Here is a 57,671-nt window from a genome sequence, read left to right on the forward strand (position 1 = left end):
ATTGGTGTCAAAGTAAAAGTTCCTTTCGTTAATAGAGAAATACCTATTATCGCTGATTCACATGTTGATAAAGATTTTGGTACGGGTTGTGTGAAGGTTACTCCAGCTCATGATCCAAATGATTTTGCAATAGGAAAAAGGCATAATTTAAAACAGATTAATGTAATGAACAAAGATGGAACTTTAAATATTAATGCCGGTATTTTTCAAAATTTAGATAGATATGAGGCTAGAAAGAAAATTATCAAAGAATTGGACAACTTAGGCCTTTTGACAAAGATAGAGGATTATAAACATACTGTTCCTTTTTCTGATAGAGGTAAGGTGCCAATTGAACCTTTATTGTCAACACAATGGTTTTTGAAAATGGATGATATATCACAAGGATGTCTTAATGAAATTGATTCTAAAAAACCATCGTTTATTCCATCACGCTGGGAGAAAGTTTATAAGGATTGGTTAGAAAATATTAATGATTGGTGTATCAGTCGGCAATTGTGGTGGGGTCACCAAATACCAGCCTGGTATGTTTTAGATGAATCTCAAGACTCAATAGAACAAGATACTCCATATATTGTTGCAAGAAATGAAGAGGATGCCTTAATCGAAGCTAATAAAAAATTTGGATTAAATATTAAATTGGTTCGTGATAAAGATGTTTTGGATACATGGTTTTCAAGTGGTTTATGGCCTTTCTCAACCCTTGGTTGGCCAAATATAAGTGATCCGGATTTTAAAAAATGGTATCCAAATAGTGTTCTTGTTACTGGTTTCGATATTATTTTCTTCTGGGTGGCAAGAATGACAATGATGGGGAATACTTTTACAAATAATATTCCTTTTAAGGATGTTTATATTCATGGTCTGGTTCGAGATGAAAACAATAAAAAAATGAGTAAAAGTTCAGGTAATGGTATTGATCCAATACTATTAATTGATAAATATGGTTCTGATGCTCTACGATTTGCTTTAATTCGAGAAGTCGCAGGCGCAGGACAAGATATCCGGCTTGATTTTGATAGGAAAAAAGATACGTCTTCAACTGTTGAAGCTTCAAGAAATTTTGCGAATAAATTATGGAATGCAACTAAATTTGTGTTAATTAATAAAACTTCTAATAATAATTATTCGCTTAATGAGAGTGATGAAGCTTCTTTAGAGTTATGTGATAAGTGGATTTTATCGAAATTGAATCAGGTAAATATAAAAGTCGTTGCTTTATTGAAAGAATATAAATTGGGAGAATCTGCGAAACTTTTATATGAATTCACGTGGAATGATTTTTGTGACTGGTATGTAGAATTTGCTAAACAAAGGTTTAATAATAAAGAGACTAAAAATAGACAAATATCTGAAAAAGTTTTAATAAAAGTGCTCAATGATATTTTGGTAATGATTCATCCTTTTATGCCGCACATTACTGAGGAACTTTGGCATGTGTTGCAACTAAAACCAGATAATGCATTATTATCTCTTCAAAAATGGCCAACTCACGAAAATAAATTTGTTGATCATAAGCTTGATAATTCCTTTCAGCAACTCTTTGAAATTATTAGGTTGACTAGAAATTTGAGAGCTGAATTAGGTCTTAAGCCATCAGAAAAAGGTCCTGTATATTTAATTTCAGACAATGATGAATTGATTGATTTTTTAAAAACTTTAGTTGATGATATTCAAACCTTAACTAAATCTTCTGAAGTATTTATTTTTAAAACTAATGCTGTTGATAAAAAAGAGTTTGCTAAATCTTTTTCCGGGATAATTAGTGATTTAGAGGTTTACCTACCTTTTCAGGATTTTGTAAATATAGATGCATTAAAGGAAAGGTTAACCAAGGATTTTAAAAAGGTGACTATTGAATTAGAAAATTTAAATAAGAGATTATCTAATAAAAATTTCGTTGATAAGGCTCCAAAAGATATTGTTGACGAATGCAGATTTAAATTAAATGAGGTTTCGGTACAAAAGGAAAGAATTACTAAAAAACTCGAACTTCTGAATTGAGAATGAATATATTTCTTGAAAATATTTATAATTTGTCTTTTTTTTTTAATACTGGTTTTGGGATCTTTTCGTTTGTTTGTATTTATATTTTAATTGTTTTATTAATTCTTCCAGCCTCCTGGTTATCTTTATTATCAGGTTTTTTATATGGTTCATATTTAGGATCAATTATCGTTTTCATTTCCGCTTCCATAGGAGCATCAGTTGCTTTTTTTGTATCAAAAAGTTTTTTTGCAAAAAAGGTAAAAAATCTTTTTAGCCGTTATCCAAAATTAAGTGTCATGGAAAAAGTAGTAGCAAAAGGTGGACTAAAATTAATTTTTTTAGCGAGGTTATCGCCGATATTTCCTTTCAGTATTCTTAATTATTTTTATGGTTTGAATAATGTTAAATTTAGAGATTTCGCTCTTGGTCTTCTTGGAATAATTCCAGGAACTTTTCTTTATTGCTCAATAGGTAGTTTGGCAAAAAGTATTCAGGAGTTGAAAAATATGCAATCACCAAATAATTTATATATTACAGGCATTGGAATTATTTCAACTTTTTTAGTTGTATATTTCTCAGCTAAATACTCCAGAGAATATTTTGAAAAATCTTAAGTATTTACTCTTTAATATTCCAATCTCTAATTGATGCAATTAAGATAAACCCTAAAAGTCTTAATTTACCTAGTAAAGTTTTGTTGGCTTCTAATTCGATATATTTTGCCTGTCCACAAGGTGTTTTTATGAAGTTGAAAACTTTTTTCTTCGCCATAAGTCCCTCAAAAAGTCCTAATAATTATTCTTATATTTTACAGCCAAGATTTTTTTTTTATTTAAAAACCACATTTTTCTTTGACTTCTTTGTTAAATATTATTTTTTAAAATTTAAACTTTTTCTCCATCTTTGAATCCTCTAAAGCATTTAAATCTAGGAAACCTAAGACTAAAAGTCACTGCATCCTTTGACTTGGTTTTTGCATCAGCTCTGATTTCTACAAGTTGACCAACGAGATGATTACGTTTCGACCAATATTCTTCACGTTGGATATCACTAAATCCACTTCCGCAACTAAGACTGTATTCATACCCATCATCTTCTCCTTCTACCAGTATTGCCCCAAGTCTCCCTTTGTTGCGACCTGTACCTTCCTCAACCGATACAACTTTTAAAGTAACTTCAATGAAAGGTTTTGCTTTTAACCAACTGTGTGTTCTTTTACATTCATACATAGCATCAGGATCTTTAATCATTACTCCTTCATATCCACCTTCCACAGCAGATTTATTCAGCTCTACAAATCTTTTTTGTCCTTCAATAGTGTCGAGATCTACATTTTCCCATTCAAGTGTTTGTATATGTTTTAGAAGCCTAGAATGTTTTGCTACCCATTCTTTTACTAATAAACTTCTTTTTGTTTGAGTAGTGTTCCATCTCCCTTTTTGAAAGTCTTCAAGGGGACATAAGTCAAATAGGTGGAGAACTGCGTCTTTGGTTTGCTTGCCATCTTTTCTATGTACCTGTTTCATTAAATCTTGAAAGTTAGCGCTCATTACTTCACCATCGAGTACTAAGTCATAAGGTTCTGGGTCTTCTTTTAAGGCGTTTTCTATTTCTGAAATAATATGACCAAAATTATGGAATTGTTTCCCATTACGAGAAAACATTTCAACTTTATTTTGTCTGACAATAGTTAAGACACGTACACCATCTAATTTGATTTCAATTTGCTTTTTTCCTATCATTTTTTTTTCATGATTTGCACTGTCATGAGCTAAAGGACAAGAAAAAATAGGAATAGTATATTTGGGAAATTTCTTTGCTATCTTGTTGATTGTTTTTTCAGATACACCACATCTAAGATCTTTAATTAAAACGCGTCTATAAAATCCATTCCACTCTTCTTTTGTTGCTGATTCCATAGCCGTAAGAATTGCATCGCGAGCAGCGTGACCAGTAAGTTCTCTTTGAATAAGCTTATTGGCTAATTTTCTAAAATCCTCCCATAAAAAATTGTGACTTTTTTCAGTCTCTTTCTGAGGGATAATTTTTACCCCAAAAGTTACCAATGGATCAAGTGCCATTCGTACACCTTCAAAAAAATCATCTAGACCTTCTTCCATTGCTTCGGAGATAATTTTTTCTTTATCTAATCTACTTGGGTGTAATTCTAATTGATGTATTATTTCTTCTTTAAACAATTCTTTTTGCCTCACAAGAAATTATTAATTCACTTTAGCTATTCTGTCTATTTTCCAATCATTGTCAGTCTTTGCAAAAGTAAAATCTAATGGAAGCTCATCTTGTTTATCTTCTGATTTTAAATTCAAAGTTATTATTATTTGATCTTCTTGGACTCTAGGTCTTCCTGATTTTAAATTTCTGTATTTATTGAGGTTTAAACCAGCTAAAAATTTAAGAAAGTCTTGTCGTTTTACATGAGTTTTATAAGTTTTTGTAGTCAAACCATAAGCTGCATCAATTCTGCCTGCTGCTATTTGATCGAAAAACTTTCTTACTAATGGATTAATTCCTCTGGCGCTTATAACTAATTTGACTGCATTAAAAGTCCAAAAAGAAACTAGTACAGCTCCCCCAACTAATAATGCTTTGATTCCGATATCTTTAACTAGTGTTGCATCCATGTTAATTTGGGTTTTTTATTACTTTAAGAAAAGAAATCGTTTTTGATGGCTTTTTTTGTCAAAATAATACTAATTTTAATCCATAATGCCAGTAATTCCCCTTTTACCCTTATTTCATAGATTTAATAGCCAATATTTTGGAAATTCTTTAACGGTTAATAATCAGCCTTTAGTAAAAGTGAGATGGAGTGATAATAGATTAAAAACTACTGCTGGTTTTTATAAAAGAAAACGTATTAATGGTTTTATAGATTCTGAAATTATCTTATCGAAACCTATCTTGAGTAAATTATCCACTATTGAAATAAACAGTACTTTATGTCATGAAATGATTCATGCATGGGTAGATAGGATATTAAAGAAAAATGAGATACATGGCCCAAATTTCCTTGAAAAGATGCATGAAATTAATTCAAAAGAGAAGAATTTTCAAATTGCTGTAAGGCACTCATTTCCTATAGAAAGGAGAGAATTAAAATATATAGGAACTTGTCAACATTGTGGTGAGAAATTTTTTTATAGAAAAAGAATAAAGAATATAGCCTGTAAAAAATGTTGTGTAAATTTCTTTAATGGATCATGGAATAAAAAGTGTTTAATTTTGTTTGATTAGAAATAATTAGATGTGTTTTTGTTTCTATCTTTGGAATTATTTATTTTTTTAATGTATTTTATATTTTAAAAAGAACAATAATCTATGGATTCAAGGAGAATTAGAAATCTTAGAAATAGTTTTGATAGAAATATTGTTGATAAACAAGTTGATAAAATTTTTGAAACTGGAAGACAATTCGTTGATGGAGTATCTGGTGCTAGGCCAGGTAAAAGAAGGAACTCAGATTTTCAAGGAATAACTAGTAAGAGTGTTAAAAAAGTAGGAAGATGGGTATCTGAAAAAGTGGATTTATTTTTTGATGAAGAAAATGATGACTGGAATGATGAGAATTTTTACGATGATCAAAGCGATATTAAGACATTTTCCAGAGAATCAAATTCTTATGAATCTACTACACAGAATTCAAAAAGACCTTTAGAAGCATTATCTTTAAGGCAACCAAAAAATTTACAGACAACTGAGCAAAAAAAATTACCTTATGCGAAAGAGAGTAAGGACGAAGATTGGCCAGATGAAATGGATTTCAAAGTTGAAAGATGGCAAAGAGCTTCAGAAAATGAGAATAATACTTCGAGAGATCAATCAATTCAACAAGTTAAATCAAAATCAAGAAATCTTCCCAGATCAAGAAGAAGAAGAGTATAGTTTGGTAAATTCTTTAATTCCTGAATAACCCAGTAAAGTTTCTAAATTTGGATTGAAAACTTCCCTTATAATTGTTAAGGGTTTTTTGTCTCGAAAAAATCTGTAATTTCTTGACCAGAATGGACCTTTACAGCAAAATTGATCTTCTAACCATTTTGCATTGACAAGTGAAATACGATCAACTTCTCTAAATAATTCTGATCTGTCTTGTGTCAAATTCTTCCAAATTGGCTCTTCTTTGGCTTTTAAATTTTCACTCACTTGATCTGCATTCCACCAACTTTCTGCCCATGCTAGGTTTTTATTATTGCTTTTGATCCATACTTGTCTTCTAATTAAAGGGCCATTTAACTGATTCAATTCTGTAGGGCCTTCTTGAGTGGATAGAGGATCTAATTGCATTGAAATTAATTTAATTTTTGTCTCTTGATTAGTTAAAAGCTGCAGATGTCTAGTTGGACTTCCATCCCCAAGCAGCATTAATTTCCATGGCCCAGATATTTTTGGTAGTGAATTCTTCACTAAAAAAATAGAGGCTTTTTCTTCCCATAAAATTTTTGGAGAGTTAAAAAGTTTATTATTCAGTGCTCTGACGGAGTGCTTTTAAGATGATAACTTTTTTTCAGCAAAAATATTTGCCTTATCTTTTTTTATCTCTCTTATTTTTAGCCAAACAAGTAAAGCAGTTAAATCAGCTTTGCTAACTCCAGGAATTTTTGAAGCATCACCAAAATTTTTTGGCTTTATCTTATTCAAATTTTCTCTAGCTTCTAAAGATAATGTATCTATCTTTTCATAATTTATTTCTTGAGGCAGAGATTTAGAGCTTTGACGATTGATTTGTTCAATGTTGTTTTTTTGTCTTTTAAGATAACCCTCGTATTTAATATCTATTTCAACACCTTCTTGTATTGAAGAGGCAATATTTTTTTCAGTCAAATTATATTTAATTAAATCTGAATAATGAAAGTTTGGTCTTTTTAAGAGTTCTTTTAAAGTTGTTGAACCTTTGATTTTTGATCCAGTGGCTAATTCTAGTTTTTTTGATATTTCATCCGTGTTTTTTAAACGAGTGTTTTGTAATCTTAATTTCTCTTCTTCAAGGAGTTTCATTTTTTCTTGATAGAGCGACCATCTTTTCTCATCAATTAGCCCTATTTCATAACCTAAAGGGGTTAATCGCCTATCTGCATTATCTCCTCTAAGGGTCAACCTGTATTCGCTCCTACTGGTAAGAACTCTATATGGTTCTTTGAGATCTTTGGTAATTAAATCATTGATCATTGTTCCTATATAGCTGCTTTCTCTAGTGAAGATTATTGGATCTTTTTTGTTTAGTTTTCTTGTCGCATTGACTCCGGCTACTAATCCTTGTGCTGCTGCTTCTTCATAACCAGTAGTTCCATTAATTTGTCCAGCGCTAAATAAATATTCAATTTCTTTCGTTTCGAGTGATGTTTGGAGTTGTGTTGCAGGTATATAGTCATACTCGACAGCATAAGCTGGTCGCAACATTTTACATTCATTTAATCCAGGTAAGGTTCTTAGAAGCTCTAATTGAATATTTTCAGGTAAACCGGTAGAGAATCCTTGAACATATATTTCAGGGGAATTAATGCCTTCCGGTTCTAAGAAAATTTGATGTGATTCTTTATCAGCAAATTTAACGATTTTATCTTCAATTGATGGACAATATCTTGGACCCTTACTATCAATAAAACCGCCGTAAATGGGAGTTAAATGTAAATTGTCTCGAATTAGTTGATGTGTTTTTGAAGTTGTTCTTGTGATATGACAACTAACTTGGGGCATATTATTTTTGATATCTGGGTCAAACGAAAAATATTTATCAGCTGCAGTGCTAGGTTGAATATCTAATTTATCAAAAATGATACTTTTTTTGTCAACTCTTGCTGGAGTTCCTGTTTTTAAACGTTCTGTTTTTATACCAATTTGGTGCAAGTTTTGGGTGAGGCCTTGTGCTGCTTGTTCGCCCGATCTACCTGCTGACATCGATTTATTCCCTATCCATATTTTGCCTTCTAAAAAAGTACCAGCTGTGATGATAACTGATTTCGCTGAGTAGTAACTACCAAAGAATGTTTTTACACCCTTTATTCTTTTTTTTACAATTTTTTTTGAGTTCAATCCAATTTGTTCAGTTTTTGCAATATCCAATTCGGTAATCATTGCTTCTTTCAAAGATAAATTATCTGTATTTTGAAGTATTTCGATCATTCTTTTTGAGTATTCTCTTTTATCGGTTTGAGCTCTTAACGCCCATACAGCTGGTCCTCTACTTGCATTTAATATTCTTTTTTGTATAGCTGTCTCATCAGCTAATTTACCAATAATTCCGCCTAATGCATCAACCTCATGAACTAACTGACTTTTTGCTGGTCCGCCAACTGCAGGATTACAAGGTTGCCAGGCAATCCTATCTAAATTGATTGTAAATAAGGCAGTAGAAAATCCTAATTTTGCTGTTGTTATAGCTGCTTCGCATCCTGCATGTCCTCCTCCAATAACGATGATGTCAAAAGATTCATTTGTTGCTTGATGATCTTGCATTTTTAGGATCGATTTAATTAGCTAAATTCCTAAATCTCGTAAATTGAGGTTCAAATAATAATTTAACAGTTCCCACGGGTCCATTTCTATGTTTAGTGACAATGATCTCTGTAATACCTCTATCTTCAGTCTCTGGATTATAGTATTCATCTCTATAAATCATTAATACTAAATCTGCGTCTTGTTCAATAGATCCTGATTCTCTTAGATCGCTTAACATTGGTCTTTTATTTGTTCTAGATTCTACCCCTCTACTAAGCTGAGATAAAGCTACAACTGGTACTTTTAATTCTCTAGCCATGCTTTTAAGACCTCTAGTTATTCGTGAAAGTTCTTGTACTCTATTATCAGGGGTTGTTCCTTCCATTAACTGGAGGTAATCAATAACAATCAATCCTAATTCTTTTTTTTGTTCAGCAATTAATCTTCTGCACAGTGATCTCATCTCTAAAACACCTAAGTTAGGTTTGTCATCTATAAATATTGGTAATTGACCTAATGAATTGATACCTTCTCCAAGTAAAGGCCATTCATCTTGCTGTAGTCTTCCTGTTCTTAGCCTGCCACTCTCGATTCCAACTTCCATAGAGAGTAATCTATATGTCAACTGTTCTTTACTCATTTCAAGGCTAAATACGCACACAGGTAAATCTTGAGATTGTGCAACATTTTTAGCTAGGTTAAGAACTATTGAAGTTTTCCCCATTGAAGGTCTTCCAGCAACAATTATTAAATCACTTCTCTGAAAACCTTGGGTCATCGCATCAAGATCGTAAAAATTCACAGGAATTCCAGCTACTGAAGTACCTAATGATCTGGACTCTATTTCATTGAAAGTGCTAGTAAGGATTTCAGCTGCCTGAGTCAGGCCTTTTGAAGGTTTTTCTTGGCTGATTTCAAATATTTTTTGCTCTGCTTTATCTAGAACTTCATTAGTATCTTGAGTTTGATCAAAACCTAGTTGAACCACTTCATTCCCAGATCTGATAAGTTGCCTTCTCATGAATTTGTCGTTAATTAAATTAGCAACTTGTTCTATGGAAGCTGTAGAGGAAACATTTTCAACTAGTTCTACCAGTTTGCTGTTTCCTCCAATTTTTTCTAGTGATCCATTATCTGCTAACCAAGCACTCATTGACGTTAAATCAGTTGGTTTCCCCTGGGTATGCAACATTAATGCTGTTCTATAAATCTCTTGATGGGCATTTATATAAAAAGCTTCAGGTTTAATTAAGTCTGCAATTCTTCCGATCGCGTCTGGATCAAGAAGTATGCCCCCAAGAACAGCTTCCTCTGCTTGAACGTTTTGAGGAGGAACTAATCCAGAGTTTTCACTATTAAAATCTTTTTTAAAATTTTTATTTTGCCCATTATTTGGAAAAGGTACGGAAACCATATCTTTAATTGCTTAGATATATACTCTGGCTACTTTTCAAAATAATGCAACAAATTTATTAACTTGTTACTTCAATATTTACTTCTGCATTTACTTCTGGATGTAATTTTATTTTTGCAGTAAAGGAACCTAAATTATGAATATCAGGAACTGTAATATTTCTTCTATCAATTTCTTTTTTAGTTGCCGCTTCTATGGCTTCGGCAACATCCCCATTGGTAACCGTTCCAAAAAGGACGCCATCTTCTCCAACCTGTTTTTTGATAGTGAACCTACCTATTGTAGATAATGCAGTTTGGAAATCTAAAGCTTCTTGCTTTAATTTATCAGCAGCGATTTTTTCTTTTTCTTTCTTCCTCTCAATTTGTTTAAGGACTGCTGGTGTTACATTCATTGCCTTGCCATAAGGTAATAGAAAATTTCTTGCGTATCCTGGTGCTACATCAACTAGATCTCCTTCTTTACCTAGTGATGCGATTGATTCAGTTAATGCGACTTGTACTCTTTTAGCCATGAAAATATTGAGCAATATAGTTAATAATAAGACCTAGAGGGTAACTTTACCTTTTTTGCAAAACCAAATTTCGCAAGAATCTTAATATGTTCCCATGTTATGTCTATCTGACCCTTAAATAATCCTTGTTTTGCCGAATTGGGAAATGCATGATGGTTATTATGCCAGCCTTCTCCAAATGTTAATGCAGCAACCCATGCATTGTTTTTAGATGAATCACCACTTTCAAATGGTGCTTTACCCCAACAATGTGTCGCGGAGTTGACTAGCCAAGTTACATGATAAACAACCACAAGCCTCAATGGAATTCCCCAAAGGACAAGAGCCCATCCTCCAACTCCTAATTTTTGACCTATTGCGTACAATGAAAGTCCAATAGGAATTTGTAAGAATAAAAAATATTTATTTAAAAATCTATAGTATGGATCCTTGATTAAATCTGCACTTAGTTTTGGAACAGCTTTTAGTGCTTCTACGTCTTTAAACATCCAACCCATATGACTCCACCAAAACCCCTTTTTACTATTGTGATGATCTACTTCAGTATCTGAAAAAGAGTGGTGATGCCTATGTAAACCTACCCAATCTATAGGTCCATGCTGACAACTTATAGCTCCACAGGTAGCAAAAAATCTTTCTAACCATCTTGGTACAATGAAAGATCTGTGAGATAACAATCTGTGATATCCAAGGGTGACCCCTAAGCAAGCAGTTACCCAGTAAAAAAATAATAATGAAGTGACTGCAGGTAAACTCCAAAATTTTGGTTGTATAGCTACAAGAGAAAGAATATGAATTGCAACCATAAAAAATATTGTTCCCCACGTTTTATGTAGTCTTGGAGGATATCTTTTTGAATGACTGGAAGGTTCTAGTAATTTTTCTGAGAGTTCTATAACTTTTTCAGCTGGAACAGGTTTTTTTAATTTTGCTGTTTCTTGGAAAATTACTGAATTCATGATATTGAAATGCTATTTTCAAAATTACCGATATGTAATATTATCATACTATACTATTGATAAGTTTAATTATCTGTGAGTCTCGGATATCGCGATAAATTATCTAGAGGTCGAAGGGCCATGGCTCATTTGATACACCTCTGGCATGAAAGAAATGGTTGGTCTCACAGAGTATTGCCATTACTTTCAGAAGTTCTTGATTTAGGTAAAGTTCATAATTCGCAAATTTCAAATCTTAGGAATGGAAAGTTATCTTCGCCAGGTCCTGAAGTTTTTCTTGCTTTAGCTCAGGTTAATACGATTCTTGATCAAGGTATTGAAAAAATCAGGGATCGTTTTGAAAGTGATTACCCAGAGTTATGGAAATCTTTGCAAGAGTCTGCATTACCCCTAAAAAATGATTCTGGTAATCCATTGTCGGCCGGGGAGTTATTCGAGATATTTTCAGGATTAAAACCTCTACCATCATCTTTTGACTGGTACATAGAAGATGAAGAAGCTTCTGCTTTAAGTGATGCTCTTTCAGTGCATTTTTGTCAGAATAAGGCTTGGAGATCATGTAAAATGGAGGTAATGGAAGCCTATGCTGTCAATAAATCTGCCCGCAGAGAACGTTTTGCTGAGGTAATTGCAGGAATTAGAGATTATACGGCAGAAGAATTAGATGGAGAACTTCTTGATTTATATGAGGCTTCAAAAAAACTTTCTTATTTTCATGGTAGGGGACCTAATGCTTTCCTCGCAGAATTAAGAAATTTAGCTTCTGAAAAATAACATGAATTTTCATAATAAATGATTCTTGACAATAACTTAAAACTGGCTGAAAACGCTGTTCTCTCTGTCGAAGAGAGTTTAAGTAAAGTTTTCCAAGAAAGGTCTAATCAGGTTTTCCATAAATTAGAAAATATTTTGACAATTTTTAAGGAAGAAAAAGTTTCTACTAGTCATTTCAATCAATCTTCTGGTAGTGGTCATGATGATATATCTAGAGAAAAAATTGATGCGGTTTTTCGAAGATTTTTTCTAGCTGAAAAGGCTGCTGTGAGGATGCAATTTGTAAGTGGAACGCATGCTATAAGTTCTGTCTTATTTGGAATTCTTCGACCTGGAGATGTAATGTTATCTCTCACAGGACAACCATATGACACTTTAGAAGAAGTCATAGGAATAAGGGGAGGAGGAAAAGGCTCACTTAAAGATTTTGACATTGAATATAAGCAAATAAATATCTGCGAAAATTTTGATTCTTTTGAAGAAAAAATTGTTCATTCTTTTGAAGAAAATTCTTGCAAATTAGTATTCATACAAAAAAGTTGTGGATATAGTTGGAGAAAATCTCTTACGAATCATCAGATAGAGAAAATTTGTAGTCTTATTCATTCCCTTGATCCTAATTGTATATGTTTTGTTGATAACTGTTATGGGGAGCTTGTTGAAGATAGTGAACCAATTTCTAAAGGGGCAAATATAATTGCTGGTTCATTGATTAAAAATTTGGGAGGAACAATCGTTCCTACTGGTGGGTACGTTGCAGGAGATGCAGATTTGGTTGAGATGGCATGTTCTAGATTAACCTCACCAGGCATTGGTTCTTCTGCAGGAATAAATTTTGGATTAGGAAGATTAATTTTGCAGGGTTTGTTTTTAGCACCACAAATTGTTCACGAATCACTAAAAGGTGCTGATATGGTTGCAGCAGTCTTTAAAAATTTGGGATTTAAGGTTTTACCAGAGCCAACAACTTATAGATCTGATCTTATTCAGTCAGTAAGATTGAATAATCCTGATTTGGTACAAAAAGTTTGTCAATCTTTTCAAAATTCTTCACCAGTAGATTCTTTTCTGAATGTTGTTCCATCATCAATGGATGGATATGATTCAAAATTATTAATGGCAGGAGGCACCTTTATTGAAGGTAGTACAAGTGAATTTTCTGCTGATGCCCCTCTAAGAGATCCTTACAATATTTTTGTTCAAGGTGGTTCTCACATAGCTCATATCAAAATTGCATTAATTCGATTATTATCTGAACTATTAGAGGAAAAATTAATTTCGAAGGATTCTCTATTTCCTTTATCTACTTAATCATGTCTTACAAGTTTCCAGACAACCTCAACTATGCTGATACTCATGAATATGTCTTGGAAGAAAATGGATTATTAAAAATTGGAGTTAGTGAATTCGCTATAGATCAATTAGGAGATATTGTTTTTGTTGAATTAGCTGATGAAGGGGCGACTTTAGAGAAAGGCGAGACTTTTGGAACAATAGAATCAGTTAAGGCCGTAGAAGAAGTCTATCTGCCTTTTTCAGGGGAAATAGTATCTGTTAATGAGAGTGTTATTGAGAACCCTGAGCTTTTACAGAATGATCCGATTGGAGACGGTTGGTTAGTAATTTTGAAACCAGAGCCAAGAGCATCAATTGCTGATTTGATGACTTCTGAGGAATATCAATCAAAGGTTGTACCAAAATAAGGCAAACTTTTTAAAAAGAGCTATTTTAAAGAAAAACATTTTAATATGATATCCAAATTTGGGACAGATTTGTTTATAGATAGGCATCTTGGATTAGGAGATAATGATGAAAGAATTATGCTGAACAAGCTTGGTTTTAATAATATTGATCAATTTATAAATCAAGTTATTCCTGAAGATATTCAGCTTAAAGATAAATCTTCAGAAATATTGCCCCAAGGTTGTTCAGAAATTGAGGCTTTAAACGAATTAGAAAAGATTGCGAATAAAAATACTAAAATGAGATCACTTATAGGCCTTGGTTATTATGACAATCATATGCCTAAAGTTATCCAAAGACATGTTCTTGAAAATCCAAGGTGGTACACATCTTATACTCCATATCAAGCAGAAATTGCACAAGGAAGATTAGAAGCTCTATTTAATTTTCAGACTATTGTTTGTGAACTAACAGGATTCCCTGTTGCTAATGCATCTTTGTTAGATGAGGGCACTGCAGCAGCAGAAGCTATGGCTATGAGTTTTGCCGCAAGAAAAAATAAATCTTCAAAAGTGTACTTAGTGGAGTCAAATGTTTTTGATCATACTTTTAATGTTCTACAAACCAGAGCAAAACCTTTGGGAATAGCCCTAAAACGCTTTACTCAAAGCAACCTTCCTAATCATGATGATGTTTTTGGAATGTTGTTGCAACTACCTGGTAAAAATGGACAATTATACGATCCTACATTCTTAATATCCCAAGCACATAGATCAGAAATTATTGTTACGGCATGTATTGATCCACTAGTGCAAGTTTTGATTAAACCAATTTCTGAATTTGGTGTTGATGTAGCAGTGGGGAGTATGCAAAGATTTGGTGTTCCAATGGGTTTTGGTGGTCCCCATGCAGCATATTTTGCTTGTAGCGAAAGATATAAAAGGCTGATACCCGGAAGAATAGTTGGGCAAACTCTATCTAAAAATGGAGAAAAGTCACTAAGACTAGCATTGCAAACAAGAGAGCAACATATTAGAAGGGAAAAGGCCACTAGTAATATTTGTACTGCTCAATCTTTATTAGCCATAATTTCTTCTTTTTATGCTATTTATCATGGACCCTCTGGATTAACGCAAATTGCTAAGAGATTAGTTGAGTTGAGAATAAATTTAGAATCAAGTTTAGCTGCTTTAGGTTTTGATATTCCTGATGGGATTAGATTTGATAGTGTTGATGTTTATTCTGAGCACTCCCAGAGGATCCATAATGAAGCTTTAAAAAATGGCTATAACTTAAGAATTTTGCCTTTGGGGTCAACTATTGAAAATTCAACTGGCTTTGGGATCTCATTAGATGAGCTTAGTAATGAAAAAGAAATAAAAGATATTTTGACTTTCATAGCAAACCTTATAGAAAAAGAAGAAGATTTAGAGCATATGAAATTTGATAAAGAATTTCATTTTGAAAGTTTAGCTTTGAGATCAAGTGCATGGATGCAGCAAGATATATTCACAAATTACCAAAGTGAAACTGAATTAATGAGATATATATTCCGACTTGCAGAAAAAGATTTTTCTTTGGTAGATGGGATGATCCCACTGGGAAGCTGTACCATGAAGTTAAATTCTGCGGCAGAGTTAAATCCAGTCTCTTGGGCTAATTTATCTTCTATTCATCCTTTTTCCCCACCAGATCAAACTAAAGGCTATTCAAAAATTATATCTGACCTAGAAAAATGGATAAGTGAGATTGTTGGTTTGAAATCAGTTTCTTTTCAACCAAATGCAGGCTCTCAAGGAGAGTTTGCAGGTTTATTGGCAATAAATTCTTATTTTGAATCAAAAGGTGAACTCTTAAGAAAAAAATGTTTAATTCCAAAAAGTGCTCATGGAACAAATCCTGCTAGTGCAGTTATGGCAGGTTTTGACGTGTTAACTGTTGAATGTGATGACGAAGGAAATATTGATTTTCAAGATTTGTCAACCAAGGTCAAGAAATTTGATAACCAAATAGGGGCTCTTATGTTGACTTATCCCTCTACTCATGGAGTTTTTGAATTACAAATCAGAAAGATATGTGATTTAATTCACTCTGTGGGAGGATTTGTCTATTTAGATGGTGCAAATTTGAACGCTCAGGTTGGATTATGTAAACCGGGGAATTATGGAGTTGATGTTTGTCATTTGAATTTACATAAAACATTCTGCATTCCACATGGAGGTGGTGGTCCAGGAGTAGGTCCAGTTGCTGCATCAGAAACTTTAAGCCCATTTCTTCCTACTCATTCTTTAATGGATAATAATTTATCCATTGGTTCCAATTACGTATCTTCTGCCAAGCATGGGAGTGCAAGTATTCTTCCAATAAGTTGGATGTACATAAAAATGGCTGGTCTTAGTGGTTTAAGGAAAGCAACTGCGCATGCAATTTTATCTGCAAATTATATTGCGCATTCTTTAAAGCATAAATTCAAGATTCTTTATAAAGGAAAAAATAATTTTGTCGCACATGAATGTATTTTAGATTTTAGGGATTTAAAATCCAAAACTGGTTTGAGTGTAAATGATTTGGCTAAACGATTAATAGATTATAGTTTTCATGCCCCAACTATAAGTTGGCCTGTTCCAGAGACGATAATGATTGAGCCTACCGAAAGTGAAAGTTTGGTTGAATTGGATAGATTTTGCGAGGCTATGCTATTGATTGGAGAAGAAATCAGCGAAATAGAAAAAAATGTTGCATTAAAGAATAATAATGTAATAAGTAACGCTCCCCATACGCTGAAAGAGTTAATTGCTGATAATTGGCATTATCCTTATTCAAAAGAAAAAGCTTCTTTTCCTTATGAATCACCAACGGCTATTAAGTTTTGGTCTTCAGTTTCTAGGATCAATAATGCATATGGCGATCGCAATTTAATTTGTTCTTGCAATGTAAATCAAGGCGAGACTTTCGAAGAAAAAAAATGTGCTTAAGGGACTAGCGTCCTTATATTTACTTAGTTATTATCAGTGAGAATAAAAATTTAATATTTTCTTATAGAATTTTTTTAAATTTTTTTATTAAAATAATTGAGCATCAAATTTTTTGGGGTATTTGAAGCTATGACTAAAGATTTAAAATCTGGTAATGTTAAGCACCTGCCAGTTAAAAACGTAGATTTACCAAATTTTGTCAATAATTTTTCAGGAGATAACTCAAGCATTTGTTCCATTGAGGGAACTAATGTTATAAGAGTACCCTTTGGTAAAAAATTTCCAAAGAAAAAAAGGCCTGAAAAGAATCAAAATATCGCTACTCTAATACTTCCTTTAAGTTCGTATAATAATCCCACGCCTCCACACGTAGCGTAATTAAGATTAATTTTATTCTATTTCTTTGAGAGTATCTGCATAATAATTTTGAAGTTGTAGTGTTGCTTGATTCCAATCCCATTTTTCTGCTTCGTTTCGTGCCTCTTTTCTCATAACTTCTCTTTTATCTTCATTCACTAGAATTTTTTTTGTCGCTTCAATTAAACTTTGTTCCCCATTATCTTTTTCATCAGGATCATATAAACAACCATTAATCCCATCGCTAATAATATCTGGAATCCCCCCTTTGTTGGCTCCGATAACTGGACATCCTGCTGCCATTGCTTCTAGTAAAACTAATCCAAGTGTTTCTGTACTAGATGGAAATAAAAATATATCTCCAGAGGCATAAGCGCTAGCAAGCTCATCGCCAGATAAGTATCCTATGAAATTAGTCTTTGTATTTTCGAAGATTTTTTCAAGCTGGTTTCTATATGGTCCGTCACCTACAAGTGCTAGGCAAGCATTAGGAATACTCTCTAAGACTGGTTTAATTCTCTCAATTTGTTTTTCTGCTGATAATCTTCCTACATAAATCAATAAGTAATTAGCGTCGTTGTATTTCCCAAATAATTTTTTTCTCATTTTCTCACTTCTCAAATCCGGTCTGAAACTGAAAGTATCTACTCCCCTTTGCCATAGGGCAGTCCTTTGAATACCTTTATCTTTTAACTCATTGACCATAGCGGTGGAAGTACATAAATTTAACAAGGCTTGATTATGAGCTGCTTTAAGTAATTCCCACAAAAGTGGCTCTAACATACCCATACCATAATGTTCCAGATATTTTGGAAGATGAGTATGGTAACTAGCAATTAAAGGAATATTATTAGTTTTCGCTAACCATATGCCACCTAAGCCAAGTACAGCCGGATTAACAACATGTATTAAATCTGGGTTAAATTTTTCTAACTTATCTGAGACTGCAGGACCCGGTAAACCAAGCTTCAACTCAGGGTATAAGGGTAATGGCATTGCAGCAACTCCAACTACAGTTGCACCCATATATGATTCTGGACACCCTTCTGGACAAAAAATTATAACTTCATCACCATTTTTTATTAAAAATTCAATCGTTTTAGTCAGTCTTGTGACTATGCCATCAACTTTAGGTAAAAAAGTTTCAGTAAACAATGCAATTTTCACTTTCTTAAGGTAACTATTTTAGAAATTTTAATTTGTCTTAATTGCCTCAGCTTGTTTTTTAGTCCAGGATGAAACACAAGGTATGCGCTTAAGATCACATCTATTGGAGTATTTTTTGGCAACTTCAACAACTTCTTCTAATAAGCCATTATCAAGAGTCGTTGGGTTTAAACCTAATTCTATAAAACATTTATTATCAACAATTAGATCATTTTCTACCGCTTCATTCCTTGGATTCGGTAAATAATTAATATCAGCTCCTGTTAGAGAAGCAACTTTTTTAGCTAGTTCTCCAACTTGATGACTCTCAGTCATTTGATTAAAGATTTTGACTCTTTCTCCAGATTTTGGAGGATTTTCAAGAGCAAGTTGTACGCATTTTACAGAGTCTTTTATATGAATAAATGCTCTTGTTTGTCCGCCTGTCCCATGTACACTTAATGGATATCCAATTGCAGCTTGCATTAGAAATCTGTTTAAAACAGTTCCATAATCTCCGTCATAGTCAAATCGGTTTGTCAATCTAGGATCTTTTAAAGTTGCTTCTGTATTTGTTCCCCAAACAATGCCTTGATGTAAATCGGTAATCCTTACAAGATCATTTTTGTTGTAGTAAAGAAATAATAATTGATCTAAGGTTTTAGTCATATGGTAAACACTACCTGGACTTGCAGGGTGTAATATTTCTTCTTCAAATCGGCTTCCATCTGGTTGTGGAACTTCAACTTTTAAATAACCTTCTGGAATTGTTGCTCCTCTATGTGATCCATATCCATAGACTCCCATTGTTCCTAAATGAACAACATGAATATCTAAATTACTCTCTACTATTGCAGCAAGAAGGTTGTGGGTGCCATTAACATTATTATCCACTGTATATCTTTTGGTGAAACTGGATTTCATCGAGTAAGGTGCTGCCCTTTGTTCTGCAAAATGGATTACGGAATCTGGTTTTTCATCAATTAGCAAATTGAGTAATTTTTGATATTGTTTAGAGATATCCATATTAAGAAACCTCATAGGCTTACCTCCAATCTCTTCCCATGCAGAAAGTCGTTCTGTTATCGAAGCAATTGGAGTTAAAGATTCTACTTCTAGATCAATATCAATTTTTCTACGACTTAAATTGTCGACAATAATAACATCATGATTTTGCTCTGCTAAATTCACCGCACAAGGCCAACCGCAAAAACCATCTCCACCTAGAACAATAACTTTCACTCAGAACTCCAGAATTAAAAGATTCATAATATATTTATTAAATTACTACAGTGTGCTTCCACTTTGTGAAAAAACATTGTAAATAGTTTCAAATCTTCTTTCTTAATACGATAAATAAAAGCAAATAATAAATTTTTACTTTCTTTTTAAACTTTTCTCAATTTAGAGAATCAGATAGATATGTTTTTTTCCGGCGAACTTGCTACTGCAAAGTCTTGTTTTTTAATTCTTCCTGCCAGAAAAGCTTGCCTGCCAGCTTTCACACTATAATTAATCGCTTGAGCCATTAGAGGAGGGTTTGCAGCTTGTGCTATTGCACTATTGATTAAGACACCATCAGCTCCAATTTCCATCGCTTGAGAAGCTTCACTAGGCACCCCAATTCCTGCGTCAATTATTACTGGTACTTTTGCATTCTCAATAATTATCCTTATATTTGATAAATTTAACAAACCTTGCCCGGAGCCTATGGGCGAGCCCAATGGCATTATAGTTGCACAACCTATTTCTTCTAGTCTTTTTGCAAGAATAGGATCTGCATTGATATAAGGTAGTACAGCGAAACCTTTTTTTATTAAAATTTCGGCTGCTTTAAGAGTTTCTATTGGATCTGGTAGCAAATACTTTTTGTCAGGAATAACCTCTAACTTCACAAAATTATTTTCTTCTTGACCAGATAATTTTGCAAGTTCTCTACCTAAAATTGCTATTCTGACTGCCTCATCGGAATTAACACAACCAGCTGTATTAGGCAGCATCCAGTATTTTTCCCAGTTGATCTTTTCGAGTAAATTTTCTCCGGTCTGATCATTCTTAATTCTTCTAACAGCAACGGTTATAATTTCCGTTTCAGAATTTGACAAACTTTCCACCATATCTTGAGTAGATCTGTATTTGCCAGTACCAACCATTAATCTACTGGAAAATTGTTTTCCACCAATTAGTAAAGAAGAATAATTTTCCATATTTAGAATCCCTTATCTTTAATACCTTTATAAGGTTTGTAATTATTTCTTTTTTCTAACTCCTTACTTTTTTTAATTGCTGTTTTGTTTTTTGGATCTATCACCAAAACCTTTTGATAAGTAGCATATGCCAAGTCATACTCAAGTAAACGCTGTTGTGCTGATGCTAGGTTATTTAGGGCTATAGGATATTCTGGGAGTGATTTTATTGCAGAGTTATAGTGTTTAATTGCTTTCTTAAATTCATTTTGAGCGGCATAGGAGAATCCTAAAGCATTGTTTATTATCGCTTTGGCTTCATCAGGTTCATTTTCATAGTTTTCAATTGCTTTTAAAAAAGTTTTAGTTGCTTCAGAATATAATCTTTTTTTTATCTGAATAGACCCAAATTCATATAATTCTGTAGCTTTTGTGAGAGAATCTAAACCTTTTTGCTCGAATTTTACTAAATTTAGTTCTTCACTTCTTGTTTTTAGAAATTGTCTGAATACAAAAATAGAAATTATTATTAATACAACAAAAAGAATTATTAAATAAGATTGGAAGGAAGATATTTCCATTATTTATATTTATTTTTCTAAATTATATTCTTTTTTCTACTTACTAATAGAAGAAACTATTTTTTCAAAACACTTAGGATCGTTTAAGGCTAATTGAGCAAGCATTTTTCTATTTATAATAATTTCTGAATTTTTCATGCCATTTATCAACTTGCTATAGTTTGTACCATTTATCCTGGCAGATGCGTTAATTCTAGAAATCCAAAGTCTTCTAAAATCTCTTTTTCTTCTTCTTCTATCCCTATAAGCATTACAAAGAGCTTTCATCACTCTTTGATTTGCTGTCCTGAAAAGATTTTTGTTACCGCCTCTAAAACCTTTTGCAAGATTTAAGATTTTGTTTCTTCTTTTTCTGGCTATGTTGCCTCTTTTTACACGTGCCATGAATTATTTGGGAATGGGGTTAACTACTTATGCGTATGGAATCATTAATTTTACATTATCAGCATCTCTTTCATCAACTACTGCTTTTGTTGAAAGATGTCTTTTTAATTTTGAGCTCTTATGATCAAGTAAATGATTATGGAAAGCTCTTCTTCTCATGAATTTACCCGTTGCAGTAGCTTTAAATCTTTTGGCGGCTGATTTACGAGTTTTTAGTTTAGACATTTAAGTCAAATGTGTTTAATTAGGATAATCTAATCCTTTATATGCATTGGCGCAAATTAAAGTTTTTAATTGATAAAGAAAGTTCCAATTTATGAAATTTAAATACACCTTTTTAAATTTAATTTTAGGCTTTATTTCCTTATCATTAATTAATGCTAAATTTACTTCTAATGTATCCGCAGAAGAAGCACTAGAGATTCAACTCAGTACAGAAATTAAAAAAGGAAAATTTTTAATTGGTCTAAAGCAATATCTTGGCGGGGAAAATGATAGTTTTTCTAACAAGAAAAATATAAATTTTATAACTAATAAAGGCTTTTTAAAATTACAATCTTCTAACGGAATCCAATTTAAAGCAAATGAGATTAATATTATCTGGAGAGAAATTCCTATTAATAATCCTAAAACAATAGAAAGAATTGTATTTGGTCCTTTTGCCAGTTATGAATCAGCAAAAAAACAGGCAGAAAAACTAAAAGCTAAGGGGTTTGAGTCTACTATTGCTTATCCTAAAAATTGGGAAGTATGGATTCCATTTGAAGATGATCTTCCGAAGTTTGAATTAAGAAATAGGATTTATAGAAAAATAAAAAATTCTCAAATTACACCTTTTCTTTTTAGTCAAGATATTTCAAAGAAACTTAAGGGACCTATACATATTTATTCTGACGAAGAAATCAAAATAAATGATGTTAATTTCGGCAAAAATTTTTATCTAGCACAAGATTTATATGGAACTTGGACATTAATTCAAAAAATTAAATTTAATGATTATTTGGCAGGTGTTTTGCCACATGAAATTGGACCGAGTTCCCCTTTAGAAGCACTGAAAGCTCAAGCTGTTATAGCACGAACTTGGGGAATTTATAATTCTGAAAGATTTAATATGGATCAATATCACTTATGTGTAAGTACTCAGTGCCAAGTTTATAAGCCTCCTAAAGTTAAAAATAAAAAAGTCCAAAAAGCCATACAAACAACGTCTAATCTAATTCTCCAATATAAAAATAAACCAATAAATGCTTTTTATCATGGCTCTAATGGTGGGATATCTGCTATAGCAGGAGAGTCTTGGCAAATGCAAAATTATCCTTATTTTCATTCAATAATAGATGGTTCTAAATCATTAAATAAAGTTTTTAAGATGCCTATCTCTAATGAATCTGAATTATCTAATTTTTTAGATTATGAGAAAGAAAAGTTTTATGGTAGCAATCATTATCTGTTTCGCTGGAAAAAGAAAATTTCAAGTCTCAGAATTAAAGAAAAGTTAATTAAAAACAAACTTATAAATATTAATAATAGTGTTATAAACTTAAATACTATTGAAAGAGGTCCAAGCGGTAGAGTAACTAAATTAGAAATAAAGACGAATAAAGGTAATCAATCTATTATTTTAGAAAAAGATAATATTCGAAGAGTATTAAGTTTTATCCCTAGTAATTTATTTACTATTAATAAATTAAGTGATGATTTATGGCTTTTGAAAGGTGGGGGCTTCGGTCATGGTGTAGGTTTATCACAATCAGGAGCAATTGAAATGGCTGAATTAGGATTCTCTTATGAAGAAATATTGAATCATTACTATCGAGATGCAAAACTCGAAAAAATTGAGATATTGTCTCAATGACAAACACATAATTAAAATTGACTTTTATGAACAATGGTTTTTATAAAAATCGAAGATTAAAGTCTTTCATATTTTTTTGTGCTTGTTTTTTAATAGCTATCATTCCTCATTTATACAAAGTCAGGGTTTATTTTAATGTTATTTTGATCCTCTCTTTTATTATTGCTGCTTATGGTTTAACTGTTATTTCCAGAAATTTAAAAAGGAATAATGCTTCTAATACTTTTAGTAATAGAGTTACAAACAAAGAGCTACCTGAACTTGATATTTTAGTTGCAGCTAGAGATGAAGAGAATGTTATAGCAAGATTAGTGGAAAGGTTATTTAATTTGGACTATCCAACAAATAAATTAAATATTTATATTATTGATGACGGCAGTTCTGATAATACGCCTTTAATTTTAGATCGTTTATCCAAGCAATTCCAAAAGTTAAAAGTAATTAGTCGCTCTCCAAATGCGGGCGGCGGGAAGTCAGGAGCCTTAAATTTTGCCTTGAAGTTTACTCATGGTGAGTGGATATTAGTTTTGGATGCTGACGCTCAATTAAAAAAAGATTCTTTGACAAGGTTATTTAGTTTTGTAGAGGAGGGTCATTGGTCTGCAGTTCAATTAAGAAAATCAGTAACAAATGTAAGTAAGAATTTTTTAACTTCATGTCAGTCGATGGAGATGGCTATGGACACGATTTTTCAATATGGAAGGTTATCAGTTGCTGGAGTTTCTGAATTAAGAGGAAATGGCCAGTTAATTAAAAAAGAGACGTTAATGGCATGTGGTTCGTTTAATGAAGACACAGTTACTGATGATCTCGATTTAAGTTTAAGATTATTATTGTCAAAATCCAGGATTGGAATCTTGTGGGATCCTCCAGTTATGGAAGAAGCAGTTGAGAATTTAAATGCTTTATTAGCACAAAGGCAAAGATGGGCAGAGGGGGGCTTGCAAAGATTTTTTGATTATGGGGATCAATTATTTACTGATAAAATTGATTATTTGCAGAAATTTGATTTAACTTACTTCTTCATACTGCAATATGCACTACCAATAATTTCAATTTTTGATTTAGTTCTCAGTATCGCTTTTTTAGAATCACCTATTTACTGGCCTATTTCAATCACGGCTTTTGTATTATCTGGAATTGCTTTTTGGTATGGTTCTACCTGCCAAAGCGAAGTACCTGTATTACAAAAGAGAAATTTTTTGATGATATGTTTATCAGTTTTTTATCTATCACATTGGTTTTTGGTTATTCCTTGGGTAACATTTAAAATGTCTATTTTTCCCAAAAAGATTCTTTGGAGAAAAACTCTTCATACTGGAGTTTAAGTTATTAATCGAGGTCTATAATTTCACCATTAAAGAAATTTGCTAAATTTTTTGAACTATCATCATTAGTTTCCTGTTTAGATATTGTTTTTGAAAAATTAGTTTTTGTTTCTATTTTTTTGATAGGTTTCGTGTTATTTATTTCATTTGCTGGTATTTCTGAAGAGTTATTTGGGTCAATTTTATTAGTCAATTGCCTGGTAGAAAAATTAAGTATTATTTGATCTCCAAATATCTTTTTTATCGTATTTTCAATTATGACTTTTCTGCTCTTTATCATGTTTTCCCAGTTTGGAGATAATGCAATTGTGATTTTTTCAGAATCAAAACTTTCAAGCTCAGCTTGTTGTGAAAGTAACATTCTTGTAGATGGTAACTCTAATTTAGAGAGAATTAATTCCCATTTGTTTTTTAAATCATTTGGACTGGGATCATTGAGGCTATTAGCAGGTATATTTTTTGTGCTTTCTTTTTTAAGAATGTTAAAATTTTCTAATTTTTTTTCTTTTTTTACAAGTGATTCTTCTCCATTTATATGATCCTTGGTACTGGGATTTTGAATTTCATTAGAACTATTTTCTTTATTGATAATTTCTTTGTTTTTTATTATTTCATGCTTCTCTCTGATCGCATCATTTTTATTGTTTGGTTCATTTTCAGAATTTATTATTTCTTGGTTATTTAAAAGACTTGTTAAGTGTATTTCAAACCAAAGTCTAGGATTATCACTTGTCTTGATTTGATATTCAATATTTCTTAGGCTGTGATGCCAATTAATTATTGTTGATTTATTTATTGTTTTTGAGATCTTATCTAATTCATCTTGAAATTCATCCGACGTATAATACAGATCTGAATATTTGTTTTGTGTAGTATGCAACAGTAAATCTCTAGTTATGTTCAATAACCCAACAATTATTTGATGAGGTTCGTTTCCAGCATCATATAATTTATTGCATGCAATTATTAATGACTCTGGCTTATTATTAATTAGTGTCTTAATCAGATTTGTTAATTCAATTTCTGATACTTCTCCTAGTAAGTTTTGAATATTTTTAACTGTTATGCCTTCGGGCAATAGATTAATTTGCTCAAGTAGGCTTTGAGCATCTCGCATTCCTCCATTAGATCTTTTTGCTAGCATTTTTAATGCTTGCACTTCATATTTAATGAATTCTTTTTCCGCTATTTCAGATAAATGGTTGAAAATGTCACCAGGGCTTATTCTTCTAAAATCAAACTTTTGGCATCTACTTTGTATTGTATTTAATACTCTTTCGGGATTTGTTGTAGCAAGGATAAATACAACTCTTGAGGGTGGTTCTTCAATAGTTTTTAGTAAAGCATTTGAAGCTGCTGTTGAAAGCATATGACATTCATCAATTACATATACTTTCCATCTTGCTTGAGTAGGTGCGAATTGTGCTCTCTCTATGATTTCTCTTATATTTTCAACTCCTGTATTCGATGCTGCATCAATCTCGATAATATCTAGTGCCTCACCATCTGAAATTTGTCTACATAAGTCGCATTTACCGCAAGGATTTATTGTTGGTTGTTCGAATGATTGGCAATTTAAAGATTTCGCAAATATTCTTGCACTTGATGTTTTTCCAGTGCCTCTCGGACCATTAAAAAGATATGCAGGGGCAATTTTTTTTGTTAGTATTGCTTGCTTTAGAGTAATAGATATGAAATCTTGCCCAACCAGTTCATCTAGTTTGTTTGGTCTATATTTTTGATGAAAAGGTTTATGTATATTTGACATTTATTCTTTATTAGTAAGAACAATTCAGATTTAAATTGCAACAATTAAATTTAAATTGTTAAGCAGATTCTTTAATGATTCTTTTAGATCCTGAAGGTAGTTTAACAATTTTGGATGAAAGTAAATTATCTACCATTTTTTTTGTAATTGTGAATTCTTTTATATTTTCTTCCGAAGGCAAAGTGTACATAATATCTAGCATTAGTTCTTCAATTATTGATCTTAATGCTCGTGCACCTGTTTTTCTTTTATATGCCTCATTAGCTATCGCTTCAACAGAATCAGAGTCAAATTTTAATTCAACATTATCCATGCTTAGCAAGGTCTTGAATTGCTTTACTAGTGCATCTCTTGGTTGAGTCAAAATAGATTCTAATGTTTCTTTAGTAAGACGATCTAATACAGCACAAACTGGAATTCTTCCAATAAATTCGGGAATCAGGCCATATTTAACTAAATCATCTAACTCTAAATTTTTAAGAGAATCTCTTGGGTCTAGTATTTTTTTTGTTTCAACTTTGTTTTGATCTGAATTAGTAGTAAACCCTATTGAATGTTTACCCATTCGCTTTTGAACAATATCCTCTAAACCAATAAAAGCCCCTCCGCAAATAAATAAAATTTGACTTGTATCAATTTGAATGCAGTCATGATAAGGATGTTTTCTACCCCCTTGCGGTGGAACATTAGCAACAGTTCCTTCAAGCATTTTTAGTAATGCCTGCTGAACTCCTTCACCAGATACATCTCTTGTAATTGAAGGATTCTCACTTTTTCTTGCAATTTTATCTATTTCATCTATGTAAATTATCCCTCTTTGAGCTAACTCTACATTCATCTCTGATTTTTGTAGAAGTCTTAGAAGTATATTTTCTACATCTTCTCCAACATATCCAGCTTCTGTCAAAGTTGTTGCATCAGCTACTGCAAAAGGAACATCTAGAAATTCAGCTAAAGTTTGTGCCAGTAATGTTTTTCCGCTTCCAGTTGGTCCGATAAGTAAGATATTTGATTTCTGTAATTTTGTTGCTTGTGCATCTTTTGAATTGTTATTTTTACTTTCTTCTTTAACTTTCCAAGCTAATCTTTTGTAGTGGTTGTATACGGCTACTGATAAAATCTTTTTTGCTGAATCTTGTCCGACGACTTGATTATCAAGGAAACTTTTAATTTCTAATGGTTTAGGAATTGAGTTTAATTCTAAAGGAATTGATTTTTCTAAATGATCAGTTTGTAGTTTCTTTTTTACTTGCGAGGAATTATTTGTATTAACTTGATTATCAAGAAGTTCTTCATCTAGAATTTCATTACAAAGATCTATGCATTCATCACAGATATAAACGCCAGGACCAGCTATTAGCTTTCTAACTTGGTCTTGAGATTTTCCGCAAAATGAACATTTAAGATGGGCGTCGAATTTAGCCATCGATTATAAAGTTAAAAGTAAAGGTTTTAAATATTACCTATTTACTAGGATTGCTTATAAAACTCGATTCGTCATCATATTCTTAAAAATAAACTTTAGCTTGTTATTTTTTGATAACTTTATCAATTAATCCATATTCAACTGCTTCAGAGGGAGATAAGAAGTAGTCTCTTTCTGTATCCTCATTAATTTTTTCTATAGGTTGTCCAGTGTGTTCTGCTAAAAGGGAATTTAAAGTCTTTTTAAGAAAAAGTATTTCTTTAGCTTGTATTTCAATTTCTACTGCTTGACCTTGTGCACCACCAAGAGGCTGGTGAATCATAATCCTAGAATTGGGTAAAGCTAATCTTTTCCCCTTTGCACCTCCAGAAAGTAAAAATGCTCCCATGCTTGCAGCAACCCCAAAGCATATTGTCACTACATCAGGCGATATTTGTTGCATAGTATCGTATATGGCCATTCCAGCAGTAACTGAGCCACCAGGAGAGTTAATGTATATTTGAATATCTTTTTCGGGATCTTCAGCTTCAAGGAATAATAGTTGTGCAACAAGAGAATCAGAAACTTGATCATTAATTCCAGTACCTAAAAAAATTATTCTCTCCCTTAAAAGTCTTGAATAAATGTCGAAAGCTCTTTCGCCTCTTCCCGATTGTTCTACGACAGTAGGAACAGCGGCACTAATTTTGCTTGTGCTTTCAAAAGAACTTATTGAACTTTGAATTAGATGTTTTTTTTCTGAGTTCACAAAAATTTTTGTCTTATAGATAATTTAAGGGTTTTTTGTTCAATTAGTAGGAAATTTTATAAATTATTTTTTTTCTTTTTCATTTTGAGTTTTTGTCGCTTTTTTTGTTTTAGTTGTATTTTTTGTCGCTTTTATTGTTTTGGAGGTTTTGGCAGTTTTAGTAGTTTTTGTTGATTTTTCTTTTACTTCGGAATTTTCTTCAAGCCAAATTATTAATTTTTCTTTAAGTAAATCGCTACTTATAACTTCTGTTAATTTTTCAATATCAATTTGTTTTGAAGATTTTGAGATTGCATCTTCATAATCTTTCATTTTTAAATCAACTTCATCTTTTGTAACTGTAATGTTTTCTTTTTCGGCTAATGCTTTTAAGGCTAAATTTCTTTGAACATTTTTTTCAGCCTGAGGTCTTGTGGACTCTGCTAATGACTTAACTAATTCTGGAGTAAAAGTAGATTTTACATCAAGACCTTGTTGAGCAAATCTTTGTGCAGTTTGTTCAATATTATTCCTCACTTCTATATCAATCATAGATTTTGGAATTTCAGCAACTAATTCGTTTGTTAAAGCATCTAATAAAGCTTCAATTTTGATATCTCTTTGAGTTTTTTCAAAATTGTCTTTAAGTTGCTTTTCTAAATCTGTCTTTAACTCTTTTAATGATTCTTTATTTCCTGACTGTTTTGCAAAATCGTCATTAAGTTCAGGCAATTCTTTTTCCTTAAGATCCTTAAGATTCACTTCAAAGATGGCTTCTTTGCCTCTTGAATCCTCATGAGAATAATCATTAGGAAATTTAAGGTTAAGTATCTTAGTATCACCAATTTTCATCTTTACGATCCCTTCAACGAAGCCTGGAATCATTTTGTTTTTTTCTAATTCAAGATCCATTGATTCACTTGACCCGCCATCAATCTCTTTACCAGAATCTTTGTATTTCCCTTGGAAACTAACTACAGCAATATCTCCTAATTTTGCTGCTCTATCGGTTACTGGAATAATATTTGCAAATTGAATTCTAGATTTTTCTAGCGCTTCATCCACTGACTTAGGATCAAACTTAGTTTTTGAGATTTCAACACTAATTCCTTTAGATTTTTTTAGTTTTAATTTGGGTGCAACATCGGTTTGAAGAGTAACCTTAAGTGATTTTTCAGGACTAAATTTTGCAAGTAAAGATTCAAATCCATCTACCAATTCTGGCTCACTTAGTGGCTCTATAGATTTTATTTTTAATGCTTCCTGCCATGATTTATCAATGATTTTTTCTAAAGCAGAAGCATGTAATTGTGTTATTCCAATTCTTTGGATTAAGACTTGTTTAGGAATTTTACCAAGTCTAAATCCTGGAATTTTAGCCGAACGACTAATAGTACTGATTGTTTCGTTTACGCAAGTTTTGCATGTCTCAGATGGTATTTCTAATTCAAATGAAATTCTACTTTGAGGCAGAGTAGTTGTTTTGACTATTAATGCTTCTTTAGTCATGTTTTTTTTGTAATTATTACTATGAGCCGAATCTTAATTATTTCACATTAAGTGATTTCCTTGGAAGTAAATTTTTTGATAAAGTAAAAAAAATAGTAAATCTATTTATAAAAATCATTTTCAAGTGTGAGACAATCTCCGTTTTTGCCTAATAGGCCATTAAAAGTTGCTGTTTTAGGATCTTCAGGTGCTGTGGGATCTGAATTACTCAAAATTCTTGAACAACGTGATTTCCCAATATCAGAATTAGTACTGCTTTCATCGGAGCGGTCAGAAGGAAAAAAAATTATTTGGAAAGGTGAAGAATTAGTTACAAAAAAAACTGTTAAGGAAGAATTTTCTAATCTTGATTTAGTTTTAGCTTCAGCAGGCGGAAGTATTTCAAAAAAATGGTTATCTACCATTATGGAACAAAATGCTTTACTGATAGATAATTCTAGTGCTTTCAGATTAGATAAGAACGTACCTCTTATAGTTCCTGAAGTTAATGCTAGTGATGCTCTCCATCATGATGGGGTAATAGCGAATCCAAACTGCACTACCATTTTGTTGACATTAGTTTTAGCTCCGTTAAATAAACTTTCTACTATTCAAAGAGTTATTGTCTCAACATATCAATCTGTGAGTGGAGCAGGCCAATTGGCGATGGAGGAACTAAAGCTTTTAACTGAAAAATATCTCCAGGGTAATCCTCAAAAAAGTGAAATTTTGCCATACTCTTTGGCTTTTAATCTGTTTTTACATAATTCACCCATGCTTGCGAATAATTACTGCGAAGAAGAGATGAAAATGGTTAATGAAACAAGGAAAATATTAAATATTGCTGATTTAAAGCTTTCTGCTACATGTGTTCGAGTTCCAGTATTGAGAGCGCACTCTGAATCTGTCAATATTGAATTTGCCGGCGTCGTTGAACCGAACGTTGCACTTAAAGAATTAAAAAAGTCTCCTGGAATTGAAATTATTAATGATTATAATAACAATAGATTTCCTATGCCAACTGACGTTATGGGTAGGGATAACATTGCTGTTGGAAGGCTAAGAACCGATATTAGTCAGCATAATGGACTAGAATTATGGTTATGTGGAGATCAAATAAGAAAAGGAGCAGCCCTTAATGCTGTTCAAATAGCCGAGTTATTAATTCCAAAAAAATGATTACAGACAAAACTGAGTGTAATGATCCATTATTTGGGAGAATACTAACTGCAATGGTTACTCCATTTACTGAAAATGGAGATGTAGATTATGAACTGGCTATTAAGCTCTCAAATTTTCTTTTTGAGAACGGTTCAGATGGAATTGTGCTATGTGGGACTACTGGAGAATCTCCGACTCTTTCATGGGCAGAACAGCATGATTTATTTATTGCAGTAAAAGGATCTTTGGATTCCAGTTGTAAAGTAATAGTTGGCACTGGTAGTAACTGTACGAGTGAAGCTGTAGAAGCTACAAAAAAAGCCTATGACTCTGGTGCCGACGGTGCTTTGGTTGTGGTTCCTTACTATAATAAACCACCTCAAGAAGGGCTTTATAAACATTTCAGTTCAATTGCTAATTCTGCAAAGGATTTGCCTCTAATGCTTTACAACATACCTGGAAGGACAGGGTGCAATTTATTACCTGATACTGTGAAGAAACTTATGGATTTCTCAAATATTCTCAGTATTAAAGCGGCAAGCGGTAGAATAGAGGAAGTAACAGAACTAAGAGCTATTTGTGGCTCTACACTCTCTGTATATAGTGGCGATGATTCATTGTTGCTTCCAATGTTATCTGTAGGTGCTGTAGGAGTAGTAAGCGTTGCAAGTCATTTGGTTGGATTGCAATTGAAAGAAATGATTCATTCCTTTCAAAGTGGGGAAGTTTACAATGCGCTTGCCATTCATGAAAAACTTCAGCCTCTTTTCAAAGCACTCTTTATGACTACAAATCCAATCCCAATTAAGGCTGCTTTGGAGCTATCGGGATGGAATGTAGGTATTCCCAGAAGTCCTTTGTCACCATTAACTCCTGACATGAAAAAACAACTATCTTTTATCCTGAAATCCCTATAATAGGGATTATATTTAACTTGATAATTAAATTTAAATAAACCTTATTTGATTACAAGCAGGCCTTCATAAATTTCAAAATTATGCAATCAAGTACAAATTCAACTGTTAATAGATCTACTAATGATTCATCTAGATCAAAAAGTAATGAGCCAGCATTAAGAGTCATACCTCTAGGAGGACTTCATGAAATAGGAAAAAACACTTGTGTTTTTGAATATGGTGATGAATTGATGCTTGTTGATGCTGGCCTAGCTTTCCCATCAGATGGTATGCATGGCGTAAATGTTGTTATGCCGGATACAACTTTCTTAAAAGAAAATCAAAGAAGAATAAAAGGAATGATTGTTACACATGGTCATGAAGATCATATTGGAGGGATTTCTCATCATCTAAAGCATTTTAATATTCCGATTATTTATGGCCCAAGACTTGCAATGTCGATGCTTAGAGGAAAAATGGAGGAAGCAGGGGTATCTGATAGAACAACTATACAGACAGTAAACCCAAGAGATGTTGTAAAAGTTGGACAACATTTTTCTGTTGAATTCATTCGAAATACCCATTCTATTTGCGATAGTTTTTCATTAGCAGTTACAACACCTGTTGGCACAATTATTTTTACGGGAGATTTTAAGTTTGATCATATGCCAGTAGATGGAGAGCAATTTGATATTGAAAGAATGGTGCATTACGGAGAGAAAGGCGTTTTATGCATGTTCAGTGACTCTACTAATGCCGAAGTTCCAGGTTTTTGTCCTTCTGAAAAGACTATTTATCCTTCTCTAGAAAAACATATTGCTGAGGCAAAAGAACGAGTTATTCTAACTACTTTTGCTAGTTCTGTTCATAGAGTGACGATGATCTTAGAGTTGGCTATGAAACATGGAAGAAAGGTCGGTTTGTTAGGAAGATCTATGATAAATGTCATTGCAAAGGCCAGAGATATTGGTTACATGAAATGTCCTGATGATCTTTTTGTTCCTATAAAACAAATTAGAGATTTACCAGATAGAGAAACTCTATTGTTAATGACTGGAAGTCAAGGAGAACCCTTAGCAGCATTAAGCAGAATATCCCGTGGTGAACATCAGCATGTTCGTCTTAAGACTACTGATACTGTGATATTTTCAGCCAGTCCAATTCCTGGCAATACTATTTCTGTTGTTAATACTATAGATAGATTAATGAAACTCGGAGCAAAAGTTGTTTATGGTAAGGGAGAAAATATACATGTCTCTGGGCATGGTTTTCAGGAAGATCAAAAGTTAATGTTGGCACTCGCTAAACCCAAGTTTTTTGTCCCTGTTCATGGAGAACATAGAATGCTTGTTTGTCATGGTAAAAGTGCACAAACTATGGGAGTTCCAAAGGATAATATTTTAATTATTGAGAATGGAGATGTTGTTGAGCTGACGCCTAACTCTATTCAAAAAGGTGATCCTGTAAAAGCTGGTGTAGAACTGCTTGATAACTCAAGAAATGGGATAGTAGATGCTAGAGTTTTAAAAGAAAGGCAGCAATTAGCTGGAGATGGTGTAGTAACTGTTTTAGCTCCTATTAGTACAGATGGGAAGATGGTTGCGCCTCCCAGAGTTAATTTAAGAGGAGTGGTTACTACCGCAGAGCCAAGAAAAATGTCTATGTGGACAGAACGTGAAATAAGCTGGGTTTTAGAAAATAGATGGAAACAATTATCCAGACAGACTGGGCCGAATAATTTTGAAGTAGATTGGATTGGTGTACAAAGAGAAATTGAAAATGGTTTATCTAGAAGAATGAGAAGAGAATTACAAGTTGAACCACTTATTTTGTGTTTAGTTCAACCTGCTCCAAGTGGAACTCGTGCTTATATTCCAAAAATTACCGAAGAGCAAAATTTTTCTAATAGAAATAGAAATAATAATAATTTCCATAAGAAATCAAACAATAATCATCCGAATAGTGTAACTAACCCGCAAAATAACCAAAAAAGTCCAAAAGTTTCACAGAATTCATCGGCTGAAAATGCTACTGAAGATTCATTTGAAGGTAGGACAAGAAGAAGAAGATCCGCTATCACATCTTAACTTTTTCAAAGTTTATATAGTTTTTATTCCAAACAATTTTTAAAAACTCTTGAAAGTTTATTTGGCCTTTATTTTTTTCATAAATAGAAGTTGCTAATTTTGTTAGATTTTTAGAACTACATTGTTTTGTAGATATTTCTTTTAAAAATCTATTTAAGATCGTGCATCGCGCTTCAATACACATACTATTTAAGAGATTTCTATTGATACCTTTTACATCTTTACAATGTAGGTATGCTAGTTCACTAAGATCATTGCGTTCATTATTGTAGTTGCTCATTTTTTTGGAAAAATTATTTATTCTTTCAGAACAACCAGGATAGATAACCTCCAAGGTAGGAATAATTTTTTTTCTTACTAAATTTCTTTTTAACTTAAGATCCGAATTTGTAGGATCTTCCCATACTGGGATTTTTATGTCATTACAGATTTGTTTTGTATCTTCTCTACTGAAAATTAATATTGGCCTTATTAAAAAAATTTGATTTTCTAGTAATCTTTTGCTCTCAATATTACTCAGCCCGGTAAGATTGCTCCCTCTAGATAAATTGAGGATAAATGTTTCTGCATTATCACTACTGGTATGACCAGTTAATAAATAAATATGATGATTATGCTGGTTTTTATTTAATAAAGTTTTGGCTCTTTCACATAATTTTTTATATCTCCATTGTCGTGCTTTTTCTTCTGAAGAAATATTTTCTTTATTTGCTTGATCACAATAGAATGAAATATTTTTATCTTCGCAATAACTTTTTAATTCAAGAGCATATCGTGAAGATTTTGTGTGCCATTGATGATCTCCATGCCAAACACTAATAGACCAATTATGAAGTTTCTTTAGGTCATTAATTAGGGTTAATAAGGCCATTGAGTCTTGTCCCCCGGAAACACTTATTAAAATATTCGATCCTTTGGGAATTAATTTTTTTTTGCCAAGAATCTCTTTATGAAGCTGATGATGCCATGATGTCCAATTTTTCTGAGTTAATTTTTTATCAGACATTTTGTGTTGCTCAGATAATATTTTTTAAAAAATGCACTGTTTTACTAAAACAATGTCACAATCGGGTAATAAATTCATTAATTAAATGAGTCTGATTAATCTTTTGCCACAAAAAATTAAAGAAGAGTTAAGGAGTAAATCTTTACTCAAAGTTATTTCAGGATTGAATAATTTCGATGTTCAATCTGTGAAAACAATTGTTGAGGCTGCTTCATTAGGAGGTGCAGATCTTGTAGATATTGCTTGTAATGCTCAACTCGTAGAGCTGGTACTTAAGAATTTTAAATTACCAGTTTGTGTGAGTTCAGTAGTGCCAACTTCTTTCATAGATTCTGTAAAAGCAGGAGCCTCATTAATTGAAATAGGAAATTACGATACTTTTTATGAAAAAGGCATTAATTTTTCAGACGAAAAAGTCTTAGACATAACCAAAGAGACAAGGGATTTATTACCTCATGTTCCCCTATCAGTAACTGTTCCTCACACTATGCCTATTGATAAACAAGTTGAGCTTGCTATAAATCTAGCTGAAGAACATGTTGATATTGTTCAAACAGAGGGTGGTACTAGCTCTAATCCTTATTCATCCGGAATCCAAGGCTTTTTTGAAAAGGCAGTACCAACTCTCGCAGCAACTTATGCTATTCATCAAGAATTTAAGAAACAATCTGTCAATATACCAATTATGAGTGCCTCTGGATTAAGTCAAGTTACTTGTCCATTAGCAATATCTTGTGGAGCCTCAGCAGTTGGTGTTGGATCTGCAGTGAATAAATTAGATGATTTAGTATCAATGATTGCAGTTGTTAGGGCCTTAAAAGAATCTTTGAAAAATTCAGTAATTAAAGAAAAAATTTCTTAATATATAAGAACTTTAGCTATTAGCTTGATGAACGACTATAAGCTTCAAGCTCCCTATGAACCAAATGGAGATCAACCTGAAGCTATCAAAAAATTAGTTAGAGGTGTTAATAGTGGTAAAGAGTTTCAGACTCTTTTAGGAGCTACTGGAACAGGTAAAACATTCACTATTGCAAATGTAATTCAACAAACAGGAAGACCAGCTCTTGTATTAGCACATAACAAAACTTTAGCTGCTCAACTATGTAATGAATTAAGGGAGTTCTTTCCGAAAAATGCTGTTGAGTACTTTATTTCTTACTACGATTATTATCAACCTGAAGCTTATGTTCCTGTAAGTGATACATACATAGCAAAAACTGCTTCAATTAATGAAGAAATAGATATGCTTCGGCATTCTGCAACACGCTCATTATTCGAGAGAAAAGATGTAATTGTAGTAGCCTCTATAAGTTGTATTTATGGTCTAGGGATACCAAGTGAATATCTAAAAGCTTCAGTTAAATTTGAAGTTGGAAAATCTATAAATTTACGTTCTTCTTTGAGGTCGCTTGTTGAAAATCAATATACTAGAAATGATATTGAAATCACTAGAGGTAGATTCCGAATAAAAGGTGATGTTTTAGAAATTGGTCCTGCTTATGAAGATAGATTAATAAGAATTGAATTATTTGGTGATGAAGTCGAGGCTATTAGATATGTTGACCCTACTACTGGAGAAATACTTGAAAGTTTGCAACAAGTTAGTGTTTACCCAGCGAAGCATTTTGTTACTCCAAAAGAAAGACTTGAGAGTGCAATAAAAGCAATTAGAAGTGAATTAAAAACTCAACTCGATAAATTTACATACGAAGGAAAATTGTTGGAGGCTCAACGTTTAGAGCAACGAACCAAATATGATTTAGAAATGCTAAAAGAGGTTGGCTATTGTAATGGGGTTGAGAATTATGCTCGTCATTTATCAGGCAGGGAGGAAGGTTCACCGCCAGAATGCTTAATAGATTACTTTCCTGAGGATTGGCTTTTGGTAGTAGATGAGAGTCATGTAACATGTCCTCAACTTCATGCAATGTATAACGGTGATCAATCTAGAAAAAAAGTTTTGATAGATCATGGTTTTAGATTGCCAAGTGCTGCAGATAATAGACCTCTAAAATGTGAGGAGTTTTGGGAGAAATCAAAGCAAACATTATTTATAAGTGCAACTCCTGGACAATGGGAACTAGACCAATGTGATGGTGAATTTATTGAGCAAGTTATAAGACCTACTGGGGTATTAGACCCCGTTATTAATGTAAGGCCGAGTGAAGGTCAAATAGAAGATTTATTATCTGAAATAAGAATTAGGTCTGAAAAGAATCAAAGAGTTTTAGTGACTACACTAACTAAGAGAATGGCTGAAGATTTAACTGATTTTCTATCTGAAAATAAAGTAAGAGTTAGATATTTACATTCTGAAATCCATTCAATTGAAAGAATTGAAATTATTCAAGACCTCAGAATGGGTGAATATGATGTTTTGGTAGGAGTTAATTTATTGAGAGAGGGACTAGATCTTCCTGAAGTTTCGTTGGTTGCTATTTTAGATGCTGATAAAGAAGGTTTTCTTAGGGCAGAAAGATCATTGATTCAAACAATTGGAAGAGCTGCAAGACACGTTGAGGGAGTTGCCTTGCTTTATGCAGATAATTTCACAGATTCAATGAAAAAAGCAATATCCGAAACTGAAAGAAGAAGAACTATTCAAAAAAAATACAATGAGGTCAATGGTATTACTCCAAAACCTGCAGGTAAAAAAATAGAAAATTCAATATTATCTTTTCTAGAGCTTTCCAGAAAATTAGATGCTAGTGGTTTATCTAAAGATTTAATTAATATAGTTAATAACAAAACGGACGCAATTCTCAATACCAACGATAATCAATATTTGCTTGAAGAATTGCCTGATTTAATAGACAAGTTAGAAATTAAAATGAAAGATGCCGCAAAAGATTTGAATTTTGAAGAAGCAGCAAATTTGAGGGATAGAATCAAAAAATTAAGACAAAAATTGGCAAGAAATAGCTAAGAAGAACTTATTTGTCTAATTCGAAATGTTTATGGATTGCATTAACTGCTTTGTCACAATCTTTCTCTAAAACAATACAAGAAGTTCTAATTTCACTAGTGGCAATCATTTCAATATTGATATTTTGGTCAGCCAATGCTCTAAATATTTTCCCAGCCGTTCCAACCTTAAATGCCATTCCCGCTCCTACGGTGCTTACTTTTGCTATAGCGGGGCCATCTTCAATGTATGAACCGGGCAATTTTTTTATTAATGCTTCAAAAACTAAGTTAGCTTTTTCTCTATCTTGTTTATTCATTGTAAGACTAATATCCTTAGTTTTTAGAGAGGAAATTCTCTCTGATTGCACTATGGTATCGAAAAGTAAATTATTTTCAGCTAGTGCTAAGCATATTGATGCGGCTACACCTGGACGATCAGGTAGTTTTCGAAAACTGACTTGCACTTGGTTTTTGTCTAATGCAATTCCTCTTACTTCGGGTTGATCTTGTTTTTCGTAGATGGGGTTAACGAATATTTGTGTATCGGATAACTTAAATTTTTCAGCAACAAATCTAATAGCTTTCGGAAGATTATTGATTTCAATCACACAGCTGACTTTAATTTCACTAGTGGCTATTAATCTTACATTTATATTCGCTTGAGATAAAGTATCAAATAAATCAGCCGAAACACTTGGCCGACCCATGATGCCTGCTCCTTGAATACTTAATTTAGTCATATTTGTTTTTAAGTTGTATTCGCCACCTAATTGACTTGTTATAATTTCACATTGTTCTGTAGTTTTTTTAACTTCTAATTGGCTTACAGTAAATGTAATATCGTTATTATTACCATCATTTGTTGCTTGTATTATTAAATCTACATTGATACTTGCTTCTGATAGTTTTTCAAATATTTGTGCTGCAATCCCTGGCCTATCAGGAATTTTGGATAGACTGAATATCGCTTGGTTTTCTAATACTTCAAGACTATTTACTGTTTTTGTTAATTCTAGGCTTCCTCTTTTTAGGGAGAGGGGTTTGATTTTGCTTTCTAGTAGAGTTCCACTGGAGTCGCTTTGACTTGATTTAACGCATAATTTAATTCCATAATTGCGGGCGATTTCTACAGCCCTTGGATGAAGAACTGAAGCACCAACGCTTGCAAGTTCCAGCATTTCCTCACAACTAATTTCATCTAAGAGTTTCGCATTAGGAACAATTCTTGGATCAGTAGTAAGAACCCCAGGAACATCTGTATATATTTCGCAAGTTTCAGCTCCCAATGCCGTTGATAAAGCTACTGCGGAAGTATCTGAACCGCCTCTACCCAACGTTGTAATTTCCATTGATCCAGTATGGCTTAATGTTGTTCCTTGAAATCCAGCAACCACTACTACAAAACCTTGATCGATATAATTTTGGATTCTGTCTGTTTTAATATCTAGAATTCTCGCTTTTCCATGTATTGATTCAGTAATAATCCCTACTTGGCTACCTGTCATGGAAATTGCAGGTATGCCGTATTCATTTAATGCCATTGAGAGAAGAGATATGGTTACTTGCTCTCCAGTTGAAAGGAGCATATCCAATTCTCTTCGATTGGGATTTTTACTTATTGATGAAGCTAAGAAATTTAAATCATCTGTAGTTTGTCCCATTGCGGAAACGACAACGACAATTTCATTGCCTGCTTCTTTACTTCGACAAATAGTAGTTGCAATATTTTGAATTTTTTTAATATCTCCAACAGAAGTACCGCCAAATTTTTTTACTAGTAAAGCCATGTTTAAATCATAATGTAAATTCTTAAACTTATAATTTGATTAATTTAAATTAATTAAATTTTCGGTAAAAACATTCATTGGATTATTACCTGTTTTTAGTAATGATTCAATATCTAATAAATTACTCATTAAATTAACCAAATATTCTTGCGAGACATTTTTCACTTTTTTTCTAATAAAAAAAATTCTTTTTGGATTAGATATTCCCGCAAGATTACAAATCTTTTTTGAATTATTATCATCAGAATTAACTGCTAATTTTATAATTGTATGTAATCTTATTTGACTAATTAAACCCGCATTTAATTTTAAAGCAGGTTCACCTTTCTGTAAGGAATAATTTATCTCAATTAGACTTTCATTTATATTTTTATGAAGGAGATGATCAATTATTTTGAAAATATTGGGTTGATGATCACTAAATATTTTTTTAACATCATTGCATGTTAGAACAATTTGTGGATCCAAATCATTTGATACAGCTGTAAGGAATGTTTTTGCTTTTGTTAATTCATTTTTTAATTTAAAGCTATCATTTCCAACCGAATCAATTATTAATTCAGCTGCATCTTTATCAATTTTGATATTCATTGAATTTGCTGAATCTTCTAAATATTTTTTTTGTCCCTCATAGTCCCAAATTTCTGGTAAAGAAAATGATTCTTCTTTGGCTAAATTATTTTTGATGAGGTTTTGCAGAAATTTAGTACTTTTTAATCTGGAGTCTGGTTTTTTAGTACTTTGTAAAATGAAAAAAGTTCTACTAGGAATATTGTTATGAATTTTTTCAAATTTATTTATTAGTTCGTCATTTTTTGTAGTAAAAATTGGATTATTTTTTAATGTAACTATTCTTGAACCTTCTCCAAAAGGAGGAGTAAGAACTTCATTAAGGGCTTTATTGATTTGTTCATTATCATCTCCATTTAAATTAGTTACATTAATTTCTTTCCATTCTTTAGAGACTTCTTTATCAATTAATTTTTGGATAAATGTATTTTGAGAATTTAGATCATTACCCCATAATATTTGTATTGGCATGATTGCTCAATAAAAATCGTATATTAATTATGATTACTTCTAACATAAATTCAATCCAATGGTAACAGATCATCCAATTTTTTTAGAAAGTATTAGTTTTATAAGATCTCATTTAGAAGCCAATGATCTTAATTATTTAGAAAAAAAAGTCTTAGAAAGATTGATTCATACTTCTGGAGATTTTTCTGTTCAAAATCTCATAGTTTTTAGTGAAGGGGCATGCGAAAAGGGGCTACAAGCTCTTCAAAATGGGGCTCCAATTTTAACTGATACCGATATGGCAGCAGCAGCAATAAAATCCATGGCAGAAAATACTACTAGGAATAAAGTGTTTACCGCTAGAACGTGGTTTGGTGACAATAATCACACAAAATTAACTAAAACTGCATATGGCTTAAGTGAGGCTTGGAAAGAATTATCAGTAAAAAATTCTGGATTGAAATCTCCTATTGTAGTAATTGGTAGTTCGCCAACAGCACTAACATATTTAATCGATATTCTACATAATTCAAAAGATTTACCTAGCTTAATTATTGGAATGCCAGTTGGATTTATAGGAGTAGAAAAAAGCAAAAAAAAATTAATTTCTTCAAATCTTCCAAGAATTGTTTTGAGTTCAACAAGAGGAGGTGCTGCTATGGCTGCTGCTACTGTTAACGCCTTGTTGAGGGAAACTATTTAAAAAGTATTCATCTTATTAAAATGTCAAAAATCTACTCGAAATCATTATTTAATTTATTATTTTCTTCTAAAGAATTTAAAACTGATTTTGCTTTTTCTATAACTTCTTTTGGAACTCCTGCTAATTTAGCTGCTTCTATACCGTAGCTTTTGTTTGAGCCCCCTTTTACAATCCTGTGAGTAAAAATTAGCTGATCGTTATTATGTTCTACTAAAACTTGAAAATTTTGTATATTCTTATTTGAATTTTTTAAATAATTCAGCTCATGATAGTGCGTAGCAAAAATAGTATTACATTTAATTTTTTTTGCAAGATATTCACTTACTGACCAAGCTATTGAAAGTCCATCAAAGGTAGATGTCCCTCTACCTATCTCATCAAGTAAAACTAGTGAGCTAGAAGTTGCCTGATTTAGAATCGATGCAGTTTCAGACATTTCTACCATAAATGTTGATTGTCCAGATGATTGATCATCAACTGCCCCAATTCTTGTGAAAATCCTATCTGCAATCTTGATTTCAGCATTATTAGCAGGAACAAAGCTACCAATTTGTGCGAGAATTTGTATTAAACCAATTTGTCTGATAAAGCAACTTTTTCCGCTTGCATTTGGACCGGTCAATATAATTAATTTTTGGTTATCCTCAAAGGAAATATCGTTCTCTATAAACTTTTTATCATTTAATAATTGCTCTACAATTGGATTTCTTCCTGAGATAATTTTTGTACTATTTTTTGTGTTTGAATCATTTATTTGTATTAATGAAGGTTTTATAAAATTGTTTTCTACTGAAGTGATTGATAAACCAAGCAATGCGTCAAGTGATGATATGGATTTAGCAATTGATCTTATGTGTTTTGTTTTTTCAGCAACTATATTTCTTAATTCGCAGAAAATTTCATATTCTCTTGATGAAGCTCTACTTTTTATTTGAAAAATCTTATTTTCTTTATTTTTAATTTCTGAGGTGATATATCTTTCTTCATTGGTAAGTGTTTGCCTTTTGATCCAATGTTGTGGAGCTAAATTAACTTTTGACTTATTTATAGAAATGTAGTATCCAAAATTTTTATGAAATTGAATTTTTAAGTTTGAAATTTTGCTAATTTCCCTTTCTTTTAATTCCTCTTTATTGAGCCACTCAGAGTAATCATCCATTAAATTGCGTAAGCCATCTAATATACTGTCAACCCCATCGTGGATCATGCCTCCTTCACTTATATTTAGAGGAGGATTTTCTATTAGTTTAAAACTTATAGTATCAGCTAATTCTAAGAGTCCCTCATCAATATTTTTTAATTGATCGGTCCAATCTGGGAGATCATATTTAAATAATTCAATTATGGATTTTAGTCTAGGCAATTTTTTTAAACCTTCCGCTATTGCAATTAGATCTCTAGGACTTGCATGACCAGCACAAGCTCTACCAGCAAGCCTTTCTAAATCCCCCATTGCTCTAAGTGAATTTTGGGTATCTGTCCTTAATTCTTTAGATTCAATAAAGTTTGTAATTATATTTTGTCTTTTATAAATTTCATTAACGTTTAATAGTGGTGAATCTATCCACCTTCTTAAACACCTTGCACCCATGCAAGTATAAGTTCTATCAATGCTCCATAGGAGCGAACCTACATAATTGTTTTCTCGTTGTGTATTTTTAATTTCTAAGTTTTTTTGAGTTTGATAATCAATAATTAATTTGTTGCGACCAAATTGAATTTGTGGAAATTCTAATGAGATTTTTACAGAAGAATCTTTATCTAAATTTGAAGGATTAATTTTTTCTAGGTAACTTAATAAACCTCCAAGTGATCTAGTCGCATTGTTTAAATTTTTAAGTCCTATTCCTTCTAGGTTTGCAATTTGGAAATATTTTTTTATTAGATAATTTGCTTCATTAATGTCAAAATTAGTCTCTTGAGAAACAGTATATGAAATTTGACTATTTCCTTTAATTAATAAATTTCTTACTTCGTTGCTTCCTACAATGATTTCTGAAGAATCTAATTTATTAATTTCATCAAATAGTTTTGACAGAGATTCACCTTCTAAAGTTATTAATTCTCCTGTGCTTACATCAGCTTTTGATATACCCCATTCATAAGATTGATCTGATTTTTCTTCTGATAAGTAAATAGCAGTAATCCAATTATTTTTCTTTGCGATCAACATCCCCTCTTCAATTACAGTTCCAGGAGTAATTATTCTTGTTATTCCTCTTTTAATTGGCGTTCCATAATTTCCAGAACTTTTTTCTAATTGGTCGCATATAACCACAGAATAATTTTTTTTAATTAAATCAGCACAGTATCTCTCCATTGCATGATGGGGAACCCCGGCCATAGGAATCTTACCTATCTCTTTTCCAGCATCTTTACTTGTAAGTGTTATTTCTAAAAGGTTTGAAATTAATACAGCGTCCTCAAAAAAACATTCAAAAAAATCTCCTAATCTATAAAGTAATAACCTATCTTTATTTTCCTCTTTAAGAGTTACATAATGCTTCATTACAGGAGTTAACTTCATTTTTGAAACTGTTTTATAGCTATAGGATTCTTCATTGATGCAAACATTTTTATTATTTGAAATTAACTCAGTCTTGAATTTATTTATTAAATTAGTTGAATTTTTTCTTTTTCTAGGTCGTTTTTGCGATTCTTTTTTTAGATCTTCCCAGGATAAATCTTCTGGAATTTTTGTTATTTCTTTTTGCTCATCGTTTTCATTATCAACTGCAAATAAATTCTTTTGAATTATCGTATCTTCTTGCATACTTTTTTAATTCCTAAATAGATATTAGGTAGAAAATCTTTTTTTGCATTTTAAAGTGGCTAAAGTATGTAAATTTTCTCTAATAATTATCATTTTCATGAGATTATAGTATTTATAATAATTTGAAACCTAAGACTGAATTATGCAGGCTGTTAACTTTTTCTTTGTAAATGCTCTTTTATTTGCTTCTTTAATTGCGGTAGTTGGAGTACCCGTTTTGTATGTGACTCAACCTTCTACTGAGGAAGGACAGCGAGAAAGTAGGAGAAAAATCTATTCTATTGCTGCTGTTTGGGTTGTTTTGGTTTTTGTTACAGGGATAGTTTCTTCATTAGTTTGAACTTAATACCTTTTCGTGAGAGTCTATTAATATAACGAAGTAAGATTTAATGACTATTTTTGAGGGATCTTTTACTAATGCATCTACTTTAAAAGTTGGGATTGTAATAGCAAGATTTAATGATTTAATTACAAATAAAATCCTATCCGGTTGTCTTGATTGTTTAAAAAGACATGGTTTAGATACTTCTGATTTAAGCAATCAAGTAGATATAGTTTGGGTTCCTGGTTCATTCGAATTACCAATCGCAGCTAAAACCCTCATGAAAAATAAGAGTTATGATGTTGTAATTGCTCTTGGGGCTGTGATCCGTGGTGAAACTTCTCACTATGATGTAGTTATATCAGAAGCTAGTAAAGGTATTTCACAAGTTTCAAATGAAAATAATGTTCCAATTATTTTTGGAGTTTTAACTACTGATACTATGCAGCAGGCTCTAGAAAGAGCTGGGATTAAAAATAATCTTGGTTGGAATTATGCTTTACAAGCAATTGAGATGGGATCATTAATTAAAAATTTAAATTAATTGAAAAAATTTAATTATTTCTATCATTGATCCCTTCTTTGAGATAAAATAAGAAAGTTATGCGGATGTAGCTCAGTGGTAGAGCATCTCCTTGCCAAGGAGAATGTCGAGAGTTCGAATCTCTTCATCCGCTTTTAGTATTTGTATCTTTTAAAATATTCTTAGCTTTAGTTTTGTAATGACAAAAGTAATTTCAATTGAGGATTTAAAAGGATTATTTACGAAACCTTATGGTACAGATGCACCAACAAAACAAAAATGGGCTGAATTTTATAATGAGGATGTTATTTTTACAGACCCAACGCAGGAAACAGAGGGTTTAGATTCTTATGTAAAAGCCCAAGAAAAGCTAGTTAAAAGATGTGATGATGTTTTTTTAGAAACACATGCAATATCCATAACTGGGAATTATGGATTTGTTGAATGGACAATGGGTTTAAAAATTATGGGTAAAGAATTTATTTATCCTGGTACTACACGTTTATTATTTGGTGAAAATGGATTAATAAAAGAGCATAGAGATTACTTTGATTTTTGCGGTCCAACTTTTGGACCAGTTCCTATTTTAGGAACTTTTATAAGATGGCTCTACAGTAAATTTGTATCTTAATTTTGTTTTCTTTAGAAATAGCGTGCTTTATATTTCACGAATTAATAAATTTTGAGAATTAACTTCTTCAAAATCGAATTGAGAATAAAACAATTTTTTATTTGTTGTCATTAAATATATTTTTTTTGTATTTTTAATTTTCTTAGATGATAAAAGATTTTTTAAAATTAATGTACCAAACCCCTTGCCTTGGTGATCTTGATCTATAACAATATCCCATAGCACTCCGCGGTAAATCCCATCGGTTAAAGCTCTGCCAAAACCAACTATTTCCTTACCAACCCAAAGACTGATTATGACATCACTGTTAGCAAGACATTTTTTTAGATCATTAAGTGTTCTATTTTTTGCCCAGAAAGCATTGTTATCAAGTAATTTTTGTAGTTTAATTAATCCATTGGTTGGATTAAGATTAGGACCTAATCCAAAAACCCTTAACCCCAAAGCTCCTTTGGCATGTTTGATTAGAGATATTTCTTTCATTTATTAAAAAGATTTTTGAAAAGTGATGTCAGTTAGATTATTTTTGTGACTTCAATCTAAATACCATAATCGAAAGTTTCTTTAAAATAAATAGATAATAGTTTTCTTCATTCAGTTGTAACGCACTAATTTATAATGTTTGTAATAAGATGAATTTTTTAAGGACTTTGACTTATGCTAAAACTTTTGTTGGGAGATCCGAATACACGAAAGTTAAAGCGCTATCAACCAATAGTGGAAGAGATAAATTTTTTAGAGGAGGAAGTTTCTCAATTCAATGATGATGAGCTAAGAAAAGAAACTCAAAATCTTAAATCAAAGATTTCATCAGAATTAGATATTAGGAAACAAAAGGAACTATTAGAAGATTTTCTTCCTAAAGCTTTTGCAATTGTTAGAGAAGCAAGTAAGCGTGTTCTTGATATGAGACATTTTGATGTTCAGTTAATAGGCGGGATGGTTTTACATGAGTGTCAAATTGCGGAGATGAAGACTGGAGAAGGCAAAACCCTCGTTGCAACATTACCTTGCTTTTTAAATGCCCTAACTGGAAAAGGGGTTCACGTTGTTACTGTGAACGATTATTTAGCTAGAAGAGATGCTGAGTGGATGGGACAAGTTCATCGTTTTTTAGGTTTATCTGTTGGTTTGATTCAGCAAGATATGAGCCCAGTTGAGAGAAAGAAAAATTATGAATGTGATATCACTTATGCCACAAATTCAGAATTAGGATTTGATTATTTAAGGGATAATATGTCTACTGATATTAATGAAGTGGTGCAAAGAAAATTCAACTACTGTGTAATTGATGAGGTCGATTCCATACTAATTGATGAAGCTAGAACACCTCTAATTATTTCCGGTCAAGTTGAAAGACCTCAAGAAAAATATCAAAAAGCTTCCGAATTAGCTTTGGCATTAGTTAAAGCAAAAGAGTTAAGTAAAGATGGGATTGATCCTGAAGGGGATTATGAAGTTGATGAAAAGCAGAGGAGTTGCATATTGACCGATCAAGGTTTCGCTAAATGTGAAGAGTATTTGGGAGTTAATGATTTATATAATCCTAAAGATCCTTGGGCGCATTATATAACTAACGCTTTAAAAGCTAAAGAATTATTTATTAAAGATGTAAATTACATTATTAAAAATGATGAGGCTGTGATAGTAGATGAATTTACAGGTAGGGTAATGCCTGGAAGGCGTTGGAGTGATGGACAACATCAAGCAATAGAAGCAAAAGAGAGGCTAAAAATTCAGCCTGAGACGCAGACATTAGCATCCATAACTTATCAGAATTTTTTCCTTTTATATCCTGGTTTAGCAGGAATGACGGGAACTGCAAAAACTGAGGAGGTTGAATTTGAAAAAACTTATAAATTAGAATCAACAGTTATACCGACAAATCAAATCAGAAAGAGACAAGATTGGTCTGATCAAGTATTTAAGACAGAGATTGGTAAATGGAAAGCTGTTGCTAAAGAAACTGCACAAATTCATAGAGAAGGAAGACCTGTTTTGGTTGGTACAACAAGTGTTGAAAAAAGTGAATTATTAAGCTCACTTTTATCTGAAGAAAAAATCCCACATAATTTGTTAAATGCTAAGCCAGAGAACGTTGAACGTGAGGCAGAAATTGTCGCTCAGGCAGGAAGAGCAGGTGCTGTCACTATTGCGACTAATATGGCTGGAAGGGGAACAGATATAATTCTTGGTGGTAACAGTGATTACATGGCAAGGCTTAAGTTAAAAGAAATTTTAATTCCTTTGTTAGTAAAGCCTGATAACGAACATAAGCCACCAATACCTAAGCAAAGAAATTCAAAGTCCAAGGGCGGTTTTTCTACAAAAGCTGGTTCAAGTTTGAAAAAGAACATTTCACACTCTTCAACTAGTCTTTTTCCTTGCAAGCTTGATGAAGAAATTGAAAAGAAACTTTCTCTTTTATCTGATCAACTTGTTAAGAACTGGGGAGACAGACAACTCTCTGTATTGGAGCTTGATGACAGAATAGCTACAGCTGCAGAAAAAGCGCCAACTGATGATAATTTGATAAAGCTTTTAAGAGAATCTTTGTCGGATGTAAAAAAAGAATATGAACAAGTTTTGATTAATGAAGAGAAAAAAGTGAGAGAAGCTGGCGGTTTACATGTTATCGGTACTGAGAGGCATGAATCAAGAAGAGTGGATAATCAACTTAGAGGTAGAGCCGGCAGACAAGGTGATCTTGGAAGTACGAGATTCTTTTTATCTTTGGAAGATAATCTATTAAGAATTTTTGGAGGAGATAGGGTAGCAAACCTCATGAATGCATTTAGGGTTGACGAAGATATGCCAATCGAATCAGGGATGCTTACTAGATCTTTGGAAAGTGCTCAAAAGAAAGTAGAAACCTATTATTACGATATTAGAAAACAAGTTTTCGAATATGACGAGGTAATGAATAATCAAAGAAAAGCTGTATACAGTGAAAGGCTAAGAGTTTTACAGGGAATTGATTTAAAAAGGCAAGTAATTGGATATGGAGAAAGAACAATGAGCGAAATTGTAGAGGCTTATATTAATCCTGATCTTCCACCTGAAGAATGGAATATTGATCAATTAATTTCTAAAGTCAAAGAATTTATATATTTATTAGACGATCTTAAAGTGGAAGATATTAATTTACTTTCAATAGAAGAATTAAAAAACTACTTGCAAGAGCAGTTGCGAATATCTTATGACTTAAAGGAATCACAAATAGAAAAGATTCGTCCAGGATTAATGAGAGAAGCTGAAAGATTTTTCATTTTGCAACAAATCGATAATTTATGGCGAGAACATCTCCAATCCATGGATTCCTTAAGGGAATCAGTTGGATTGAGAGGTTATGGCCAAAAAGATCCCTTAATAGAATACAAAAATGAAGGATATGATATGTTCCTCGAAATGATGACTAATATGCGGAGAAATGTTATTTATTCAATGTTTATGTTTCAACCTAAAATTGATGTTAATGAAAAAAATTAAATAAATACCTAATCGTCACCAAGAAATTCTATTATTTCTTTATCTTTGATATTTTGAGCGTCACCTAGTTTAGAAATATCAACAGATTCTGAATTAACTAAACATTGAAGAGTTTTTTGTAATTTGAGAATTTCATTTTCCAGAAAGTCTATCCTATCCATTAAATTTTTTATCACATTAGCTTCTGCATCTGGTAAAGCGGAATGAGCTAATGGATTAACTTTAACTCCACTTTGATGTACTACTCTGCCAGGAACTCCAACCACTGTACTGTTCCCTTCAACATTACGAACGACTACTGAGCCTGCACCAATACGGGTATTAGATCCTACAGTGATTGATCCAAGAACTTTTGCACCTGCTCCAACTACAACATTTTCCATCAATGTTGGGTGTCTTTTTCCATGATTTTTTCCAGTACCTCCTAATGTAACTCCCTGATAAAGTAAACAATTATTTCCTATCTGAGCTGTTTCACCAATTACTACTCCCATCCCATGATCTATAAAAACTCCTTTACCAATTTTGGCCCCAGGATGGATTTCAATACCTGTAATCATTCGATTGAATTGACTTAAAACTCGGGGAATTAGGGGTATTTTTAATTGCCATAATTTATGAGTGAACCTATGAATAACTATTGATTGAAAGCCTGGGTAACAAAGAAAAATCTCTATTATGCCCCTAGCAGCGGGATCCCTCTCTTTGATAATATCTATATCAGATTTAAAGTTTCTTAGTATCATTTTTTAATTAATAACTCCAATTTCTTTTTTTAATTGATTGATTGTTTCGATGCTCAAGTAGTTTTTTGCGCATATTATTTGAGGTAATCTCATAAGCTGGGAGCGATTCTTTAATAAAGTGTTTTCTACAACTGATAAACTAGGACCGTCACATACAATATGATTAGATGCTTTTAAAAGCGATAGTAATCTACTGTTATTATCTGAGATCGCAGTCATAAGCATTAACTCACTACCTCGCATGCTGTGTATGATGACTTCTGCTGCCCTTAACAAACCAGGGCTTATGCTCACAATACCTACACAACTTCCAGTATTTAATTCTTTAAGGAATTTTAATTCCTTTTGAAAGTCGCTCAAGTCAACTGCAATAGCTCGAACCCCATGTTGTTTGGCAACTTTTTCTAGAGGCTGTAAAAAATATCTGCTTGTGACTATGGTACCGTTATTTGAGCTACTCAAAACTTTCTCTAATTCTTCCATAGGAACAACTTCTACTGGAACATTAACTTGTGGAGAGAGTTCTTCTGCTATTAGCATTGAAGCACCTATATCCTCTCTAGGAGTACTGACTATAATTCTTGCTCCGCATTTTATACGCCAATCAATTTCATTCGTTAATATTTCTCTTGTTTCTTGTAAAGTGCAACCAATACTTATGAAGTTGTCAATTGCTTTTTTCGCTTCTTGTTCTGGTGGCTTACTGATTTTGTCTCTTGAATAAACAGATTTCTTGAATTCTCTTTGAGTAAGGTTATCTCTTACGTAGATACCTGATCCAGCAATTGCTTCCACAACTCCATCTATTTCAAGTTGTCTGTAAACTTTGCTTATAGTATTTCTATGTAGTCCAGTCTGCATTGCAAGTTGCCTAGTACTTGGAAGCCTGTGTCCTGGAGGGTAATGTCTTGCCGCTATTGCAAAGCAAATCTGATTATACAGTTGAGTAGATGCAGGGATATCACTTTCTTGTTGAATATGGAATCTCACTTTTAAAAGGTCCTGACTAATTAATACTTACATGTAGTGACACTTTAACATTTGTCATAGTTTTTCGATAATAATCTTTAATTATTCATCTTTTTTTATTAGGGGAGTTTTTCTGGGGCTTAAAAACATAATCATGTTTCTTCCTTCTCTGGTTGGTTTTTGTTGTACTTCTGATTGTTCTTCTAAATCATTAGCCATTTTTAAAAGGAGTGTTTCCGCTAAATTCGAGTGTTGAATTTCTCTACCTCTAAAAATTACAGTGCATTTTACTTTATCTCCCGATTTTAGAAATTTAGTGGCTTGGCCTATTCTTACGTCATAATCATGTTTAGCAATTTTGTATCTCATTTTTACTTCTTTAACTTCTGTTTGATGAGATTTTTTTCTTGCTTCTTTTGCTTTTTTTTCTTGTTCAAATTTATATTTTCCATAGTCCATGATTCTACAAACAGGAGGATCAGCTTTTTCGCTTACCAAAACCAAGTCAAGCTCTCTTTGAGAAGCTATTTCTAATGCTTTCAATCTATCTAGAACTCCTAATTGTTTTCCATCTGAATCAACAACTCTCAGTTGAGGGTATTTTATTCTTTCATTAATATTTGGGAGCTCTCTAACTGGAGCGCGGCGGTCAAAACGTGGGCGTGGTGGCATTCAGTTTAGTTAATAATTTGATTGGATGAACAAATCTCTTACATTACAAAGTTAGCCTAAAAAAGACTCTATTTTAATTATTGCATCTTTTAGAAGGTTTTTGTTATTAAGCCAAATAGGATTATTTTTATTACGAAACCATGTTTTTTGTCTTTTTGCAAATTGTATAGTTTTTGTAGTGGTTAACTCAATCGCCTCGTCAATAGTAAGTTGATTATTTAATACTGCTTTAGCTTCGCGGTAACCAATAGTTTTTAATATTTGCAAATCGGATCCATATTTAGAAATAAGGTATTTTGTTTCTTCAATAATTCCGAACAAAAACATATTTTTTGTCCTTTGCAAAATTCTTTTTTTTAAATCATCTCTATCTAATCCAAGCTCTATTATCCTCCAATCAGGAGGATTTTGTACTTTTTGAGAAGATAAAGGTTTACCTGTTACGTAAAAAACTTCCAAAGCTCTTATTGTTCTAATACGATCATTAACATTAATTGTTTTTGTTGATATTGGATCACAATTTTTTAAAAGTTCCCAACATGCTTTCTGATTTAGTTCTTCTAATTGTTTTCTAAAATTATTTTGTGGAGGGACATTAGGTACAAAAAACCCTTTTGTTATTGCGTTCATATATAAACCACTTCCTCCAACAAGAAACGGTAGGTGACTTTTTTTAATTTCTCTTTCTATTGATTTTTGAGCAATTTCTTGAAATTCTTTGACATTTATTGGATGAATAGGTTCTTCAATATCTATTAAATAATGCTTTATTTTGTTTTGTTGATTCAAAGATGGCTTGGCTGTGCCAATATCCATGTATTTATAAATTTGTCTTGAATCAATATTATGTATTCGAGTTTTAAAATAGTCTGCAATTTCAATAGCTAATTCTGTTTTCCCACTTGCTGTGGGCCCAATTAAAACTAATATATTAGGCGGATTAGAAGACATATTATTTTCTGAAGAAAAATTTATTCGCTATATAATTTAAAGAGATTAAATTTTTCATAGACTGCGAGCCTTTATCTTATTGCAGTGGTAAGTTTAATGAAAGGCCTTTTAAAAATAACAATTTTAAAAGTTTAATTTTTTTTATACTAAATGAGCGAGGACAAAAGATCTAATAAAATCTCAAATGATTATGGTGCGGAACAGATTCAGGTTTTAGAAGGGTTGGAGCCAGTTCGTAAGCGTCCTGGTATGTATATAGGTTCAACAGGTCCAAGAGGTTTGCATCATTTGGTATATGAAGTAGTTGATAATTCAGTTGATGAAGCGCTTGCAGGACATTGTGATCATATAGAAATAGTTCTTCGAGCAGATGGATCAGCTTTAATTGCAGATAATGGACGAGGTATACCAACAGATATTCATCCAAGAACTGGGAAAAGTGCTTTAGAAACTGTCCTAACTGTTCTTCACGCGGGAGGTAAATTCGGTAGTGGTGGTTACAAAGTTTCGGGAGGTTTACATGGAGTAGGGATATCTGTAGTTAATGCTTTAAGCGAATGGGTTAATGTGACTGTTTTTAGAGATGGAACTGAGTTTAATCAAAGATTTGAAAAAGGGGTATCGAAAGGTGAATTATATTCTCAAAAGCAGTCTACAAAACCCTTCAAAAAAGGAACTACCATATGTTTCAAACCCGATAAAACAATTTTTTCTGGAGGAATCGAATTCGAATATAATCTGCTCTCATCTAGGTTACGAGAGTTAGCCTATCTGAATGGTGGTGTGAAAATTGTTTTTAGAGACGAAAGAAATGAATTGTCAGATGGTTCTTTCAAAGAAGAAATATATTTATATCAAGGAGGGATTAAAGAATATGTCCAGTACATGAATGCAGAAAAGGATCCAATTCATCCTGAAATAATTTATGTTGACTCACAGAAAGAAAATGTTTACGTAGAGGCAGCTTTACAGTGGTGTTCAGATGTATATTCAGATAACATTCTAGGTTTTGCAAATAATATTAGAACTATTGATGGAGGCACTCATATTGAAGGATTAAAAACAGTTTTAACAAGAACGTTTAATAATCTTGCTAAAAAGAGAGGCAAAAGAAAAGATGTTGAAAAAAATTTAGCTGGCGAAAATATCAGAGAGGGATTAACGGTAGTCTTATCCGTTAAAGTTCCAGATCCTGAATTTGAAGGACAAACAAAAACAAAATTAGGAAATACTGAAGTAAGAGGGATTGTTGATTCTCTTATTGGAGAAGCTCTGACAAAATACATGGAATTCAATCCTGGAATTTTAGATTTAATTCTCGAAAAAGCAATTCAATCATTTAATGCTGCAGAAGCTGCAAGAAGGGCTAGAGAATTAGTCAGAAGAAAAAGTGTTCTTGAAAGTTCAACTTTGCCTGGTAAATTAGCAGATTGTAGTTCTAGAGATCCATCAGAAACAGAAATTTATATCGTTGAGGGAGATTCTGCTGGAGGGTCTGCAAAACAAGGAAGAGATAGAAACTTCCAAGCCATTCTGCCTCTCAGGGGAAAAATTCTAAATATCGAAAAAACAGATGATACCAAAATATATAAAAATACAGAAATTCAATCATTAATAACGGCTCTTGGATTAGGAATAAAAGGAGAGGAGTTTGAAGTAAGCACTTTGAGATATCACAGAGTTGTAATTATGACGGATGCTGATGTTGATGGTGCTCATATAAGAACTTTATTATTAACATTTTTCTACAGATATCAAAGAGAACTTGTGGAAGGCGGTTATATATATATAGCTTGTCCTCCTCTTTATAAAGTTGAAAGGGGGAAGAATCATAAGTACTGCTATAACGAGAATCAATTGAAAGATACAATTGCAGGTTTTGGAGAAAATGCAAATTATAATATCCAAAGATTTAAGGGCTTAGGTGAGATGATGCCTAAACAATTGTGGGACACAACTATGAATCCTCAAACTAGGATGATGAAGAGGGTTGAAATTGAAGATGCTCTTGAAGCTGACAGAATTTTTAATATTTTAATGGGTGATAAAGTGGCACCAAGAAGAGAATTTATTGAAACTCATAGTAGCAACTTAGATATGGCAACTTTAGATATATGATTAATAATTTTCTCAAGAATTTTTGCTTAATTACTTTTGCATTAATTGCTCCAATCACTTTACCTGCTGGTGGAATCCAAAAAACTTTAAATCAAACTAAGTTTTCCGATAACATAAATGAAATTATATTGACTTCTAATACTTATCTTTATTCTTTTCCTGAAATTCATGCTAAGGAATTATTAGTTCTTGATATGGGTACAACTTTATCAGTTTTGCGTAGTTGGAAAGATAGTAAAAGTAAAATCTGGGTAAGGGTTGAACTAGCTTCTAATAAATTTTTTGATAACCCTAATAAGATTACAAAAGGTTGGATAAGAATGTAACTTTTGGATTTTTCTTCAATAGGTATTATTTTATTTGGTAGTACTTTTGGATTAATACTTAGACTATTCTTACAAAAAAATTTAAAAATAAATATAGGTTTTGATATTCAAAATACTACAATAATTAATTATGTAGCTTCTTTTTTTTTAGGAATTCTTGTAGCATTAAATTTCATTAATAAAGACCTTTTATTGTTACTTTATACAGGTTTTTTAGGCTCTTTTAGCACATTTTCATCCTTCATATATCAGCTATTCGTATTGTTAAGGAAAAGAAAATTCCTGAAGTTATTTTGTCATTATTTCGAGGTTATAGTTATTTCTTTCATTTTTTTTTATTTAGGTTATTGTCTTATTCAATTTTTTTAAAGTGCAAATAAAAATATTTTTTTATATTCTAATATCTTGTTATTTAGCAACTTTTTTTCGATTATTAATAAATAATAACTTGATTATTTCAATAGTTGGTTCATTTTTCGTTGGTTTTATTTTTGATAAAAGATTAAGCTCTTCAAGTAAAAAAATTATATTTAGTGGTTTTTTTTCTTGTTTTACATCCTTCAGTGGTTTTGTATATTTTGTTTATAAAATTCTTAATCAGGGGGACTGGATAAAATTTCTGATTTTTTTAAACTTAATAATTATAATAAATATTTTTACAATGTATTTTGGTTTTTGGATCAGTAGAAAAATTACTTAGAATTCATATAATAGTGTTGTAACTCAGACCAAGGATTATATATTATGAATGACAATAATCTTGAAACGGTTACATCCTTATCTCCAGATCTAAGTACTCGGGAAAATATTATTATTCAACTTGAAGAATTGCTCGTCGCAGGGAATTATGATGAAGCAAAATTACTTTTAGAACCTTCTCAACCTGTCGATATAGCAGATGCTATTGGAAGTCTTCCATTAATATTGCAGGCATTAGCATTTCGATTGTTAAAGAAAAATGAGGCAATTGAGGTATATGAATATTTAGATCCAATAGTTCAACAAACTTTATTAGACAGACTTCGTTCAGGAGAAGTTTTAGAAATTGTTGAGAAAATGTCTCCTGATGATAGGGTTCAACTCTTTGATGAGTTACCTGCAAAAGTTGTGCGTAAATTTTTATCTGCTCTTAGTCCTGGTGAAAGGAAAGTAACAGCTGAATTGCTTGGATATGAGCCTGAAACTGCTGGAAGATTAATGACAACTGAATACATAGATCTAAAAGAGATGCAAACAGCAGCTGAGGCTCTTTCTTTGGTCAGAAAAAGAGCTCCATTTACAGAAACAATTTATAGTTTGTATGTTACTGATAAAGAAAGACACTTAACGGGTATTCTTTCTTTGAGAGATCTTGTAACTGCTGATCCATCTAAGCCAATTGGAGATGTTATGACAAGAGATGTAGTTAATATTTCAACAAATACCAATCAAGAAGAGGTCGCAAGAGCAATACAAAGGTATGACTTTTTAGCACTTCCAGTTGTTGATAAAGAAAAAAGGCTTGTCGGGATAGTTACTGTTGATGATTTAATTGACGTAATAGAGCAAGAAGCAACAAGAGATATTTATGCGGCTGGTGCGGTTCAGCCTGGTGATGAAGATGATTATTTTCAGAGTAGTTTATTTACGATAGCTCGAAGAAGAATTTTGTGGCTGTTGATTTTGGTTTTGGCAAATGGTTTGACGACAAAAGTTATTGCCATGAATGATCAAATACTAAAAGAAATAGTTTTATTGGCTGCTTTTATTCCGCTGCTTATAGGTACGGGAGGAAATGTTGGTGCTCAAAGCTCAACAGTTGTTATTAGAGGTTTAAGTACTCAAAAATTGAAGTCTCTTGGTGCACTTAGGGCTGTTGTTAAGGAAGCAATAACAGGCGCTCTTTTAGGTGTTTTAATGATGCTGGTAATATTCCCCTTCGCCTGGTGGCAAGGAGAAGGTCCATTAATTGCCTATGCAGTAGGCATAAGTTTAATATCTATAACGACTTTAGCTGCCACAACAGGAGCTATTCTTCCTTTGATGTTTGACCGAATGAGATTAGATCCAGCCTTAATGTCTTCGCCTTTCATAACAACTGTCACTGATATTGCAGGAGTTTTTATTTATCTAAGCACAGCAAAATGGTTATTAAGTTCTTCATTAATATAATTGCACTAGGTATTTATTCTCATTTTTGTAAAATTGTGGATTTTTTTGTTTAACTTTACAATTCTTAATGGTATTGTTTACAAAACAACATTCATTTTTATGTCTTCAGAAACATTAAGTGAGAATAAATTAGTCACAATATCAAGTTTAAAAGCTAGTAACGATGTTGACCTTGTAAGATCCTATCTAAGAGATATTGGAAGAGTTCCACTATTATCTCATGAACAAGAAATTACGCTTGGAAGACAGGTACAAGAATATATGCAAGTAGAACGAGCAGAATTGGAAATTACAGAATTAACAGGGGACAAACCAAGTTTGGAGGAATTATCAAACAAATTAAATTTATCTACTTCCATTATAAAAAAAAGATTAAGAGCTGGACAGAGAGCTAAAGAGAGAATGGTTGCAGCAAATCTA

The 57,671-nt window shown here is 32.3% G+C and carries 54 protein-coding genes and 1 tRNA gene (2 of these 55 running past the window's edge); 28 read left to right on the forward strand and 27 right to left on the reverse strand.

The annotated features are described in order from the left end of the window. Both JJ847_02580 and JJ847_02585 read left to right on the forward strand, forming a co-directional pair. On the forward strand, nt 1-2,004 hold the 3' portion of the coding sequence (locus JJ847_02580; protein MBO6959771.1) for a valine--tRNA ligase. Its footprint begins 753 nt before the window's first position; only the last 2,004 of its 2,757 coding nucleotides appear in the window; its start codon lies off the left edge, out of view; its stop codon occupies nt 2,002-2,004. A 2-nt stretch (nt 2,005-2,006) separates the two neighbouring features. Continuing rightward, entirely contained in the window at nt 2,007-2,603 is a 597-nt protein-coding gene (locus JJ847_02585) for a TVP38/TMEM64 family protein (protein ID MBO6959772.1), read from the forward strand. Nucleotides 2,604-2,607: 4 nt separating this feature from the next. On the opposite strand, the gene JJ847_02590 is transcribed toward JJ847_02585, so the two are convergent. The 3 genes from JJ847_02590 to JJ847_02600 form a co-directional block, all read right to left on the reverse strand. Further along, nucleotides 2,608-2,760, reverse strand: coding sequence for a hypothetical protein (locus JJ847_02590; GenBank protein ID MBO6959773.1), 153 nt, complete (start codon nt 2,758-2,760; stop codon nt 2,608-2,610). 113 nt (nt 2,761-2,873) lie between these two features. Then, complete coding sequence (locus JJ847_02595; GenBank protein MBO6959774.1) at nt 2,874-4,187, reverse strand: ATP-dependent DNA ligase; 1,314 nt, start codon at nt 4,185-4,187, stop codon at nt 2,874-2,876. Nucleotides 4,188-4,211: 24 nt separating this feature from the next. Continuing rightward, nucleotides 4,212-4,631, reverse strand: a complete 420-nt coding sequence (locus JJ847_02600; protein MBO6959775.1) for a hypothetical protein — start codon at nt 4,629-4,631, stop codon at nt 4,212-4,214. Nucleotides 4,632-4,716: 85 nt separating this feature from the next. Between JJ847_02600 and JJ847_02605 the strand changes: the two genes are divergently transcribed. After that, nucleotides 4,717-5,244, forward strand: a complete 528-nt coding sequence (locus JJ847_02605; GenBank protein ID MBO6959776.1) for a SprT family zinc-dependent metalloprotease — start codon at nt 4,717-4,719, stop codon at nt 5,242-5,244. 84 nt (nt 5,245-5,328) lie between these two features. Next, the gene (locus tag JJ847_02610; protein ID MBO6959777.1) at nt 5,329-5,892 is read left to right on the forward strand and encodes an RNA helicase; all 564 of its coding nucleotides are present in this window, start codon (nt 5,329-5,331) and stop codon (nt 5,890-5,892) included. Here the strand turns inward: JJ847_02610 and JJ847_02615 are convergent. The 5 genes from JJ847_02615 to JJ847_02635 are packed head-to-tail and all read right to left on the reverse strand — an operon-like array spanning nt 5,872 to nt 11,332. After that, entirely contained in the window at nt 5,872-6,447 is a 576-nt protein-coding gene (locus JJ847_02615; protein ID MBO6959778.1) for a chorismate lyase, read from the reverse strand. The genes JJ847_02610 and JJ847_02615 overlap by 21 nt on opposite strands. 48 nt (nt 6,448-6,495) lie before the next feature. Next, complete coding sequence (mnmG, locus tag JJ847_02620) at nt 6,496-8,463, reverse strand: tRNA uridine-5-carboxymethylaminomethyl(34) synthesis enzyme MnmG (GenBank protein ID MBO6959779.1); 1,968 nt, start codon at nt 8,461-8,463, stop codon at nt 6,496-6,498. 13 nt (nt 8,464-8,476) lie between these two features. Then, entirely contained in the window at nt 8,477-9,859 is a 1,383-nt protein-coding gene (dnaB, locus tag JJ847_02625) for a replicative DNA helicase (protein ID MBO6959780.1), read from the reverse strand. Between the two features lie 58 nt (nt 9,860-9,917). After that, nucleotides 9,918-10,373, reverse strand: coding sequence for a 50S ribosomal protein L9 (gene rplI, locus JJ847_02630; GenBank protein ID MBO6959781.1), 456 nt, complete (start codon nt 10,371-10,373; stop codon nt 9,918-9,920). Between the two features lie 20 nt (nt 10,374-10,393). Next, nucleotides 10,394-11,332 (reverse strand): fatty acid desaturase, encoded by a 939-nt coding sequence (locus JJ847_02635; protein MBO6959782.1) that lies wholly within the window; start codon nt 11,330-11,332, stop codon nt 10,394-10,396. Nucleotides 11,333-11,407: 75 nt separating this feature from the next. On the opposite strand from JJ847_02635, the gene JJ847_02640 reads away from it, so the two are divergent. From JJ847_02640 to JJ847_02660, 5 genes are all read left to right on the forward strand, one after another. Beyond that, nucleotides 11,408-12,106: a hypothetical protein gene (locus JJ847_02640; GenBank protein MBO6959783.1), complete on the forward strand. Its 699-nt coding sequence runs from the start codon at nt 11,408-11,410 to the stop codon at nt 12,104-12,106. Nucleotides 12,107-12,124: 18 nt separating this feature from the next. Continuing rightward, nucleotides 12,125-13,417 carry an aminotransferase class I/II-fold pyridoxal phosphate-dependent enzyme gene (locus JJ847_02645; GenBank protein MBO6959784.1) on the forward strand — a complete coding sequence of 431 codons (1,293 nt, stop codon included), beginning with the start codon at nt 12,125-12,127 and terminating at the stop codon, nt 13,415-13,417. A gap of 2 nt (nt 13,418-13,419) precedes the next feature. After that, nucleotides 13,420-13,809: a glycine cleavage system protein GcvH gene (gene gcvH / locus JJ847_02650; protein MBO6959785.1), complete on the forward strand. Its 390-nt coding sequence runs from the start codon at nt 13,420-13,422 to the stop codon at nt 13,807-13,809. Between the two features lie 45 nt (nt 13,810-13,854). After that, a complete protein-coding gene (gcvP, locus tag JJ847_02655) occupies nt 13,855-16,764 on the forward strand; it encodes an aminomethyl-transferring glycine dehydrogenase (GenBank protein MBO6959786.1) in 2,910 nt (969 codons plus the stop codon). A 129-nt stretch (nt 16,765-16,893) separates the two neighbouring features. Next, the gene (locus JJ847_02660) at nt 16,894-17,142 is read left to right on the forward strand and encodes a hypothetical protein (GenBank protein MBO6959787.1); all 249 of its coding nucleotides are present in this window, start codon (nt 16,894-16,896) and stop codon (nt 17,140-17,142) included. A gap of 12 nt (nt 17,143-17,154) precedes the next feature. On the opposite strand, the gene JJ847_02665 is transcribed toward JJ847_02660, so the two are convergent. From JJ847_02665 to rpmI, 6 genes are all read right to left on the reverse strand, one after another. Continuing rightward, nucleotides 17,155-18,288: a glycosyltransferase family 1 protein gene (locus JJ847_02665; protein ID MBO6959788.1), complete on the reverse strand. Its 1,134-nt coding sequence runs from the start codon at nt 18,286-18,288 to the stop codon at nt 17,155-17,157. 27 nt (nt 18,289-18,315) lie between these two features. Beyond that, the gene (locus JJ847_02670) at nt 18,316-19,509 is read right to left on the reverse strand and encodes an NAD-dependent epimerase/dehydratase family protein (GenBank protein ID MBO6959789.1); all 1,194 of its coding nucleotides are present in this window, start codon (nt 19,507-19,509) and stop codon (nt 18,316-18,318) included. Between the two features lie 170 nt (nt 19,510-19,679). Beyond that, nucleotides 19,680-20,474: a thiazole synthase gene (locus JJ847_02675; GenBank protein MBO6959790.1), complete on the reverse strand. Its 795-nt coding sequence runs from the start codon at nt 20,472-20,474 to the stop codon at nt 19,680-19,682. Nucleotides 20,475-20,476: 2 nt separating this feature from the next. Further along, nucleotides 20,477-21,034: a tetratricopeptide repeat protein gene (locus JJ847_02680; protein MBO6959791.1), complete on the reverse strand. Its 558-nt coding sequence runs from the start codon at nt 21,032-21,034 to the stop codon at nt 20,477-20,479. A gap of 36 nt (nt 21,035-21,070) precedes the next feature. Next, complete coding sequence (gene rplT, locus JJ847_02685; protein ID MBO6959792.1) at nt 21,071-21,418, reverse strand: 50S ribosomal protein L20; 348 nt, start codon at nt 21,416-21,418, stop codon at nt 21,071-21,073. A 27-nt stretch (nt 21,419-21,445) separates the two neighbouring features. Then, nucleotides 21,446-21,643 carry a 50S ribosomal protein L35 gene (rpmI, locus tag JJ847_02690; protein ID MBO6959793.1) on the reverse strand — a complete coding sequence of 66 codons (198 nt, stop codon included), beginning with the start codon at nt 21,641-21,643 and terminating at the stop codon, nt 21,446-21,448. A 91-nt stretch (nt 21,644-21,734) separates the two neighbouring features. On the opposite strand from rpmI, the gene JJ847_02695 reads away from it, so the two are divergent. Together JJ847_02695 and JJ847_02700 are read left to right on the forward strand one after the other, a co-directional pair. Further along, nucleotides 21,735-23,273: a SpoIID/LytB domain-containing protein gene (locus JJ847_02695; protein ID MBO6959794.1), complete on the forward strand. Its 1,539-nt coding sequence runs from the start codon at nt 21,735-21,737 to the stop codon at nt 23,271-23,273. A gap of 26 nt (nt 23,274-23,299) precedes the next feature. After that, nucleotides 23,300-24,601 carry a glycosyltransferase family 2 protein gene (locus JJ847_02700; GenBank protein MBO6959795.1) on the forward strand — a complete coding sequence of 434 codons (1,302 nt, stop codon included), beginning with the start codon at nt 23,300-23,302 and terminating at the stop codon, nt 24,599-24,601. 4 nt (nt 24,602-24,605) lie between these two features. Here the strand turns inward: JJ847_02700 and JJ847_02705 are convergent, their stop codons facing one another. The 4 genes from JJ847_02705 to JJ847_02720 all read right to left on the reverse strand — a co-directional run bounded on the left by JJ847_02705 (nt 24,606) and on the right by JJ847_02720 (nt 30,031). After that, entirely contained in the window at nt 24,606-26,369 is a 1,764-nt protein-coding gene (locus JJ847_02705; protein ID MBO6959796.1) for a DNA polymerase III subunit gamma/tau, read from the reverse strand. Between the two features lie 58 nt (nt 26,370-26,427). Next, complete coding sequence (gene clpX / locus JJ847_02710) at nt 26,428-27,795, reverse strand: ATP-dependent protease ATP-binding subunit ClpX (protein MBO6959797.1); 1,368 nt, start codon at nt 27,793-27,795, stop codon at nt 26,428-26,430. 103 nt (nt 27,796-27,898) lie between these two features. Next, the gene (gene clpP / locus JJ847_02715; GenBank protein MBO6959798.1) at nt 27,899-28,480 is read right to left on the reverse strand and encodes an ATP-dependent Clp endopeptidase proteolytic subunit ClpP; all 582 of its coding nucleotides are present in this window, start codon (nt 28,478-28,480) and stop codon (nt 27,899-27,901) included. A 126-nt stretch (nt 28,481-28,606) separates the two neighbouring features. Then, on the reverse strand, nt 28,607-30,031 hold the full coding sequence (locus JJ847_02720; protein ID MBO6959799.1) for a trigger factor: 1,425 nt from the start codon (nt 30,029-30,031) through the stop codon (nt 28,607-28,609). Between the two features lie 126 nt (nt 30,032-30,157). Here JJ847_02720 and JJ847_02725 point away from each other — a divergent pair, with 126 nt between their 5' ends. From JJ847_02725 to JJ847_02735, 3 genes are all read left to right on the forward strand, one after another. Next, on the forward strand, nt 30,158-31,189 hold the full coding sequence (locus tag JJ847_02725; protein MBO6959800.1) for an aspartate-semialdehyde dehydrogenase: 1,032 nt from the start codon (nt 30,158-30,160) through the stop codon (nt 31,187-31,189). After that, nucleotides 31,186-32,088 (forward strand): 4-hydroxy-tetrahydrodipicolinate synthase, encoded by a 903-nt coding sequence (dapA, locus tag JJ847_02730; protein ID MBO6959801.1) that lies wholly within the window; start codon nt 31,186-31,188, stop codon nt 32,086-32,088. Before JJ847_02725 ends, dapA begins: the two co-directional genes overlap by 4 nt. Before the next feature lie 80 nt (nt 32,089-32,168). Beyond that, complete coding sequence (locus tag JJ847_02735) at nt 32,169-34,154, forward strand: ribonuclease J (GenBank protein MBO6959802.1); 1,986 nt, start codon at nt 32,169-32,171, stop codon at nt 34,152-34,154. Here the strand turns inward: JJ847_02735 and tilS are convergent. Further along, nucleotides 34,144-35,160 (reverse strand): tRNA lysidine(34) synthetase TilS, encoded by a 1,017-nt coding sequence (tilS, locus tag JJ847_02740; protein MBO6959803.1) that lies wholly within the window; start codon nt 35,158-35,160, stop codon nt 34,144-34,146. The genes JJ847_02735 and tilS overlap by 11 nt on opposite strands. 85 nt (nt 35,161-35,245) lie before the next feature. Here tilS and JJ847_02745 point away from each other — a divergent pair, with 85 nt between their 5' ends. Together JJ847_02745 and uvrB are read left to right on the forward strand one after the other, a co-directional pair. Continuing rightward, the gene (locus JJ847_02745; protein ID MBO6959804.1) at nt 35,246-36,022 is read left to right on the forward strand and encodes a DUF561 domain-containing protein; all 777 of its coding nucleotides are present in this window, start codon (nt 35,246-35,248) and stop codon (nt 36,020-36,022) included. 27 nt (nt 36,023-36,049) lie between these two features. Then, nucleotides 36,050-38,089 carry an excinuclease ABC subunit UvrB gene (gene uvrB, locus JJ847_02750; GenBank protein ID MBO6959805.1) on the forward strand — a complete coding sequence of 680 codons (2,040 nt, stop codon included), beginning with the start codon at nt 36,050-36,052 and terminating at the stop codon, nt 38,087-38,089. A 7-nt stretch (nt 38,090-38,096) separates the two neighbouring features. Here the strand turns inward: uvrB and JJ847_02755 are convergent, their stop codons facing one another. Next, nucleotides 38,097-39,857, reverse strand: coding sequence for an aspartate kinase (locus tag JJ847_02755; protein MBO6959806.1), 1,761 nt, complete (start codon nt 39,855-39,857; stop codon nt 38,097-38,099). Nucleotides 39,858-39,896: 39 nt separating this feature from the next. Further along, the gene (gene holA / locus JJ847_02760) at nt 39,897-40,898 is read right to left on the reverse strand and encodes a DNA polymerase III subunit delta (protein MBO6959807.1); all 1,002 of its coding nucleotides are present in this window, start codon (nt 40,896-40,898) and stop codon (nt 39,897-39,899) included. Nucleotides 40,899-40,956: 58 nt separating this feature from the next. Between holA and JJ847_02765 the strand changes: the two genes are divergently transcribed. Further along, entirely contained in the window at nt 40,957-41,580 is a 624-nt protein-coding gene (locus JJ847_02765) for a precorrin-8X methylmutase (protein ID MBO6959808.1), read from the forward strand. Between the two features lie 31 nt (nt 41,581-41,611). Here the strand turns inward: JJ847_02765 and mutS are convergent, their stop codons facing one another. Then, nucleotides 41,612-44,353: a DNA mismatch repair protein MutS gene (gene mutS / locus JJ847_02770; protein ID MBO6959809.1), complete on the reverse strand. Its 2,742-nt coding sequence runs from the start codon at nt 44,351-44,353 to the stop codon at nt 41,612-41,614. A gap of 142 nt (nt 44,354-44,495) precedes the next feature. Between mutS and psbZ the strand changes: the two genes are divergently transcribed. The 4 genes from psbZ to JJ847_02790 all read left to right on the forward strand — a co-directional run bounded on the left by psbZ (nt 44,496) and on the right by JJ847_02790 (nt 45,829). Further along, nucleotides 44,496-44,693: a photosystem II core protein PsbZ gene (gene psbZ / locus JJ847_02775; GenBank protein ID MBO6959810.1), complete on the forward strand. Its 198-nt coding sequence runs from the start codon at nt 44,496-44,498 to the stop codon at nt 44,691-44,693. A 49-nt stretch (nt 44,694-44,742) separates the two neighbouring features. Continuing rightward, on the forward strand, nt 44,743-45,219 hold the full coding sequence (locus JJ847_02780; protein MBO6959811.1) for a 6,7-dimethyl-8-ribityllumazine synthase: 477 nt from the start codon (nt 44,743-44,745) through the stop codon (nt 45,217-45,219). A gap of 61 nt (nt 45,220-45,280) precedes the next feature. Next, nucleotides 45,281-45,352 (forward strand) — tRNA-Gly (locus tag JJ847_02785). Between the two features lie 45 nt (nt 45,353-45,397). Next, nucleotides 45,398-45,829 carry a nuclear transport factor 2 family protein gene (locus tag JJ847_02790; GenBank protein MBO6959812.1) on the forward strand — a complete coding sequence of 144 codons (432 nt, stop codon included), beginning with the start codon at nt 45,398-45,400 and terminating at the stop codon, nt 45,827-45,829. Nucleotides 45,830-45,856: 27 nt separating this feature from the next. Here JJ847_02790 and JJ847_02795 read toward each other — a convergent pair whose 3' ends face one another. Further along, on the reverse strand, nt 45,857-46,312 hold the full coding sequence (locus JJ847_02795; GenBank protein MBO6959813.1) for a GNAT family N-acetyltransferase: 456 nt from the start codon (nt 46,310-46,312) through the stop codon (nt 45,857-45,859). A 174-nt stretch (nt 46,313-46,486) separates the two neighbouring features. Between JJ847_02795 and secA the strand changes: the two genes are divergently transcribed. After that, complete coding sequence (gene secA / locus JJ847_02800; protein ID MBO6959814.1) at nt 46,487-49,318, forward strand: preprotein translocase subunit SecA; 2,832 nt, start codon at nt 46,487-46,489, stop codon at nt 49,316-49,318. Nucleotides 49,319-49,326: 8 nt separating this feature from the next. On the opposite strand, the gene cysE is transcribed toward secA, so the two are convergent. The 4 genes from cysE to miaA all read right to left on the reverse strand — a co-directional run bounded on the left by cysE (nt 49,327) and on the right by miaA (nt 52,656). Then, nucleotides 49,327-50,061, reverse strand: coding sequence for a serine O-acetyltransferase (cysE, locus tag JJ847_02805; protein MBO6959815.1), 735 nt, complete (start codon nt 50,059-50,061; stop codon nt 49,327-49,329). Nucleotides 50,062-50,067: 6 nt separating this feature from the next. Continuing rightward, a complete protein-coding gene (locus tag JJ847_02810) occupies nt 50,068-51,054 on the reverse strand; it encodes a GntR family transcriptional regulator (GenBank protein MBO6959816.1) in 987 nt (328 codons plus the stop codon). 81 nt (nt 51,055-51,135) lie between these two features. Further along, entirely contained in the window at nt 51,136-51,705 is a 570-nt protein-coding gene (locus tag JJ847_02815) for a translation initiation factor IF-3 (protein MBO6959817.1), read from the reverse strand. A 51-nt stretch (nt 51,706-51,756) separates the two neighbouring features. Continuing rightward, on the reverse strand, nt 51,757-52,656 hold the full coding sequence (gene miaA / locus JJ847_02820; GenBank protein MBO6959818.1) for a tRNA (adenosine(37)-N6)-dimethylallyltransferase MiaA: 900 nt from the start codon (nt 52,654-52,656) through the stop codon (nt 51,757-51,759). Nucleotides 52,657-52,806: 150 nt separating this feature from the next. On the opposite strand from miaA, the gene gyrB reads away from it, so the two are divergent. From gyrB to JJ847_02850, 6 genes are all read left to right on the forward strand, one after another. Further along, on the forward strand, nt 52,807-54,774 hold the full coding sequence (gene gyrB / locus JJ847_02825) for a DNA topoisomerase (ATP-hydrolyzing) subunit B (protein MBO6959819.1): 1,968 nt from the start codon (nt 52,807-52,809) through the stop codon (nt 54,772-54,774). Beyond that, the gene (locus JJ847_02830; GenBank protein ID MBO6959820.1) at nt 54,771-55,100 is read left to right on the forward strand and encodes a hypothetical protein; all 330 of its coding nucleotides are present in this window, start codon (nt 54,771-54,773) and stop codon (nt 55,098-55,100) included. Before gyrB ends, JJ847_02830 begins: the two co-directional genes overlap by 4 nt. Nucleotides 55,101-55,103: 3 nt before the next feature. Continuing rightward, nucleotides 55,104-55,469 (forward strand): CrcB family protein, encoded by a 366-nt coding sequence (locus JJ847_02835; GenBank protein MBO6959821.1) that lies wholly within the window; start codon nt 55,104-55,106, stop codon nt 55,467-55,469. A 1-nt stretch (nt 55,470) separates the two neighbouring features. After that, complete coding sequence (locus JJ847_02840) at nt 55,471-55,800, forward strand: CrcB family protein (protein MBO6959822.1); 330 nt, start codon at nt 55,471-55,473, stop codon at nt 55,798-55,800. A gap of 44 nt (nt 55,801-55,844) precedes the next feature. Then, nucleotides 55,845-57,251 (forward strand): magnesium transporter, encoded by a 1,407-nt coding sequence (gene mgtE / locus JJ847_02845; protein MBO6959823.1) that lies wholly within the window; start codon nt 55,845-55,847, stop codon nt 57,249-57,251. A gap of 99 nt (nt 57,252-57,350) precedes the next feature. Further along, nucleotides 57,351-57,671, forward strand: the start of a protein-coding gene (locus tag JJ847_02850) for an RpoD/SigA family RNA polymerase sigma factor (protein ID MBO6959824.1). The gene runs 681 nt beyond the window's last position; only the first 321 of its 1,002 coding nucleotides appear in the window; its start codon is at nt 57,351-57,353; its stop codon lies off the right edge, out of view.

Origin of the sequence: Prochlorococcus marinus CUG1438 (genome assembly GCA_017644325.1) — a bacterium.
Lineage (GTDB): Bacteria > Cyanobacteriota > Cyanobacteriia > PCC-6307 > Cyanobiaceae > Prochlorococcus_A > Prochlorococcus_A marinus_AA.

What these genes read in the sequence shown, in the direction of transcription:
- JJ847_02585 (MBO6959772.1), top strand. Translation starts at nt 2,007, where the DNA reads ATGAATATATTTCTTGAAAATATTTATAATTTGTCTTTTTTTTTTAAT.
- JJ847_02590 (MBO6959773.1), bottom strand. Translation starts at nt 2,760, where the DNA reads ATGGCGAAGAAAAAAGTTTTCAACTTCATAAAAACACCTTGTGGACAG.
- JJ847_02600 (MBO6959775.1), bottom strand. Translation starts at nt 4,631, where the DNA reads ATGGATGCAACACTAGTTAAAGATATCGGAATCAAAGCATTATTAGTT.
- JJ847_02605 (MBO6959776.1), top strand. Translation starts at nt 4,717, where the DNA reads ATGCCAGTAATTCCCCTTTTACCCTTATTTCATAGATTTAATAGCCAA.
- JJ847_02610 (MBO6959777.1), top strand. Translation starts at nt 5,329, where the DNA reads ATGGATTCAAGGAGAATTAGAAATCTTAGAAATAGTTTTGATAGAAAT.
- mnmG (MBO6959779.1), bottom strand. Translation starts at nt 8,463, where the DNA reads ATGCAAGATCATCAAGCAACAAATGAATCTTTTGACATCATCGTTATT.
- dnaB (MBO6959780.1), bottom strand. Translation starts at nt 9,859, where the DNA reads ATGGTTTCCGTACCTTTTCCAAATAATGGGCAAAATAAAAATTTTAAA.
- rplI (MBO6959781.1), bottom strand. Translation starts at nt 10,373, where the DNA reads ATGGCTAAAAGAGTACAAGTCGCATTAACTGAATCAATCGCATCACTA.
- JJ847_02635 (MBO6959782.1), bottom strand. Translation starts at nt 11,332, where the DNA reads ATGAATTCAGTAATTTTCCAAGAAACAGCAAAATTAAAAAAACCTGTT.
- JJ847_02645 (MBO6959784.1), top strand. Translation starts at nt 12,125, where the DNA reads ATGATTCTTGACAATAACTTAAAACTGGCTGAAAACGCTGTTCTCTCT.
- gcvH (MBO6959785.1), top strand. Translation starts at nt 13,420, where the DNA reads ATGTCTTACAAGTTTCCAGACAACCTCAACTATGCTGATACTCATGAA.
- gcvP (MBO6959786.1), top strand. Translation starts at nt 13,855, where the DNA reads ATGATATCCAAATTTGGGACAGATTTGTTTATAGATAGGCATCTTGGA.
- JJ847_02660 (MBO6959787.1), top strand. Translation starts at nt 16,894, where the DNA reads ATGACTAAAGATTTAAAATCTGGTAATGTTAAGCACCTGCCAGTTAAA.
- JJ847_02675 (MBO6959790.1), bottom strand. Translation starts at nt 20,474, where the DNA reads ATGGAAAATTATTCTTCTTTACTAATTGGTGGAAAACAATTTTCCAGT.
- JJ847_02680 (MBO6959791.1), bottom strand. Translation starts at nt 21,034, where the DNA reads ATGGAAATATCTTCCTTCCAATCTTATTTAATAATTCTTTTTGTTGTA.
- rplT (MBO6959792.1), bottom strand. Translation starts at nt 21,418, where the DNA reads ATGGCACGTGTAAAAAGAGGCAACATAGCCAGAAAAAGAAGAAACAAA.
- rpmI (MBO6959793.1), bottom strand. Translation starts at nt 21,643, where the DNA reads ATGTCTAAACTAAAAACTCGTAAATCAGCCGCCAAAAGATTTAAAGCT.
- JJ847_02695 (MBO6959794.1), top strand. Translation starts at nt 21,735, where the DNA reads ATGAAATTTAAATACACCTTTTTAAATTTAATTTTAGGCTTTATTTCC.
- JJ847_02700 (MBO6959795.1), top strand. Translation starts at nt 23,300, where the DNA reads ATGAACAATGGTTTTTATAAAAATCGAAGATTAAAGTCTTTCATATTT.
- JJ847_02705 (MBO6959796.1), bottom strand. Translation starts at nt 26,369, where the DNA reads ATGTCAAATATACATAAACCTTTTCATCAAAAATATAGACCAAACAAA.
- clpX (MBO6959797.1), bottom strand. Translation starts at nt 27,795, where the DNA reads ATGGCTAAATTCGACGCCCATCTTAAATGTTCATTTTGCGGAAAATCT.
- JJ847_02720 (MBO6959799.1), bottom strand. Translation starts at nt 30,031, where the DNA reads ATGACTAAAGAAGCATTAATAGTCAAAACAACTACTCTGCCTCAAAGT.
- dapA (MBO6959801.1), top strand. Translation starts at nt 31,186, where the DNA reads ATGATTACAGACAAAACTGAGTGTAATGATCCATTATTTGGGAGAATA.
- JJ847_02735 (MBO6959802.1), top strand. Translation starts at nt 32,169, where the DNA reads ATGCAATCAAGTACAAATTCAACTGTTAATAGATCTACTAATGATTCA.
- tilS (MBO6959803.1), bottom strand. Translation starts at nt 35,160, where the DNA reads ATGTCTGATAAAAAATTAACTCAGAAAAATTGGACATCATGGCATCAT.
- JJ847_02745 (MBO6959804.1), top strand. Translation starts at nt 35,246, where the DNA reads ATGAGTCTGATTAATCTTTTGCCACAAAAAATTAAAGAAGAGTTAAGG.
- uvrB (MBO6959805.1), top strand. Translation starts at nt 36,050, where the DNA reads ATGAACGACTATAAGCTTCAAGCTCCCTATGAACCAAATGGAGATCAA.
- JJ847_02755 (MBO6959806.1), bottom strand. Translation starts at nt 39,857, where the DNA reads ATGGCTTTACTAGTAAAAAAATTTGGCGGTACTTCTGTTGGAGATATT.
- holA (MBO6959807.1), bottom strand. Translation starts at nt 40,898, where the DNA reads ATGCCAATACAAATATTATGGGGTAATGATCTAAATTCTCAAAATACA.
- JJ847_02765 (MBO6959808.1), top strand. Translation starts at nt 40,957, where the DNA reads ATGGTAACAGATCATCCAATTTTTTTAGAAAGTATTAGTTTTATAAGA.
- mutS (MBO6959809.1), bottom strand. Translation starts at nt 44,353, where the DNA reads ATGCAAGAAGATACGATAATTCAAAAGAATTTATTTGCAGTTGATAAT.
- psbZ (MBO6959810.1), top strand. Translation starts at nt 44,496, where the DNA reads ATGCAGGCTGTTAACTTTTTCTTTGTAAATGCTCTTTTATTTGCTTCT.
- JJ847_02780 (MBO6959811.1), top strand. Translation starts at nt 44,743, where the DNA reads ATGACTATTTTTGAGGGATCTTTTACTAATGCATCTACTTTAAAAGTT.
- JJ847_02790 (MBO6959812.1), top strand. Translation starts at nt 45,398, where the DNA reads ATGACAAAAGTAATTTCAATTGAGGATTTAAAAGGATTATTTACGAAA.
- JJ847_02795 (MBO6959813.1), bottom strand. Translation starts at nt 46,312, where the DNA reads ATGAAAGAAATATCTCTAATCAAACATGCCAAAGGAGCTTTGGGGTTA.
- secA (MBO6959814.1), top strand. Translation starts at nt 46,487, where the DNA reads ATGCTAAAACTTTTGTTGGGAGATCCGAATACACGAAAGTTAAAGCGC.
- JJ847_02815 (MBO6959817.1), bottom strand. Translation starts at nt 51,705, where the DNA reads ATGCCACCACGCCCACGTTTTGACCGCCGCGCTCCAGTTAGAGAGCTC.
- miaA (MBO6959818.1), bottom strand. Translation starts at nt 52,656, where the DNA reads ATGTCTTCTAATCCGCCTAATATATTAGTTTTAATTGGGCCCACAGCA.
- gyrB (MBO6959819.1), top strand. Translation starts at nt 52,807, where the DNA reads ATGAGCGAGGACAAAAGATCTAATAAAATCTCAAATGATTATGGTGCG.
- JJ847_02830 (MBO6959820.1), top strand. Translation starts at nt 54,771, where the DNA reads ATGATTAATAATTTTCTCAAGAATTTTTGCTTAATTACTTTTGCATTA.
- mgtE (MBO6959823.1), top strand. Translation starts at nt 55,845, where the DNA reads ATGAATGACAATAATCTTGAAACGGTTACATCCTTATCTCCAGATCTA.